This is a genomic window from Paenibacillus cookii (genome assembly GCF_018333375.1).
GTDB lineage: Bacteria > Bacillota > Bacilli > Paenibacillales > Paenibacillaceae > Paenibacillus_AQ > Paenibacillus_AQ cookii.
In genome coordinates, this window is record NZ_BORW01000036.1 from 1 (window position 1) to 51,159 (window position 51,159).

The window sequence follows — 51,159 nt, forward strand, 5'->3', positions numbered from 1 at the left end:
AAGTGAAAGAGACAAATTACACTGAGCCTGAACAATTTATTGTCAGGCTAGCGTCTTTAGGCGCAGTTTGGCAACAGGGGGTTATACCCCAAGTGCAAACCACCCGTTGGACGGGTGGTTATGATTGCCGCCGAAAGCCCGAGGCTCGGCTTGCCAAAGCCTGAAACAACGGCAACGCATTCGACGCGGATGTTGAATTTTGACGATTTGGTGACGGTTTGATGGACGAATCCGGAGGAAAAGTGAATGAAAAGAGGGAAAAATGGGTATACGAAAAGGGAATAACATGGTTGCAAACGGAAGGGGGAAAGGGGCCGCGCAGCGTGTCCGAAAACGATTGCAAATGCTTGCGTGGCGCGACTTTCAGCACTTTTCGAACAATTTGTGAACTAGGTCAGAATCATTGACAAAATATTACCTTAAACTTATATTAAATAGGTGATTGTTTTAGTTGACAGTAGCAATACATCCGTTATAGCGCAGGTATGAGACCGCCTAGTGCCTCTTTGGCGGCGCCTGTGAAAATGTAAAAAGTGGGGTAGATCAATGATGAAACGGTGGCAGGCTGTAAAGCGACTTCTTCCCTTGCTCGCAGTGTTTTCTCTGCTTTTAGCCGGGTGCGGCCGCGAGGACTTGTCGGCATTACGACCACAGGGGCCTGTGGCGGAAGGACAGTACGATTTGATGAAGCTTTCAATCACGATCATGATCGTCGTCCTGATCGTCGTATTTGCAATTGCGGTGTACGTTTTGATTAAGTTCCGCAGGAAAAAGGGACAAACGGAAGTGCCGAAACAAGTGGAAGGCAACTTCAAGCTGGAGGTCATTTGGACCGTTATTCCGCTCGTTCTGGTATTCATTCTTGCCGTACCGACCGTGCAAAAGATTTTTGCTTTTGGCGACGATCATTACAATGAGAAGGGTTCCGTGCAGGTAAAAGTAACCGGCCACCAGTACTGGTGGGAGTTCGAATACCCGCAATACGGCGTGAAAACCGCTCAGGAACTGATGATCCCGACGGGCAAAAACATTGCCTTCGAACTGAAGACGGCGGACGTTCTCCACTCCTTCTGGGTACCGTCCTTGTCCGGTAAAATGGACACCAACCCGGATGGAACGATTAACAGATTCAGCTTCAAGACCGACAAAGAAGGCGTTTACCGCGGTAAATGCGCCGAGCTTTGCGGGGCTTCGCACGCGCTGATGGAATTCAAGGTCAAGGCGGTAAGCCCGGATGCGTTTGACAAATGGGTTGCCGCAATGAAAGCGCCTGCGGTTCTGCCTAAAGATCAGGCACTGGCCGAAACGTTCAAAAAATCTTGCTTGTCTTGCCATGCTGTAGGTGACCAAGGCGGTCCTGTGGGCCCGAACCTTACCGGCATCGGTTCGCGTGAATCTGTTGCGGGTATCTTGCTGAACGAGGGTCAAGACGGAGGCAAACCGGTGAAGGAAAACCTCAAGGAATGGCTTGAAGATCCGCAAGCCGTCAAACCGGGCAACAAAATGCCAGCTCCAAAAGATTTGGGTCTGACAGACGAACAAATCGATGGCATTGCCGATTACTTGGCTAACTACAAATTGAATTACTAATCGTTATCAACAGCAAGATTTTTTATAAGGGGGTATCAACCTTGGCTCATGCTCATAGTGTCAAGCGCCACAAGGGCTTGATGGATTGGCTGACGACAGTCGACCATAAGAAAATAGCCATTCTTTATTTGCTGGCCGGCGGTTTGTTTTTCGCGATCGGCGGCATCGAAGCGATTCTGATCCGGCTGCAGCTGATTAAGCCGATGAATGATTTCGTTTCGGCGCAAACCTTTAACGAATTGATTACGATGCACGGAACGACGATGATCTTCCTGGGCGTCATGCCTGTCATCTTCGCGCTGATGAACGCGGTAATCCCGCTGCAGATCGGCGCGCGTGACGTCGCGTTTCCGTTTTTGAACTCTCTGGGCTTCTGGACATTCCTGTTCGGCGGCTTGCTCCTTAACCTGAGCTGGATTATGGGTGGAGCTCCAGACGCGGGCTGGACATCATATACCCCGCTTTCGACAAATACTTACAGCACCTCGCATGGCGTCGACTTTTACACCGTCGGCCTTCAGATTGCCGGTCTCGGTACGCTGATCGGGGGCATCAACTTCCTGGCGACCATCATCACGATGCGCGCCCCAGGCATGTCTTTCATGAGAATGCCGATGTTTACATGGACGTCTTTCATCACGTCCGCCATGATCCTGTTTGCATTCCCTGCCATTACGGTAGGTTTGGTATTGCTGTCGTTCGACCGGATTTTGGGAGCGAATTTCTTCGAAGTCGCCAATGGCGGTAACCCCGTTCTTTGGCAGCATATCTTCTGGATCTTTGGCCACCCTGAAGTGTATATCCTCATCCTGCCGGCATTCGGCGTCATTTCCGAGGTTATACCGACATTCTCGCGCAAACGTCTTTTCGGTTACAGCTCGATGGTATTCGCTACGATCCTGATCGCCTTCCTGGGCTTCATGGTTTGGGCGCACCACATGTTTACGACGGGTCTCGGACCGGTTGCGAACGCGCTGTTCTCGATTGCGACGATGCTCATCGCGGTGCCTACGGGCATCAAAATCTTTAACTGGCTGTTCACAATGTGGGGCGGGCAGATCCGTTTCACGAGTCCGAACTTGTTTGCGATCGGATTTATCCCGACATTCGTTATGGGTGGGGTAACAGGCGTGATGCTTGCTTCGGCTCCTGCCGACTTCCAGTTCCATGACACGTATTTCGTCGTCGCTCACTTCCACTACGTTATCGTGGGCGGTCTCGTATCGGGCCTCCTGGCAGGCTTGCATTACTGGTGGCCGAAAATGTTCGGCCGCATGCTGAATGAAACGCTCGGCAAAATTTCTTTCTGGTTCTTTATCATCGGTTTCCATCTGACGTTCTTCGTGCAGCACTTCCTGGGTCTGATGGGGATGCAGCGTCGCGTATTTACGTACCTGCCTAACCAGAATTTCGACACGCTGAACTTGGTAAGTACGATCGGCGCCATCCTGATGGGTATCGGCATTTTGGTCTTCCTGATCAACGCGTTTGCGACTTGGGCGAAACCGAAAGGCGTTGCCAACGATCCTTGGGAAGACGGACGTACGCTCGAATGGACCATCGCGTCTCCGCCTGCGGAATACAACTTCAAGCAAATTCCGCTCGTACGCGGCATCGATGCTTTCTGGAAAGAAAAAATGGCCGGCAACAAGGAAATGACTCCTGCGGAACCGCTGGGTCCGATCCACATGCCGTCGCCAACCATTTTGCCTTTCGTCATGTCCGTCGGCATTTTCATTGCCGGTCTCGGATTCATGTTCAGCAAAGAACAATTCTCGAATTCCTTTATGAGCATGATTTTCAACAACTGGATCGTTGTCATCATCGGTCTGGTCATCACGTTCGGTTCCATGCTGCTTCGTTCCTTGTATGACGATCACGGCTGGCATATCGAAGTAGAAGAGCTGGAGGAAGAGGGGGTAAAAGCATGAGTGCAACGCATACAGAAGGCGCTTTGCCGCACGAACCGGAAAAAGCGACGTTAGAAGGCCGCAATAAAGTACTCGGCTTCTGGCTCTTCCTTGGCGGAGAGGCCGTATTGTTCGGTACCCTGTTCGCGACGTTCCTGGCGCTTCGCAATCAAACGAATGAAGGTCCTACCGCGAGCGAACTTTTCCAACTGCCGATGACGGCGATCACGACGTTGATCCTGCTCGTCAGCAGCTTGACCAGCGTGTTCGCCGTTCAGGCGATGCACCGCCACAAGGTCGGCGCGCTGCGCGGCTGGCTTGCGATTACGGTCCTTTTGGGTCTGGCCTTCCTTTGCCTTGAAATTTACGAATTTGCCGAATACGTCCATGCCGAGAAATTCGGCATGACGACCAGTGCATTCAGTTCGGCGTTTTATACGCTGGTCGGCTTCCACGGCGCACACGTTGCGTTCGGGGTCGTCTGGATTTCCATCCTGATTGGACAGCTCTTTAAAAAAGGTTTGACGGTCGTAACGGCGCCTAAGATTTACGTGTCGGCCATTTACTGGCACTTTATCGACGTCGTTTGGGTATTCATCTTTACGGTCGTTTACCTGCTCGGGAAGGTGGGCTAAGATATGACGACAGAACATCAGGCGAATCGTGGCATCGTGAAACATAGCGAGCGCCACGAGGGGCCTCAAAAGCATATCATCGTTTTCATTTTCTCCATCATTCTGACAGCCATTGCCTTTGCGGCCGTTATGGCGGGCGGAGTGAACGCCGCGTTTACCGTGCTGCTGCTCCTGGTGATGGCCATACTTCAGGTCCTCGTCCAAATGGGTTATTGGATGCACTTGAAGGATCGCGGTCATTTGATTCCGATTATCTTCATGATCGGCGGATTTTTCGTAGCCGGTACGGCGATCGTCACAGCATTGTACTGGGTATGGTGGTAAAATAGATAAAGAGGCGGGCTTTGTTGCCCCCTCTTTTTTTCAATGGAAGGCCATTGTCACAAATTCGACAGAACTGATACCGCTTGAGAGGAGGTTTTCACATGCTGGGGTTAGAATATTTTAGCTTTAGCGAATTGTTTAGTCCGCTGTTTCTGGCGTGTATGCTGCTTGTAACGGCTGCATATTTCGTCGTGATCGGTCCGCTTAGCGAGAGGTTTGCGGGGAGCGAACCCGTCCCTGTAAACAAAAAAATCAGCTTCGTCTGCGGTATGCTGGTGTTATACCTTGCTCAAGGCGGCCCAATCAGTCTGCTCGGACATTTGATGTTTACGTTCCACATGACGACGATGGCATTATCCTATCTGGTGGCGCCGCCGCTGCTTATGATGGGGATACCGGCGTGGTTGTGGAGAGCGATTTTAAAGGTGAATCCGTTCAAAAAGCTGGGATTTTTATCCCGTCCGATCGTCGCCGCGCTCGTATTTAACGGATTGTTTTCGTTTTACCATTTTCCGGCGGTACATGACTACGTCATGCTGCATTTTGCCGTGCACCGTCTATATTATCTGGTGCTGTTCATTGCGGCTATATTGATGTGGTGGACGCTGATCAATCCGCTCCCGGAAAAAGATAAAGCCTCGGGGCTGGCCAAAATCGGTTATATTTTCTTGAACATGGTGCTCCTGACGCCGGCTTGCGGCCTGATCATTTTTTCGGCCAAGCCGATGTACGCCACGTTCAGCGATCCGAACGTATGGGCCGAAGCGATGGGATATTGCGTGTCGGGCGATCCGTCCAAGCTTCTGCAAGCGTTTGGCGGCCCAACCTTTTTTAACATCATGAGCACGAAGGTCGACCAGCAGGTAGGCGGCATCGTCATGAAGTTCATTCAGGAGTTCATTTTCGCCTCGATGTTGGGAAGAGTATTTTTCCGCTGGTATCGGGCCGAAAATAAGGAAGAAGACATTCCGCCTGCCGAGTTTAACGAAGGTTCATTGAATCGGGCGTAAACCGCCCGCTTTTGTGAAGTAAGGAGGATTTCGATGGATTTATATACGCTGCTGCCGACCATCAGCACGTCGTTTATCGTCATCAGCGCGATTTTGGTGGCTATAGGCTGGGCGCTCATTATTCGCGGCAAACGGGAAGCCCATAAAAAAGTGATGATCCTTGGTGCCGTTGCAGCGCTCCTGTTTTTCATCATTTACGTGTCCAGAACGGCATTCGTAGGCAACACGTCTTGGGGCGGCTCGGATGAGCTTCAAGTATACTATCAGATCTTCCTCATCTTCCACATTACCCTAGCGACCGTAGCTGCGGTGTTCGGGATTACGACGCTGGTGCTTGGCTTCAAGGAGAAATTCGCGAAGCACCGGAAATGGGGAAGAGTGACGGCAACCATCTGGTTCATTACCGCCATTACGGGGGTCGTGGTTTATGTCCTGCTGTACGTCTTGTATCCGGGCGGGCATACGAAACCGGTTTGGGACGTTATTTTGGGCGCTTGACCAAGCGAATATGTTCATTCGAGTGAACGGCTTTAAGAAAGACCTTTTCAAGTTGACCTGGAGGTGCTTCGGCATCTGATACATGCAGGCCAAATGAAAAGGTCTTTTTGTTTTTTCTCCCTCATATTAGTATTTGTGCGCTTTTTCGCGGCAACCGGATGATCATGATAAGGGGTGAAAGCATCAAGTCGGACAATTTACAGAAAAATTAAAAAATTGATAACTTTATGGTTCCTCATTACGTCTAAAGAGTATAAGAGTGAAACTCCAAATCACTAAAGAAGGTCCGGGGATCCACATGAAACGTATCGGCAAAACTTCATCGGGGAATATGAGGGGAAGGCTTTACATCTTGGCGGCTGCCGTTATGCTAATCCTGCTTTTTACCACCTCGTTATCAACCCCCGGCTCGATGTCGGCAGACAAGCAGCATGATCAAGAACAAACCGGTCAGCATCCGAAAGACCAGCCCGCTTCGGGCCAAGAAGGCGATTCAAGCCCAGGGCAAGGCGGTCCTGCAAGCACAAGCGAGCAGGCAAGCGTGCAGTGCGGCGTGCTGAAGCTGGATCAACCGGGAGAAGGCATCGGTCAGATTCCGCTGTATTGCATCTCGGGAGCGTTTTACGGCGAAATTACGCCGCCGAATGTTCCGCATAAGGATTTGCCGATATTGCGGGGAACCGCCATTCCGGTTCCTGAATTGGCGCATTGGGGAGCGTTTTTCCTGAACGAAGGCAGCAATCACGGTTATTTGCTTCTGGCTCCGCGCCACTGGAAGGTCGTGACGGCGGATACCGGCATGGACGGCTCGGTCAAAATCGAGCTCCAAGACCCGTCCAACCCCCAAATCCGCATGACGTACCTGGACACGGGATCCTGCGGCGGATGCGCGATTCAAAGGATCGGAAGTTATTTTCCGGGTATGAAGGCATGGGCGGAAGAACAAGGGATGGTCCCGGATCTGCCGGCATTCGAAAACCGTTCGATGCTGAACGAACATGTCGTTCAATATCGCATGCAAAAAGACGCCGAAGCCTATCAGACGTTCGGGGCGGCCTACCGGTTTACAGGGCAGGACCATACCGCTTTTTCGATGCTGGAAATCCAGGCGCCCGAAGCCCAGCTGAAGGTCGTGCAAAACATGCTTGATTTTTTTGCCAAGTATCCGGCTGCATTCGTTTATTGATAAGTGAATCAAGTCCTTGCGCCGCAAGGCCCGAGATCCGTTACTGCGGATCCGGGCCTTTTTTTCGTCCCATAAATTTTTCCAAACTTTTAGCGAAACGGCTATTGCATGAGTGTGCTTCACCCTGTATACTGTGTATAAAGATATATACAGTGAGCACAGTAAACGTGGCATATGCACACCTGAAAAAATGGAACAATTTTAACCTGACGGATAAGTCTTGACGGGAGCGGGGGAGAGCCGTTTTGGAAAACGCGAGAAAGGCTTGGTTCATCATGCAGAAGGACCTGAGATGCGAGAAAAGATATCTGGTTTGGACCGTTGTTTATGCGGTATATATGGCGGTGATGATCGGGATGGCCGTTCGGGGGCAGATGGAAGCGCCGGAATACGTAAGCCCGGTCACGGACGGGATGTTTTTGCTGCTCATTCCGATGCTGGGTTTTTATTTCAGCCGAAGATCCTTCAAATATTTGAGCGAGGATTCGTATACGCAAATGCTGGCGTATTTCCGGGCGCTGCCGATATCGGATCACGTCATTATCAGCTATCGCCTGCTGCAGATGTTTATCGCTTTTAGCATCAATGGCATCGTATTTTTCGGGATCATGTTCTGGACCGCCGAACCGATGCGAAGCGGCATGTCGTTGGCCGGTTATGCGGCTTTTGCGCTGACATGGATCGGTTATGGGCTGGCGATTTCGGGACCTTATATGTATTTTGAATTAGCCAACCACGGCAAAGCGTATTTCAGATCGACGTTGATCCTGTTTGGTGGAGCGATTGCGGCGGCGGTCGTCATTAAAATATGCGGCGGGAACATGCTGCTTTATTCGATCGAGGCGGGGGCCCGGTGGAAGCTGCTTTCCCCTCTAATGTGGGGCATGCTTGCGGCAGCGGCCGCGAGTTTGACGGTGTTCACGAGGTTAACCCGGCTTAAACTGAGAAGCAGAGACTTGGTGTAACCCGACCGGAATAAGGATTGGATTAAAGGCTGACCTCTGGCAGAATTGCCGAAAGCGGCGTACTGACCGGGAAAGCAAGAGGTGAGGTGCGAAAGGTGTGGATTCCAATACAACTGAATGAAAATAGCGCTGAACCGCTTTATCATCAGATCGAATCCCAGTTAAGGTCGCTGATCATCAGCGGGCAAATCAAGGAGGGGACCCTATTGCCGTCCATCAGGGAATTTGCTGGAGGTTTGAACTGCAGCGTCATTACCGTCCGCCGGGTGTATCAGGACCTGGAAAGCGAAGGGCTGCTGCGAACGAAGCAGGGCACCGGAACGTTTGTCGCCAAGGTCGGCGATACGGAACGGGAGACCTTCCGGCGCGAAGCGGTAGAGGAAGCGCTGCGTTCGGCGGTGGATGTCGGCATGTCCGTGAAATACGAAGAGGAAGAGCTGAAGCGGCTGTTTCTGGCCATTTTGCATAAAAAATATCATCCGGAGGAGAAGGAAGGTGAGTCGTAATGGAGCAAACGGCCATCGAAATGAAGGGCGTCGAGAAAAAAATGCGGCAAAAGCTGATCGGCCCCATCAACCTGAAACTGCCTAAAGGATACGTCATCGGATTGATCGGGGAAAACGGTTCGGGCAAAAGCACGCTCATTCATATGATTTTGAAAATCGTCTTTCCCGACCGGGGCGACATTGCCTGGTTCGGCGAAAGTTATCCCCACGAGATTCCGCAGCAGGTGCGGCGCCAAATCGGGTTCGTGTCGGAAAAGTCCAGCGTCGAAGAGGACAATTTGACCGCGGAGGAAGCGGCCGAGTTCCGGGCGGAATGGTATCCGGAGTGGGACCAGACGTATTTTGAGGAGCTGCTCGGAAAATTCAAGGTCCCCAGAAACATCAAGTTGAAAAAAATGTCCAAGGGGGAGCGGCGCAAATACGAAATTTCCGCCGCGCTGGCGCATCGGCCAAAGCTGCTGCTGCTCGACGAACCTTCCTCGGGGCTCGATCCGTTCGCTTGGAAGCTGATGATCGACGAGCTTCGCGAGTACATGGAATCCGGGGAGGCAACCATTTTGCTTTCGACCCATATCGTCGAGGAAGTGAAAAGGCTGGCCGATTACGTCGTGCTCCTGCATCACGGCAAGCTCCACGGCATGGCGGAAAAGGACGGCCTGATGGACAATTGGAAAGAGCTTTGGATCAGCGGCGGCATGGACCTGGCCGAGGATTTGCCCGGCATCATTCAGGTCCAGCAGGAATTCCATGGCGTGGTGCGCATGATTACGACGGAGTGTTTGCAAGCGGAACGGATTTTGCACGACTCGGGCATTTCGGTGTTAAAGACGAGGACGCTTGAGTTGGATGAAATATTAAGCCTGTGGCTAAAAGGCCATCTGCCTGCGGGAATGCAGTCAGGGAAAGGAGATTAAACGCATGGTATCGTTGCAATTGGATCACGTGTTTAAGCAGTATGGGGAAAAAACGGCGGTGAACAACATATCGCTCCAGGTAGAGCAGGGCGAAATCTACGGCCTTTTGGGCGCAAACGGCGCCGGCAAAACGACGACGATGCGGATGGTGCTGGGGCTCATTTATCCGGACGGGGGCGAAATCCGTTACCACGGCAAGCCCTACAGCAATGAACTGACGCGGGTGATGGGATATCTGCCCGAGGAACGGGGCTTGTATCCGAAGATCAAGGTCAGCGAGCAGATCGTTTATCTGGCGCGGCTGCGCGGGATGTCCAAACAGGACGCGGACAAAAGCCTGCGTTATTGGCTCGACCGGTTCGAAGTGCCGGAGTATTACGATAAGCGGATCGAGGAGCTGTCCAAGGGCAATCAGCAAAAAATGGGTTTTATCGCCGCCGTCGTGCACAGACCGCAAATTTTGATTTTGGATGAAGCCTTCAGCGGCCTGGATCCGGTCAACGTGGAACTGCTCAAGGCGACGGTCAAAGAGCTCCGGGACAACGGAACAAGCATTTTGTTCTCCACGCACCGGATGGAACATGTCGAGGAGCTGTGCCGCCGCATCACGATTCTTCATCGCTCTAATACGGTAGTGCAGGGGGATATCAAGGAAATCAAAAGCCGTTACCCGCGGGAAGAGGTCGTGCTGCATACCGTGGGAGAGGTGGAACGGCTGGAATCCATCCCGGGCGTCAAATCGGTGGAACGCAACGAGCGGGGTTACCAGATCAAGATCGGCACGCCGGATACGGCTCAGCTGATTTTGCAGCATGCGATGGCGCAAACGGCCGTTGAACGCTTCGAAATCAAGGAGCCGACGTTGAACCAAATCTTCATTCAAGAGGTGGGTGAATCCAATGAGTAATAATCTGGGGACGATTATCGGTTTTACGTTCAAAAATAAAGTCAAAACGAAATCATTTCTTATTACGACGCTGGTGCTGGCCATTCTGATCACGATCGGGATGAACGTGCCGTATTTCATCAAACAATTCAGCGGCGGGGACGACGGCCCGGATCGAATCGGTCTTTTGACCGGCAGCGGGCAGGCCGTGGCGTCCGAACTGGAAAAGTATGCGGCGGCTTCGGGTAACAAGGATTATACGTTTGTGAAATATGAAGGAAATGCCGAAGAGCCGTTGAAGCAGGACGTGAAGGACGGCAAGCTTGAAGGGTATTTGAAGTTCGAGGAGGATCCGGCCGATTCGTCTTTTCCGAAAGTCGTCTATGCCGGCGAAGGCGGAATGGGGCAAGGGCTGAGCACGTATCTGCAAGGAGCGCTGCAAAACGTCAAAACGGCGATGATCGCCAAGGATGCCTTGACCGCGGAGCAAATCGCGGCCCTGAATAAACCGGTAAGCCTGGATTCGCTTGACTTATCCGAAGAGGCGAAGGCCAATGCCGGAGGGGACACGGAAAAGGAAAGAAACCAGAAAATCATGAATTACGTCACGGTCTATTTTCTCATGATTTTGTTCTTCAGCTCCAATATGATGACGGGCAACATGATCGCCGCGGAAGTCACCGCCGAAAAAAGCTCGCGCATTATGGAAATTCTCATTACGAGCGTGAAACCTCTGAACCAAATGTTCGGCAAAATCATCGGGATTTTCCTGGTAGGGCTTGTTCAAATCGCCGTGTTTGGCGTGGTGGTGGTAGCGAACCTCATGCTGCCGAACAACGTGGGCATGCTTCAGGAGTTCCACCTGAGCCTGACGGATCTCAATATTTCCGTGCTGCTGTATGGTCTGGCGTTCTACATTGTCGGCTACTTCCTGTTTGCGGTGCTGTATGCCGCCGTCGGTTCCATCGTCAGCCGCACCGAAGAGCTGGGGCAGGCGGTCATGCCGATTACGATGCTTGGGCTTGCCGCGTTCTACATCGGCATTTTCAGCATCAGCTCGCCGGGAACGATGCTGATCAAAGTCACGAGCTTCATCCCGTTCACGGCTCCTACCGCGATGCTGGTGCGGATCGGAATGGGCACCGTGCCGACCTGGCAAATTCTGATTTCCCTGGCGCTGCTCGTCGTGTCGATCATCGTGTTCGGCTGGTTGTCGGCCAAGATCTACCGCACCGGCGTCCTGATGTACGGCAAACGTCCGTCGTTCAAAGAGCTTCGCAAAGCCATGAAGGCGTACAAGATTTGAATCTCATCCAAATACTCATTAAATTTTAAGGAGAATCCAACATGAAACATTGGAAACGAATGCTCTTATCCATCACGATCTCGGCGGGACTCATGGCCACGGCCGCGCCTGCCATGGCCGCTCCGCAGCAGCCGGCAGTCAAAGTGAATAACCACGCCGTTCAATATGCCGGAGGCGCGCCGATCATCGAGCAGGGTACCACGTATGTTCCGCTGAAATCGACGCTCCAGGCGATGGATGCCACGCTGACGGGCGCTGCGAATGATACGATTCACGCCGTCGTGAACGGCAAAACGATTACGCTGAAAGGCAAGCTCAAACGGATCAACGGCGTGACGTATGCACCTATTCGGGTGGTTGGCGACGCAACGGGCTACGAAGTTCGCTGGGATGCCAAAACGCGCACGGTGCTGCTCATTTCCAAGGGAACCGAAACCGCCAAGACCGGCGGCAAGGGCTTCATGTGGGAAGTGGAGAACAACGGGAACACGGTGTATTTGGTAGGCTCGATCCATATTGCGGATGACAGCTTTTACCCGCTGCGTCCGGAGTTTGAAGAAGCGTTTGCCGAAGCTGACTATCTTGGCGTCGAGATCGATCTGAGCAAAGCGGCCGGCGAAGCGCAGCAGAAGATGGTCATGGATATGGGCATGTATCAGGACGGAACGACGCTGAAGGATCATATTTCCGGCGAGACGTACGCCAAGCTTGGCAAAATCCTGCAGCAAAGCGGCATGAAGCCGGACGCCTTGGATGCCTTCAAACCTTGGGTCGTCGAAACGACGATCAGCAGCCTGAAATCGGTGAAGGCCGGATACGAAGCGGCTGCAGGGATCGACCTGTATTTCATCCAAAAAGCGATCGAACGCAAAATCCCGGTGGTCGAGCTGGAATCCTACGAATCCCAATTGAGCATGTTCAATGGCTTCTCCAAGGAATTGCAGGAGAAAAACCTGAACAACGCGCTGGACAATTTCGACGTGCTGGATGACGGCGTAGACAAGATGGCCCAGATGTGGAAAACGGGCAATGACGAGCAGCTGCTCGAACTGACCAACAGCATGGCTGCCGAGCCGGAATACAACAAAGCGATGCTGATCGACCGCAACGAGAAAATGGCCGAAAAAATCGACGGATACTTGAAAAACGGCAAAAAAGAAGAGTATTTCATCGTGGTTGGGGCGGCTCATTATTTGGGCGAGCACGGCATCATCAAGCTGCTGCAGGACAAAGGATACGCTGTCGTTCGGAAGTAAACCGCCCCGCAAAAGTTGAGGCCCAAACACCAGGTTTGAAGAAAATGTAGTAAGATGCTTGAACAATTTGCTGCCTAACGGCGGGTTTCGCTTAGATTCATCCTTTGCGCGCCGTGGGTTCCACAGCCTTTTGTCCCCCGAGCCTTTGCCGTTACTAGCCTTTGCCGTTACTGCGGCAAAGGCTCTTTTTAGAAGGGGAGTATGAATCCATCGTGATCCGTTTCGCCTCGCTTTATTTCCCATCCATTCCAATGATCATCCATTTACTCCTGCATAGTCGATGTATGAAGAATAAACGGTTGTGGCTTAGACCATAATGGAATTACAGGGACGCATGCCTAAACGACGCAAATGTTGCCTTGGACAGGGGGCCGACATGTGGAAAATGGTGCTTTTCTACCTTCCGGACTGGAAGGTTTTTATGCAGGGATTCATTGCATTTGTGGTTCCGTATGTCCTCTCAAGGTTTTTTAAATGGATTCATCACTCCAAGGAAGACGAAGGAAAATAACATGGCAGGTATCTACGATGAAACAACATGAGAATAAAGAAAACAACACATGGAATGCTGCCCAAGCCTCATTAGAGCCATTTACGGGGAATTTTGCCTTAGATCTTGAACGGGTGAGAAAAGAAATCGGCCATAATTCGGATGTGCACTTTAGGGAGTTTCAGATCGGAGGCACAGGCATTTGTGCGGCCATCATTTTTGTGGATGGACTGTCGGATAAAGAACTTATCGACAAACACATTATGAAATCGCTGATGATGAGTTTCTCGGAAAACCATCATCAGGAGCCATCTATTGTGCAAGGAGCCGTTTCTAAAGAGTATATTAAAAATCAAGTTCTTACCATTGGTGAAGTAACGGAAGCACGTCATGCAAAAGAGTTGGCGTCCAAGATATTGACGGGTTCGACCGCCCTGTTAATGGACGGCGTGCAGAATGCGCTCATTCTCGGTAGAACCAAAGGGAAGTCGCGCAATATGGAAGAACCGTCATCGGAGCCGTTGGTTCGAGGCCCGCGGTTAGGTTTCACGGAATCGTTAAGAGATAATACCGCCCTTTTACGACAGCAAGGCGGCAACAGCAACTTATCCATCCTCAAGTTTCAAGTAGGAGAGCGTTCAAAAAAAGAACTCGTCATCGCCTATATGAAAGATCTGGCTGATCCTGCTTTGGTGGAAGAGGTCCGGGAAAGAATCAAAAAAATCAATATCGATGATGTGCCGGAATCAGGCTATGTAGAGCAGCTGATCGAGGACAATTACCTCAGTCCTTTTCCGCAGGTACAGAATACGGAGCGCCCCGACCGCGTATACAGTGCCTTGATGGAAGGACGAGTTGCCATCTTGTTGGACGGGACGCCTTTCGCTTTGATAGTTCCGGTTTCATTAAGTATGATGCTGCACTCACCGGAAGACTATTATGATCGTTGGATACCGAGTTTTCTTATCCGCTTATTACGTTATTTTGCAGCTATTATCTCGCTTTTTGGACCCTCTTTGTATATTTCGTTCGTCTCGTTTCACCAAGGGTTGATCCCTACCAAACTGGCCTTGTCCATCATGGGCACGAGGGAAGGGGTACCGTTTCCCGCCATCATCGAAGCGCTGATCATGGAAGTTTCGATCGAAATCCTGCGGGAGGGCGGTCTGCGATTGCCTAGACCTATTGGTCCGGCCATGGGGATCGTTGGCGGATTAGTCATCGGGGAAGCAGCCGTGCAAGCGGGAATCATCAGTCCTATTATGGTGATCGTGGTGGCGCTGACGGCCATTTCTTCCTTTGCCGTCCCTCAATACAGCGCCGGAATTTCGTTTCGCATGCTTCGTTTTGTAGCCATGTTTTTCGCGGCGGTGTATGGATTGTACGGGGTGGTTCTGTTTTTCCTTTTCCTTTGCAGCCATTTAGTGAGGCTGAAGAGTTTTGGCGTTCCCTTTATCACGCCGGTCGTTCCTTATCGAGTAAGTGATTGGAAAGACTTGATGATTCGAATGCCGCTTGTGAAGATGAGACGCTTTCGGAAGGCGATACAAAAGAAAGATTCCATGCGTAAAGGATAGCTCTTTTATGAAAGGAAATAAAACCAGCATGAGTAGTCCAAAAGGTCAAATTACGAATTCGCAAGCGGCGGTTATCCTCGTCAATTACATTCTTGCAGCCGGGATCCTCACCCTCCCCCGAACATCCGTGGAGAAGGTGAAAACACCCGATGTGTGGATCACCGTTATTTTGGGCGGGATCATCGCCATGATCATAGGGCTGATCATCGTGAAATTAAACCAGCGATACCCCGAAAAAACCTTCTATCAATACAGCCAGGAAATTGTGGGGAAATGGATCGGCGGGTTCCTCAGTTTGCTTATTATAGGTTACTTTTTTACTCTTTCTGCATATGAAGTCAGAACGATGGCAGAAGTAACCGGGCTTTTTTTGCTGGAAGGCACCCCCACCTGGGCCATCATCCTTCCTTTTATATGGATAGGTCTTTATCTGATCACAGGCGGAATCAACGCGATCGCCCGTTTGTTTGAAATTATATTCCCTATTACGATCATCATTTTTTTACTGGTTGCCTTTTTGAGTTTAGGCATATTTGAAATAGATAATCTCCGTCCCGTATTGGGATTGGGAGTTGTCCCTACGCTCAAGGGAATCAAGACAACTACGCTCGCTTTTTTTAGGCTCTGAAATTATGCTGCTCCTTGTTGCGTTTATGAAACAGCCGGACAAAGCCGCCAAAGTCGTTTTGGTTGGCGTATTCATCCCTTTGCTTTTTTACGTCATCACCGTTGTCATGGTCATCGGAGCCCTGTCAATCGATGGAGTGGTCATGAGTACGTGGCCTACGCTGGAGCTGATGCGAAGTTTTGAGATCCCCGGTTTGATCTTTGAACGGTTTGAATCTTGGCTGCTTGTCATATGGATTATGCAAATATTCACGACCTTTACGATTACCTACTATGCGGCTGCTTTAGGGATGGCCCAACTCTTCAAAAAAAGGATTCGCCCGTTTGTTTATGGCTTGGTTCCGATTATTTATCTCATTGCCATGGTTCCAAAAGATATCAATGACCTGTTTAAATTCGGGGATATGGTCGGCAATGCCGCGTTATTATTATTTGCCGTACTGCCAGTCATTTTGCTTCTGGTATCGAGCGTGAGAGGTGGAAAAGCTTGAAGCACGTTACGGTACGAAACCTTTTGATTTCGCTGTTGGTTCTTACCCTCTTATCTCTTACAGGATGCTGGAGCAGTAAAGAAATTGAAGATTTGGGCCTGGTTGTAGGCACTTCTTTGGATCTGGACACACAGGAGGAGTCCCGGGAAGAATCTGCGGGACAAGCAGGCGGGCCTCCCCGCCGGGATCGAATTACGATAACCAATCAGTTTGTCACCGCAGAGACGACAGGCAAAGGCACCAAAAACGCTTCTTCACAACCCAAGGCTTATAACAACGTTTCCGAAACAGGAGATGCGATCCTCCCGACCTTACGCAATATGATATTAAGAATCGAAAAGCGCGCCTTTGACGAGCATTCAAAAGTGATTATTATTGGGGGGGATCTTGCACGTACCTTGGATCTGCAAAAGATCTTGGATTTTTTTATTAGGGAACAGGAAATGAGACCAAGCTGCCTCCTTCTCATCGCTCAGAACCGGGCGAGCCAAACGCTGGATTCGAAAAAGCCGATGGAAGTTCCGGCGTTTAAACTGGTTGAAATGACACATGGCCACGGCAGAACCACCAAGATTTTACCACCGGCTACGCTGACCAAGATCGAGGGGAAGCTGCATTCCGGGACCAGCTTTCTTTTGCAAAATGTCGTCTCGTCGGCGAATGGGGACATAAAATTTGAAGGAGCCGCCGTCATTGAAGGGAAAACCAGAAAACTGCGCGGTTTTTTGAATGAAAAAGAATTGGAAGGCTTAACGTGGATAACCGGAGAGGGGAAGGGCGGTTTGGTTAAAAGCGTGGACAAAAAGACAGGTGAGCCCATAATATACGAGGTGTTGTCCATGAAAAGCAAAATTAAGCCCCGCGTTGATGGAAACAACATCTCTTTTAAAATAGAAATCGAGTCTGAAGGAAGAATTGCCGAGCATTGGGTGGTTTCGGAGAAAACCATCGAAACGGACTTCTTGAAAAGAGCGGAAAAAGCGGCCGAAGAAGAGGTGGAGCGTTTAGTAGAGCATGTATTGGATAAAATTCAGCATGAATACAAAACGGACGTTGCCGGCTTCGGAAACAGATTGAGAATTGCGTATCCTCATGTATGGAAGGCAGTCAAAAAAGATTGGGACCAAACCTTTAGCGAGGTTCCGATCCGGTATGAGGTCAACCTAACGATCAAAGATTATGGGACGGCCGATGAATAAGTTGGGTGCTGAAACTGGTGAAGGCCGGGGACGAAGCGGCTGGAAGGATCAGCCTGTATTTCATCCACAAAGCGATCGAACGCAAAACCGGTCCTGCGTTATGCTGCAAAATCCAGATCGGAATTGCACAAACAAAACATATGAGGCTAAAAAAGTACCAAAGCCCCGGGCAGGAATGCCCGGGGCTTCTTTGGTACATGAATACGTTGTGCGGCTATGGCATGGCTACGCCCGGAAGGCGGCCGGCAACCTCCTCGATGGAGGGACCGGGATTTCCCTTGACGTAACGATCGAAAAATGCAACGGTGAGCGCGTTGATCGAAGCTTGCATCTGCCTCGGTTCGGCTCCTTTCGGGTGAAGCAGCGGCGAGAACAGATAAAAATCGGTAAAGCTCATATGGTTCGCGTGGGCAAAAGTGACCGAATACGCCTCGCTCGAGGCAGTGGCCCGTTGGCGTCGTTTCGCGGACTCGTCCCAAAATTGTTCGTAATCCTCCCGGCTGCGGCCGGATTGTTGGATCGCCTGATCCAGCGATTTGTCGAAGACGTCCCGGCTGATGCTCAGTTCCGCGTTCATTTGCAGATAGGGTTTGCCGAAGCCGCCTTCCGGCACGGGCTTGCCGTAAAGCGTGCCGTCCATGTTCAGGGCTGCTTTGACCCGTCCATCCGCCAGCAGCATTTGCGCTGCCGTGGCGCCGCCGAAGGAATGGCCGAACATGCCGACCTTGTTTAGATCGAGCCTGCCGGAAAACATCCCTTTTTGGCTCGGATCGTTCAAACGCTGCAATTGATCCAGCACGAATTTGGCGTCCCGGACCCATAATCTGCTTTTTTCCTCATAAGCATCGAAGCCGGATGCATGTTCAAGCTTGAGCATGGCCGTATGGTCCGGAAAAACGACGGCGGCCGCATCGTAGGCATGGTCGATGCCGACCACGACATATCCGCGGCTGGCGAGCTCCGCCACCTGGAACGTGTTTTGGTTCCGGAAGCCGGTTAATCCGTGGGAAAACAGCAGCACCGGGTAACGTTCCTGTTCCCTGGATGGTTCCGCATTTTGCATCGCATCGGTATGCACGTATTTAAGCTGGCCCAGCAGGAACGGGGGAAGGGTGATCGCCTGGCGCAAGCCGTCCAATATTTCGGGCAGGTGCTCGATGTAGGGGGCCGGCCCCGTTCCGGTACCGGCTTGGGCCGGATACCAGATTTGAATCATGAGCTTACGGCGATCGGCAGGGTCCGCGGTGGCCGTTTCTTCCCTGCTTGGATCTTCAAGCATCATCGTCGTGGTTCCCACCGGGTACGGCCCTTGGGGTTTGACGAAACTGAAGACGGGCAGAAGGGTCGGCAGCGCGACCGACACTCCCGCATATACGAGAAACAGGAACGCCACGATTCCGCGGCGGAGTCCTTTTGCTGCGGCACGCGGTTTTTCCGGCAGCGTATCTGTCCGGGCCTCCGCTTTTCGCGACGGATGCCGGCGGCGCAGGGCCAAGCCTCCGGTGACAAGACTGGCTGCATAGACCGGAAGCATCTGCCAGCGATATCCTTCGGCGATGATTTGAACCAAGCTAAGAACTGCCGTTACGGCGGTGGCCCAGGCATACCCATAAAACGAGCGTCCCCGTTTCCTTGTAACCAGAACGCTGCCGAGAATCAGCGTAAAGTTCGCGATGAATAAGGCAATTTCTCCAATTCGCATGTTTTTCCTCCTGTCTTGGATGTGTATCATCAGCATATCAATCGAGACTGTAGCCCATTTGTAGCCAACCTTACATTATCCTTACAATTGACATTCGTTGCGCATGGGACGATCATAGCAATGTATATTTTTATATGAATAGGGCGGACAAGCCGCCAACATACAAGTGGAGGAAGAAATCATATTGATGCATGAACGAAGAGAGATCGAGGAGCGTACGATTCTTGTCGCGGATGACGAGCCGGAGATCGCGGAGCTGCTGAAACTGTTTCTGGAGCGGGAGCGTTGCCGCGTGATCGTGGCGGGAAACGGGCAGGAGGCATGGAGGATCATTCAGCAGGAACAGGTGGACCTGGCCGTGGTCGATATTATGATGCCGGAGCTGGACGGTTACCAGCTGATCGGGCGGATCCGGGAAAAACATACGATCCCCGTCATCATTTTGTCGGCCAAGGGCGGTGACGTCGATAAGGTGACCGGGCTTGGGATCGGGGCGGACGATTACATCTCCAAACCGTTTAGCCCGATCGAGGTGGTGGCGAGAATCAAAGCCCAGCTTCGCCGTTATTATGAGCTGAAAGGGGCCGGCGGAGACGGTGCTTCGCCGAAGCTTGCCACCGTCTGCGGGCCGCTGAAGCTGGATCACGAAGCCTGCATGCTGTACAAACGGGGCCAAGAGATTGCGCTTGGGCCGCTCGAATATAAGCTGCTCAAGCTTTTGATGGAATCGCCGGGAAGGATATTCACGAAACGCCAAATATACGAAAACGTATGGAACGAGCCTTATCTGGAGGACAGCAACACCGTCATGGTTCAGATCAGCAGGCTGAGGGACAAGCTGGAGGACGACCCGAGGGAACCGCGGTTTCTCGTGACCATTAAAGGGCTGGGATACAAACTGGATCCAAGGGACGTGGCGCCATGAGGAACATGCGAAGCGTCCATGCGGGCTTAATGCTTAACTACGTCCTTTTTTCCGTCATTCTCGGCATCATTGGTTTCATGGTGTACAAAGGCATGTATGATGCGCGGGACCAGTACTTGAACCAAACGCTGCCCATGGTGGAAGCCAGCCATTTGATCCGGGACGATTGGGAAAAGATTCCCTATGAAACCGTTCAATCCTTGGGCGGTTACATTCAGGTGCTGGATTCCGATTTGCGCGTCGTTTTTTCGCGCGGCAGCGGCAAGGAAAAAGCCAAATCCGCTTATACGGAGGAGGAGGTGTACGCGATGTTTTATGACGGAAACCGCTCGGCCTACTATTCTTTGGCGCCTTTCGTTGCGCCTGACGGCCGGCCATACCGGCTGCTTGTCGCGATCCCGGGCGGGGCCGTTCAGAAGGAAAGCCGGTTGGCCAAGACGAACGCCGAAATCACCGGCGTATTTGCCGGTCTTCTGCTGCGGGGTTTGTTGTGGTTCGCCGCCGCGTTTTTGGCAAGCGTATGGCTGTACAGCCGGATCACGGCCAAACGGATTACGAAGCCGCTCGCCGCGGTAACCCGCGGACTCGACCGCATCGCCGAAGGCAGGGAAGACGAGAGGCTTTATTATCGGGCCGACCGGGAGCTGATGGACCTCCAGTTTCGCTTCAACCGCATGGCCGACAGGCTCAAGCAGGCCGAGGCGGCAAAACGGAAGCTTGAAGAAGGGCGCCGCCGGATGATGATGGATATTTCCCATGACCTCAAAACGCCGATTACGACGATCCAAGGTTATGCGGAAGTGCTGCGGCTCGGCATGGAGCAGGACAAAACGCAAAGGTTCGAATTCGCAAACCGCATCTATTTGAAAGCCAAGTTCATCGCTTCGCTTGTCGATGACTTGTTCGAACTGACCAAGCTTGAAAGCTTGGAGCCGGCGTACGAGCGCAGGACCGAAGATTTGGCGGAGCTGTGCCGTACCGCGGCGGCCGATCTATATGATTCGTTCGCGCAAAAAGGCATCGCCTTCGATGTCCGGATTCCGGAAACGCCGGTCAGGGTATGCTGCCACGAGGGGCTGATACGCCGGGCGGTCACGAATTTGTTGGCCAATGCGCTGAAGTACAATACGGAGGGCGCCCGCGTATGGCTATCGCTGGAGGTTACGGCCAAAAACGTTCGGGTGACGGTAGGAGATAACGGGCCGGGGATCGCGGATCAAGTGAAAGAAACCGTGTTCGAGCCGTTCGTTCGAGGCGACCGGGCCCGCCGGAGCGACGGCGGGAGCGGGCTGGGACTATCCATCGCCAAAGGCGCCGTCGAGCGGCATGACGGACGGATTTGGCTCGATCCGGAAGCGAAAGGCACCGTCATCCATATCCTCCTCCCGACTCAAAATTGCACGGAAGCCGCCAAGGTTGAAGGGCGAACGAAAATGACAATTTGAGCCATGCCTACGCACACGCCGGAATGTTCCGGCGTTTTTTTTCATTTCGTACAAACCTTTGGGGACTCCCGCGTATCTAAAAGATATGCCAATGAACGATAGGGTGAATACGGTCAAAGGAGCAGAGAAAAGTGAACGTAAAACAAGAAGTAAAAAAAGCGAGGAAGGGGGACCATGAAGCATTCATCCGGCTTGTGGTTGACATCAAAATGAAGATGTACGGGCTGGCTTTCTCGATTCTCCGCAGCGACGAGGATTGCGCCGACGCCATGCAGGAGACGATCCTGAAAGCGTACAAATCGCTTCATACGCTGAAAAAAGCGGAGTCTTTCCATACCTGGATCTGCAGAATACTGATCAATGAATGCCACCAGGTATTGAGAAACAAGAAACGGCTGGTCCCCGTGGACAATATGGAAGACATGGAACAATTAAAGCCCGCATCCGATTATGATTCGCTGGATATCCGGGATGCCGTCGAACAACTGGACGAGCCGCTGCAGACCGTCATCCAGCTGTTTTATTTTCGGGATATGCCTCTGTTGTCCGTCGCCGAATTGCTGGGCATAACGGAAAATGCGGTCAAAGGGCGCTTGTTCAGGGCACGCCGGAGGCTGCTTCAAATATTGGGCGATACGCCGGAGAGGAAGGCAAAAAAGCATGGATCTGAACGATATCGAGATGAAGCTTAAGGACAGTCGGGTGCCGATCCCGGACGAACTGCCGCACATTGTCGGCGAACGCATGGCTGCGGCGTTTGAGGAATTGCCGTCTTTAACCGTAAAGCGCAGGAACAAGTGGTTATACGTTTGCGGTTCGGCAGCCGCTGCTTTTGCGGTGTGCCTCGCTTTGCTGGGTTCGGCGTTCGTTTCGCCGGCTATGGCCAAATCGCTGAAAGGGATTCCCTTTATCCAGGATTTATTCCAATTGACTCACCAGATCGGTTTGCAAACCGCCGACGAAAAAGGCATGATGGACGAGCTGAATGCCAGCGTGACGCATCACGGGGTGACGCTTCGGATTCCGAAACTGGTCTATTCCGGGTCAAATATTTATTTCGTATTGGAACAGGATACCGACGACCATCTGTTCACCAATCGTGATTTCAGCGTCAATGGCATGGTCAACGGGGAAGTCGTCGATATGACCGTAAGACAAGGGACGATGAAGAATTGGGGGCGTACAGGCACCCCTTCGGCCTCAATAGTGACGATCAGCCATCAGGAATTCAGCTCTAAGGACCATACCCCTTACCGATTCCCGGACGAATTTACGTTAAACCTGAAAATCACTTTGGCGGGGATGGAGAAGGATCCGTTCATGTTCGACATTCCCGTCAAGAAAAACGAAACGGCGACCAAAATCGTAACCTCGAACGATCCGCCGAAGGAATGGAAACAATTCAAAATTTCGCTGGGGAAAATCGAACTCACGCCGGTGATGACCAAACTGACGATTAATGAAGATTATGCGAAGCAAGATCTGACTAAGCGGAGAGAGAGACTGCGATACGTCCTTGAGGATCAGGACGGCAATCAGTTGGATTCCTCCGGCAGCGGATATGGAGGCGGCATTCCCGGCACGACCATGGTGGCGATGCACATGGATATGGACCCTTTCGAACGGATGCCCAAACGACTCAAAATCAAGCCGTACCTCATTTCGCATGAAACGCGAAAAAAGATGTTCATTCCGGAGCTGGAGATGACGGTGACGGTCGACGAATAACGAAGCTTGGATTCGACAAAAGCCTTAAGATCGTATGGGGAAGCTTAACGAGGGGAGGAATCGTTCCTGCCGTATAACAATTCCGGTACCCGGTCCATCTAATCCTATAGAGGGCCCTCGAACGATACTGAAATGTTTAGGAGGAACTATACATGAAGTCGATATATAAAGTGATGAGCGCCGCCGTCTTGGCCAGCTGCTTATTGGGAGGAGCCGCATGGGGGACAGCTTACGCAGCCCAGGCTCAGGCAACCAAATCCGTTTCCGGCACCGTGACCCAGCAAGACATTTCCCTGCGCATCTCCAAGGCGACATACGACGGCAACGTCGTTCAGCTGGAAGTCGAACGTAACGGAAAGGGCCTCGTCGGAGGCATGACCGACTGGAAATGGGATGATCAAAAACAAGAAAGCGTTCAGGAAAAAGGAGCGATTACATCCCTGGAACTCTTTATTAACGGCATCTCCGCCAATGCGTACGGCGGGTCCAAGCTATGGGAGCGCCCCAACGTTACTTGGCAAGCGGGTTCCAGCCCGGACAAAGCGCTCATCACGATGGCCGATGCGACTTATCTCGGAGATAAAGCCAGCCTGAAGGTTTTGCCGGACAACTTCAAACTCACGGCGAAGATTACGCTGAAAGGCGTCAACAAGCCGTATACGCTGAACGTTCCCGTACAAAAAAATGCAGGCACGGTGAAGAAGCTGAATCCGAACATCACGAAAAAATCGGGTAAAACCTCCATCACATTCAAAAAGGCAAACGTGACTTCGCATTCCGCGAGACTGCAGCTGATCGTTACGGGGGTGGACGCGAACACGACGATGCTGTACGATTTTTTTGACGATCAAGGCCGGAAAATCGAGCAGTTATCGGGCGGAAGAGGCACCGACGAAAACGGGGCCAAAGGGGTCATGTACCACGACATTTTCCTGGATATGCAGGGGAAAAACATCAAGTCCATTACGATTAAGCCGGCCAAACCCGTCTTTGAGGAACCGGGCGCCACATCCGGCGCATTCAAGGTAGATGACCAAGGCGAAGTGGTGATGGAATACTTGAAAGATCTCGAAATGACTGCCAAGATAAAATAGAAGCAGCAGCATAAAAGGCTTATCCTACACTTTTTTTAGGGTTCAATGAATTTTGGAAACATCGCGGTCCCTTTCCGGCAGGCACCTGTTCGCCGGGAAGGGATTCTTCGTTCTGCCGCAATTTTTTCCATATAACATTTCGCGCCTCCGGACCATCTAATCCATAGAGGGCCTTTAAAAGGAGATGAAAGCAACGTGATAACCATGGCACTTGAAGTCAAGAAGGCGCAGAAGGGAGACCTGGATGCGTTCGTCCGCATCATGCGCGATCTGGAGCCCCGGCTGTACAGCTTGGCTAAGTCCATTCTGAGAAGAGACGAAGACTGCGCGGATGCGATGCAGGAGGCAACGCTGAAAGCCTATAAATCGCTGTCGACATTAAGAAAACCTGAATATTTCAAGACATGGATGATCCGGATTCTCATCAACGAATGCAATCAATTGCTGCGAAACAGGCAGCGGACCGTGGTGATGGACGAGCTTCCGGAAGCGAAAACCTCGGAGGCTTATTATGGCAGCTATCAGAAGGTGGATCTTCAGGAGGCGGTGAGCCGGTTGGACGAGTCGCTCCGAATCGTCATTCACCTGTTTTATTATCAGGATCTTCCGATTAAGCATATTTCAGAAATTCTCGGCATTTCGAACGGTGCCGTCCGGGCGCGCCTGCACCGGGCAAGGGGCATTTTGGCGGATCAAATGAAAAACGGAAAGGAGGGGGATTTATCGTATGAGCCTGTTTGATTTGGAACGTGAACTGACGCAATCCGGCAAGAAGCAAATCGCCGCGGAGGTTCCGGAGCTGATACGCCGCAAGCAGGATGAAATCTACGCCGCTTTGGCCGAAATGGAAGGGGGCGCCCGGCCGGGAAGAGACCGTCAACGAAAGAAAGCCGGCAAAATCGCTGCAGCGGCGTCGGCTGCCGCCTTGATCGCGGTTCTGGGAAGCGGCTTCGTTTCTCCGGCGATGGCTCAAACGATGAAACAGATCCCTGTCGTCGGTGGCATTTTTAAGCTTGCGGACGAATTGGGACTGCGGACGGCGGAAGAACAGGGGCTTGTATCGAATCCCGAGGCCTACGACGAACATGACGGAACGGTTCTTAAAATACGCGAGGTCGTATTCGACGGCACGCTTCTGTCGTTTTCCCTTCAACGGGAGGGCGGAGATTTTCACGGAGGAATATCCGATTATAAAGAAGTTCGTTCGGGCGGCGAATCAAAAATCGTCTACGAAAAGGGAGCGATCAAAGATGCCGAAATGTTCGTGGACGGCGTTGCGATGAAAAGTTTTCCGGGAGCGTACCGTCCGGATTTGACATGGGAACCGTCGGCCGATGACGACGCGGTGTTGTTCCATGTCTTTAACAACAGCAACGGCTCGGTCCCGAATTCCACGCATTTGCCGGACGAGTTTTCGCTCACATTGAAGATTACCTTAGAAGGCTTCAAGGATCCTTTCGTGATCACGCTCCCGGTCCATAAACAGGCGGATCGCGTGACCGTTACATCCGGTGAACAGAAAACGTGGAACGGGCTATCCATGACGGTCAAAGAATTGGAATTCTCGCCGGTTTCAACGATCCTGAGGCTGGAAGTCCATGCCGACCATGAATGGACCGATGCCGAGAAGGGCAACCTGCTTTTTGAGGTGGTCGGAAGCAACGGCGAAAAGGGAAATCAAATCGGCGGCAAAGGGATTTATCCGGACCGAAAGACGGTAGCGTTCGATATCGTGCTGGATCGCTTCAAGGAAGCGCCCGAATCCGTCACCATCAAGCCGTTTATGCCCGTCTTTGCCAATCCGGACGCGGCCTTTGGCGGGTATGCGCTGGACGAGAACGGGGAGATTCGGAAACATTTCATGCAGGAATTGAACATGACGGTTCCCGTCAGCCGGTCGCGCATCGACCAATTGTATCGCCTTCAATGACCTGCCGCCGTGTTTAGGGAAGGATAGGTTAAATCGGTCTATCGGATCGTGAGATCAAGATCGGGGTATGAAAACAAGGTCAGGCGCTCATGTTATGTATGGAGGTGAACGTTATGACTGGAAGAAACAACAAACCGAAGAATGACGGACCTGCCTCTTCCCCTGGACGGCTGGATCAATTCGGCGAGAAGCTGGCGGAAGATCAAGGAAAGAACCCGATGAACCCGGGGAAAAACGGCGGAAAGAGCTGCTGAGTTTATTGGTTGAAAAGAAGCCGAGAGCAGGGATTTGCTCCAGGCTTCTTTTTTATGGTTCCGTGTTCAAAAGCATATCTGCCGCGCAGTAACGCGACAAAAGGAGCCTCTTATCTTGTATGCCTAAATCATGTCGCGAAGGCTGCTTGTGGGGATGACTTGAGCAAACGTACCCTGCAGCGATGCCATAAAAACATCATGGACGGTTTGGGCCGGAATCACGGTACCGTTCCATTCCAAGTCCCTGGTGGCACACGCATCGTCCAGCAGCACCACTTCATATCCCAAGCGGCTTGCGCTTCGAACCGTCGAATCGATGCATATGTGGCTCATCATGCCGCAAATGACCAACCGCTTTGCTTGGATCGATTCAAGATGCGCTTGCAATTCGGTTTGAAAAAAGCTGTCCGGCGTATGTTTGACGATCACTTTTTCGTCGGATCGAGGTTTTACGCCTTCATGAATGTGGATTCCTTCGGTGCCGGGGAGGAAAAACGCGGCCTGCTCATCCAGAAGAATGCACTGAATATGAATGATGGGCAGGTTTTTTTCCCGGAACAGCGCCAATGCTTCTTGGGCATGGGTTAACGCCTGATCGGGATGGTATAACTCGTTTCGGCCTCCTTTGAAATAATCGTTCTGAATGTCTACCGATATAAATGCAGTATTCATGGTACATGGCTCCTTTGCTCGTAGAAAAGTTGGTTTCTACACGCATTATAGTACCGGTATGACGTACGGTGAATTACCCACTTTTTTGTGGGTATGGAATGCCTTTGCGGTCGAGAAGTTCGGTTTGCCCCATCTCCACCATGTAATCAATGCCTATTTCCTGCATGATCAGCACCGCGTCCAGCAGCCTTTTTCCGCGCTCGGTAAGGTAATATTCGACATGCAGCGGATAACCCTCCGTTTTGATTTTATCGACGATTCCGGAAGACCTGAGTTCTCTTAAATGCTGCAGCAGCATCTTTTGGGTGATCTGGTCGATATCCCTCTCCAGTTGGGCCAAGGACATACTCCCGTCTTTTAATTGATAAATGATCATGGTTTTCCATTTGCCCTTTATAATGTCATGTACAACCTCTAAAGGGCAGGTACATTGCTCTCGGATAATCATTGGACTCACCTCTATACCATCATATCAAAAACAGGAAAATTCTTCATTTGTTCGTTTTCTCCGCTTTTTTCGTCCGCCGCTTGTTTTTACCATAAAAAAACTGGCAAGCATCCCAAAATGATTTACACTAGAGTTACATTTTCTGACAAACGCCGCGTATGTGGAAATGCCCATGATGATCGTAGAAATGCACATACTGGCCCGATTTTAGAACTGTTATATTGAAAGGGCGGAGGTGTTGGCCGATGAAGCTGCGGAACCCGTTAACGAAAATGAACGTCAAGCAGCAGATGATCCTGCTGTTTCTGGTGCTCGTCATTCCGCTTTTTATCCTGAACAGTTACGGCAACGGCAAGGCGGGGCAAGTGTTGAAACGCCACGTGACCAATGCGTACATCGAGTTGAACAAGCAAAACTTCAAGCTCATCAGCCGGGATATCGAAACGATCAACAAGGTGACGTCTACCGTGCTGCAAAATGCGATGATTCAGCAGCTCAGCACGGCCGGGGACGAAACGATTCTGACCCGGGTGAAAAATTACGAAAAAATCGAGGTCATGCTCAATACCTATTCGCAGGAGACCGATGAGCGGGAGCCGCTCTATTATTCGCTGTACGTGTACGATCCGGATAACGCTTATTTTTTCGCCCCTTATTACCCGGAATCGAAAAAGTCGGGGCTGTATTTCTTTTCGAGCGAGAAGGAAAAGCCGGAATGGTTCGACGAAGCCGTCTCCCGCAAAGGGAACGGTTATTTGAGGCTGACGGACCATCTTTCGCCTCCCGTGAAGGGACAGAAGGATCAGCAGACGCTTCTTTACGTGCGGGCGATCAACAACATCTACAAAGGCGGGACGATCGGCGTGCTGGCGGTGTCCAACGTCGATGCCCGGATCGGCGAATCCTTGAAAACGGTGTCACTGCCGGAAGGCGAGATTTATTTCACGGATTGGAACAACCATATTTTGACGACGACGGAACAAGGGAGAACGGGCGTGCTCGACCTGCCGCCGGAGCTTGACCCCGGCAATTCCGCCATTGGCGTCAAGGACGTGATCACGAAGGATTTCATCTACGTGGCGGATTACAATTACGTGCTTCAGCAGAAGCTGATCTACAAAGTGCCCGTCAAAGCCCTGCTTCAGCAGCAGAACGAAATCAAGCGGGTCATTCTGGTCATTTCGATTGCTTATTTTATCGTCGGCCTGATCATCATTTTGTATTTCTGGCGGTCGCTGATGACGCCGCTGCAAAAGCTGGTGTTTTTCGTCCGCAGGTACGAACCCGGCCAGATCGTGCCGCAGACCCCGCTGCGCAAACGAAACGACGAGGTCAGCGTGCTGATCTCCACGATCTATGACATGGCGCGAAGGCTGAACGATCTTATCCATTATCAATACGCGATGGACCTGAAGCAGAAGGAATTCCAGCTTTCGCTTTTATACCAGCAGATCAACCCGCATTTGCTGTACAACACCCTGGAGAGCATTTATTGGAAAAGCATGATGGAAGGGAACACGACTTCCGCCGAAATGATCAAGGATTTGTCCAAGCTGATGAAAATCAGCCTCAGCCGCGGACGGGAGCTGATTACGCTGGAAGAGGAACTCGAGCATGCCACGGCTTACATCAAGCTGCAGCAGAACCGGTACGATTATGCTTTCCGCGTCGAAATGGACGTTCCGGAGCATTTGTATTCCGTCCACATTCCGAAAATCACGCTCCAGCCCCTGATCGAAAACGCGATTATTCATGGCATTAAAAATATGGGCGAAGACGGAGAAATCCGGATTGCCGCCGAAGAGCGCCGGGGCGTGCTGTACATCCGCATTTCGGACAACGGCTTCAAACCCGTGGATTACGAAACGATCCGCAAAGTGCTCGGCGACGATTCGCCGAATCCCGCGAAAGGGTACGGCATCCGCAACATTCACCAGCGCCTGCAGCTGCATTTCGGGCCCGAATACGGACTGGCTTACGAGGCGCGGGAAGGCGGAGGCACGACGGTCACCGTATCGCTGCAGATCACGAGGCAAGAGGACTAAAAGGAGGCACTAAAGCGATGTACAACATTTTGGTCGTGGATGACGAACCGCTGATTTGCAAAGGGCTGGCCGGGCTTTTGAACGCTTCGGGCCTTGGCATCGGCAAAATCATGACGGCGGCGAGCGGGGAAGAAGCGCTGGACTACATTCGCATGGAGGATATCGATCTGCTCATCACGGATATCCAAATGGGAGAAATGAGCGGGATCGAGCTGATGCACCAAGCCAAAATCGTCAAACCATGGGTGCAGACGATCATCATTTCCGCGCACGAGACGTTTCAGTATGCGCAGATGGCCATCCGCCTGGGGGCCCGCGATTATTTGATCAAGCCGCTGAACAGCGAGCAGTTTCTCGACTCGGTGCGCAGCGTGCTGCTCAAGATGGATAAGCCGCTGCCGCGCACGGAAGAGGTGCTGTCGGGCGGCCAAGGGTATTTTCGCATGGAGGAACCGCCGCCGGAGGTTAACGAGCCGCTGAACCGTCTGCTCGCGGAAACCGTCGAACATCCGGATGAGCCGTATCCGGAGCAGCCGTATTACGAAAACATCGGGATAACCGGACCGTATTTCGCCGTCATCAAGGTGAAGCTTGCCTTGAACGGGGCGGACGGGGAAAGGCCGTTTCCGGAAAGGGACATTCCGCTCATGCAGTACGCTTCGCTGAACATTATCCAGGAGCTGCTGGATCGGGAGCTGGATGCGCGGGTGTTTTATGCGCCCGACCGCAGCATCAATATTTTGGCGCAATGGAGCGAGGAGGCGTACGCGGAGCAGCATGCGAACCGGATCAGCCAGCTGGAGATGATCGGCCGGAGCATGCACCATCATATCGGCAAATATTTGAAAATGGACTGCACGGTCGGCATCAGCCAGATCCTGAAAGGGCTGCAGTTCGTCCACGTACTCAGCCGCCAGGCCGACAAGGCGATGCTTTGGGCCCGGGAGCACGGCGATTACCACGTTTTTTATTACGGCGATTTCAGCTGGCATAACTATGCCCGCGACCCGAACCCCGACGAGCTTTCCACGCAGAGCAACCGCATCGTGGATCAGGCCAAAGCCTACATCGAAGAGAATTACTGCCAAAAGGGGCTTACGATCCAAGAGGTCGCAAGGCGCAACCATGTCAGCCCGAACTATTTGAGCTATTTATTCAAAAAAATGACCGGCTTCAACCTGTGGGAATACGTGGTGAAGCTGCGGATGGAGGAAAGCCGGTCGCTGCTGCTGCACACCGATCTGCGCCGCTACGAAATCGCCGAGCGGGTCGGCTACGAATCGCCGGAGCACTTCAGCAAAATTTTCAAAAAGTACTACGGCGTCAGCCCGAGCGACCTGAAGAAATAGAAGAAGTAAGATCAACCATAATTCACATAGAACTAGACATGTTCCGAGGCGGCTCCCTTTCCTACAATGAACGTAAGCTGGAAATCAACAAGGAATGAGGGAGAACCATGGGGGAGCCAGGTTTGGTGAGGCAGCCGGCCAGCGAGAGCCAATCGTCCAAAAGAAGAGGCGTTTTTAAAAAGCACTTTTGGGGATACATGTTTTTGCTGCCGGCTGTCGTGATTTTTATTTTGTTTTTATGGGTGCCGATCGCCAAAGGGGCATTGTACAGCTTTTACGAGATCGATTTCGTCAATGGCAACACCTTTGTCGGCTTGGACAACTACGTCCGGGTGTTCCATGATCCTGACGTATGGACGGCGATCAAAAATACGCTGTACTACATGCTGTTGACGGTCATTATCGGATTTTGGGTGCCGATCGTCGCTTCCATCGCGATTTCGGAGCTGCGCCGTTTCCAAGGCTTCGCGCGCATCGCCGCCTATTTGCCGTTCGTCGTGCCCGGCGTCGTGCTGTACGGCATGTGGAGATGGATGTACGATCCGGTCGGGCCGATCAACGGGCTTTTGAGCTCGCTCGGCGTCGATCCGGTGTCGTTCATTTCGGACAGCCGCTGGTCGATGGTCGCGATCGTGTTCATGGAGACGTGGCAGCAGTTCGGGTCGGCGATGCTGATTTACCTGGCCGGTGTCCTGAGCATCCCGAGGGACTGGTACGAAGCGGCCGAGATCGACGGCGCCGGCGTATGGAGCCGGATTCGGCACATCACGCTTCCTTCGATGCGCAGCCTGATCATCCTGATGTTCATTTTGCAGGTGATCGGCACGTCCCAGGCTTACCAGTCGCAGCTTGCCTTGCTGGACGGCGGACCGAACAACGCGACGCTGACGTATGCGCTGCTCATCGTCAAATACGCCTTTACGCGGCTGGACTACGGCACGGCGACGGCGCTCGGCATGCTGATGTTCATCGTGCTCAGCCTGGTGGGCCTGCTTCAATACAAGCTCAACAAGGAGGAGTATGAAAGATGAGCAAGCAGCCTGAACGCGGCATCCTGTCGGATTCCGACCTGAAAAAGCCGTTGAACCGGGTCGTGTACGGCCTCATGGTGTTCGGCATCCTCGTCATGATCGTGACGATGCTGTATCCGATTTTGATGACGATGTTCAACGGCCTGAAAACGAATCAGGAAGTCAACACGTTTCCGCCGCATTTTTTCCCGGAGACGTGGAACTGGAGCAACTTCAAGGAAGGCTGGGAATACATCGATCTGCCGATGTTCCTGAAAAACACGCTGTTTGTGTTCGTCGGCAACCTGGTGATGACGATTTTCGTGCTCGGCCTTGCATCCTTCAGCATTTCGCGCCTGAAGGTGCCTTATCACCGGGCGATCTACTTTTTTATTTTGATGACGTTGTTTATTCCGGCTTCGAGTTACATGATTCCGAACTTCGTCAACCTGAAGGACCTCGGGCTGCTTAACACCTTCTGGGCGTTCTGGCTTCCGGCGGGGGCAAGCGCGTATTATTTCCTGCTGATGAAAAATTTTTTTGACGGCATCCATCCGGAGATCTTCGAGGCCGCGCGCATCGACGGAGCTTCGGAGATCAACAGCTACATCCGCATTGCGGTCCCGCTGTCCGTGCCGATTTTTGCGACGCTGGCGATCTTTATTTTTTCGGGCGCCTGGAACGATTGGTTCTGGCCGTCCCTGGTGCTGCACAGCGAAGAGAAATACACCTTGGCGACGGCGATCTACAAATACGTCATCAACGCGCGCAGCATGGACAACAGCATCAAATTCGCGATCCTGTTCATGGTCATGGTGCCGCCGATTTTCGTGTTCCTCGTGTTCCAGCGGTTCATTATGCGGAGCGTCAGCCTGTCCGCGGTGAAGGGATAAAATCCGGCAACATCGTAGGCCTGCACACGAAGGGCATATGATTGCACATCGTTAGAACGAATCATCTCTTTTATGATAAAAGGGCAAGTATAACTTTGAAACGAAAAGGGGAGTTTCCATGCGCAAGTTTTCCATGTTGCTGCTCAGCCTGATGCTGTCGGCCGCCATGCTGGCAGCCTGCAGCGGCAATAAAACGGCGGAAGAAAACAAAACCGGTACCGGTTCCCAGGGCACGGGCGAAACGGGGAGCAAAACCGAAGAGCCGGCCAAAACGGACGACATCTCGCAGAAAAAGATCACGATCAAGATCCACTATCCGCTGCCGGACCAGAAGGAAGCCAGAGCCCAGGAAGACGATAAAATCAAACGGTTTACGGAGAAATATCCGAACGTGACGATCGTCAAGGACGACTGGCAGTACAACGTGAACGAAATCGGCATCAAAATGGCTTCGAACGAGGCGCCGACGTTCTACAACACCTTCGCGACGGAAGCCCAAATGCTCGTCGAGCACGGCTGGGTGGCGGATATCAGCGATCTCTACAACAGCTGGGAATACAAGGACGAGATGAACCCGCTCCTGCAAAACCAGTTTATCGTGGACGGCAAAGTGTACGGCATCACGCAAAACGGTTACGTGACCTCCACCGTCATCAACAAAGGCCTTTTGGATGCCAAGCAGGTTCCATTGCCGGACATGGACTGGACGTGGGATGACATGTACAACACCGCCAAAGGCGCCACGGACGCCAAGAAGGGCATTTCGGGCATCGCGCCGATGGGCAAAGGCAACGAGGCCGGCTGGAACTGGACCAATTTCCTGTTTGAAGCCGGGGGCGAAATCCAAAACATCGAAGGCGAAAAATATACGGCGGCCTTCAACTCCGACGCCGGCGTCAAAGCGCTCGACTTCTACAAAAAGCTGAGATGGGAAGCGAACGCGATTCCGCAGGACTGGGCGCTAGGCTGGAGCGATGCGATTAACGCGTTCCAGCAGGGACGGACGGCCATGGTCATCGCCGGCGCATACGACATCATCGACTCTGCCCTGAATCAAGGCGGCATCAAGCCTGAAAACGTCATTGCCTATCCGATGCCGGCCTACGAAAAAGGCGGTAAACATATCGGCATCTTGGGAGGCAACTACTTGGTCATCAACCCGAACGCAACGAAAGAAGAACAGGAAATGGCCTTCCGTTATATCACGTTCGATTACTTCACGGACAAAGGCCTCGAAGCCCTCGACGCCAATATTCAGGAGCGCAAGGGCAAGAACAAATATTACGTGCCTGCTCCGCTGAACTACTTCAGCGACAACTCCGAATACGCGAAAAAGGTCAATGCCATCTACGCCAAATACGACAACGTCTACCATTACGACGAAAAAATGCTGAGCCTCATCGACGGCAAACCTGAGGCGCAGTACGGAACGCAGGACTATTACGGCGCCATGTCCAACGTCGTGCAGGAGTCCTTCTCGAAGAAAGGAACGGATTCGAAAGCGCAGCTGGACGCAGCGGCCAAACTCGTGCAGACGAAGTTTTTCGACCAGATCAAAGCGCAATAATCGATAACGCGATGAAAAAAGAGGTTCCACCGGGTCAAACACGGGCCGGTGGAACCTCTTTTTGGCATTCGGAATGCCGGGGCACTGTTAGAGAGCGCGCTTAAGAAGCACGGATGAACAACAGAAACGGAGGACGGCCGCGGTTAGGATTCCGCCTCCAGTCCTCCGTAACAATTGTTTTTTATTTAGGGGCTTCGGCGTGAAGGGACAATCTTCATCCCGCCGAAACCCGCGCGATCACCAGTTGTTGCCCGACGCCCGGATCACATGGAAATTCGGGCTTTTGTCTTCGCCGTAAATGGCTTTGATTCCGGGATTGTTCACTTTAACGTTGGTGAAGCTCGCCGTGCCGACGACCGGTCCTTGCCCGTCCTCCGCTTTGGCTACGAGCTTGATCCCGTAGCGGGTCGGTTGATTGATGTTGATGTTTTCCAGGCGAACGTTTTCCATCGGCAGATTTTCCGGAGATTTGGATTGGAACATGAGCCCAAAGTACACCGGTTGATTGATATCGACGTTTTTCACGAGAATGTTCTTGAAGCTCCGGTCGCCGCCATGGAACCAAATGGCTCCGAAGTTTTGATAATCATTGATTTTATCGTCGGCTCCGACGCTGGTCCAGAAATCCCCGCCCGTGCGATCCAGCGTGACGCCGTCGATGACGGTGTCCTGATCGCCGAAACCTAACGTGTTGTATCCGAAGCTTAGGCTGCTGATCGTGACGCCCGGGTAAGTCAGAGTGTCCGCCCCGTACAAATTCTGGAACAGGTTGCCTTGGCCGCCATACACGGCAAAAGCGGCGGCACGTCTGACGTTGGTGGCGGTAAGATTCGTGTACTTGTTGCCTACGTTGTAGGAGCCGCCCGCATCGATCGCGCTGAACAAGGCAAACGAATCGTCGCCGGTGCCGCGGGCATAGTTGTTGTCGATGACGTTGTAGGACGAACCGTTCGTCATGTTGATCCCGTCCGCAAACATGTTCTTGATCCGGTTGTTTTTGAACGTGTTGTGGGAGGAGTTCACGCCCCAATAGAGGCAGACGAAGTGCTCCGCCCAAACGTTCTCGATGGTGACGTTTTTCATGCCGTTTCCGTCGATGAATTTGCCCGGGCCGTCCTGCCGGTAGACATAGTTGCCCCAAGCGGATAAGTTTTTGATGGTTGAACCGTTGGCTTCCGATCCGATATTAAATCCGACATCGGTATTCGTTTGGTTTTGGGGAGCCATAAGCTTGGTATGCCATGGTCCGGCCCCGATGATTTCGGTCGCCCGGCCGTACAAATGGATTTTGGATGGAATCGTCCATTCGCCGGCAGGAATAAAGATTCCTTTTTTGGTGGGATCTTGCCTGAACTCGTTCAGCGCTTGCTCAATCGATTTGGTGTTCGACACCTGGACGTATTTGCTCGGATCCGGATTCGAAGCCGGCGGGGCGACGTTTTCCGTTTCGATCATATCCACGTAAATCCACGGCACGTCACCTGCGTCTTTTTGAATCTTGATTTTGGTTCCTTTCGGATAGACTTGGTCCAGCATGAGTTGGGCATCTTCATACAGCCAGTAAGCTTTGGAGCCCGAGTTGTCGTATCCCAGCCGTCCAAGCGTGGTTGGCGTAGCATATACGTACGAGTACTTGGAGGAGACGTTAAAGTTGCCTTTATCCACGCCGTCAACGTAAACGCTGATCGTTCCGCTGGTGTTTTCCGCTACGGCATTGCGAAGCACAAAGGCGTTAGCCGGCGAGGTAAGGGTAAACTCTACGTATTCCCCGTTGGCATCGAGATAAACGGCCGAACGCCCGGAAGCTTCGCCCGCAAAATCGCCCGGGGTAAAGTTGGGAGCGAGTCTCGTCCCGTTCGTCTTGTTGGAGGAAGACTCGGCTTCAAGGATGGTGAAAGGCATGTTGGCGCCTCGGCCGGTGTGGTTGTCTCCCGAACCGAACCTGGTGACGGCGTTGCTTGGCGCGGAGGAATTGCCGGCGGCGTCTTTGGCGATGACGTAGTAGGCAACGGTTGCGTTTGCGGGTTGATTGTCCGTATAGGCGAGCGTCGATCCGCTTACGCTGCCGCGAAGCTGACCGTTCGCGAAGATGTCGTAACCGGTGACGCCCACGTTATCCGTTGACGCGTTCCAGGTGAGTTGGATGGTGTCTGCGGCGGGCTCAGTGAAGGTTAAATTTGTCGGGGCGGCAGGAGGTTCATGATCTCCGTCATCCGATGCGAAACGGATCCAGTTGATATTAAAATCATAGCCGCTGGCATAAATGCGGAGCGTTTGCGGTCCTGCGCTTAGCGTCACGTATGCGGTGACGGTTTGCCAATTTTGCCATCCGCCGGTGTTGGGCACCTTCGTGGAGGCAAGCGTCGTCGAGCCGGATTGAAGCTGAAGCTCGCCGGTGGAGACATTGCTGGCCACCCGATACTCTACGGCGTACGTGCCGGCAGTCTGCACGTCGACATCGTAATCCAGCCAGTCGCCGACATGAATCCATCCGACGTTCAGGCCGCCGCCCGCATCCGTCGTCGGTTCGGTTTGGATGCCGTTCATGGCGCTGTAGTTTTCCGCTTCGATTTTGCCTGGAATGGCCCAGGTTTCGCTAGCGGAAGTGCCATAAATTTCGACTTCCGAAAACTGTGCGGCCGGCCAGCCGGTATTGGCGGTGACGTTGATCCGGACAAAACGCGCATTGGCGGCGGGGATGTCGATCGTTACCGCATTGGAGGCATTCGGATCGAAAAGATAAGCAGCGGGTGCTTTCATCTCCGAGAAGTTGGTTCCGTCCGTGCTTCCTTGAACGGACAACGTCTGCGACCGGCTCTCCCATCCGGACGGCAGCTTCAATACGACTTGGTTGATCGAGGATTCTTTGCCGAGGTCGACCTGAACCCATTGCGGAAAGGCATTGTTGGTGCTTTCCCAATAGGTGCCCTGATTGCCGTCCGTGACATTGGACGCAACATATACGTCGGCATAACCCGACACCGTCGCAGGTTTGCCGGCGGCCAAATTTTGCGGTCCGGCGGCTTCGGCAGGACGAGGGGGTTCAGCAGCGATCAGGAACGTTCCTAATAACATGGTCAGGATGCAAACGCAGGCAATGATTCGTTTTTTGCTTCTCACGTTTTTCATTCTCCCTTACAATAGTTTTTTTCGAGCGGCTCTTAGTCCCTGTTGTGCCATTCTCGCGCTCCCGAAATGGAAGAAAAATTCCTTTTATGCAAATGTAAGCGCTGCCTTAAACCGGGGGACACCTCCTTTTTTTTCATGATAATCAAGTACTGCATTATGATCATAAGGCAGTCTTTGCTTCGAATTGAAGTCGCATTTCTATCGACATTGTGTGCGGTATTATGAAATGCGGGCTGCTCCCAGATTAAGCGCAAGGCCCTCAATCCCGCCTGATCGCGGGGTTGAGGGCCTTGTTGTCCGCATCGGACGTGATTGAAGTTTCTCGTCCTGGACCATTTCACCGGTCCGTTCCCAGGGCTGCACCCGTCCGCCGTCCACCGTTTCGTAGTGGGTTATTCCGGCTTAGTGCTGCCTCGGTACGCGCCAATCGCTTGACTGCCGGAACATCGGTTCAAACGGCAGCAAAATTTTGACAGGCAGCGGATACGGGGAGTGAATGCATTGGAGCATCGTTTTTGCCGCAACGACCCCGAGCTCGAATGCCGGGATGTGGATGGTCGACAGCGGCGGCACCGTGTACCGCGACGGTTCGTTATCGTCAAAGCCGACAACGGCGAAGTCCTGCGGGATCCGGTAGCCCTTCTCCGATATGGCTCGCATCGCGGCCATGGCCATAATGTCGCTGGCTGCGAACACGGCCGTCGGCAGCTGCCCGGGCGGCTGTTCAAGGAATTTCAGCATCAGCCGGTAAGCATTGTCGGGCTCCCACTCGGCATTCAGGACATGCTGCCTTTGGACGGCGAGACCGGCCTGCTCCAGCGCGGTTTTGTAGCCGCGGTAACGCTTTTCCCGCTCAAAGTTGCCGGAAAGGCCGGTGCCGCCGATGAAAATGATATCGCGGTGGCCTTGGTCGATCAGATGCGCAACGGCCATGCGTGCAGCTTCGACCCGGTCGTAGGAGATCGTCGGGATGCTCGGGTCGGACACGTCGATGCCGACGATCTGTTTGACGTGCTTTTTCATATGGTTGTACATTTTTCCGTCGAGGCCTTCGATCAAAATGATTCCCTCGATCTGCGGATCGTCCGTCACTTCCCGCATAATTTCCGGCCGCTTCAGCTCCTCTTGCGTATGGGTAAAGGCGAGCTTATAGCCGTTTCTGGCCAATTCCTTGTCGATGCCTTCGCATATCACCGAAAAGTAGGGATGGTAATGGCGGTCCTGCATCGTCGATACGATGCAGCCGATTCCCTTGACCGTCGGAGACGGATCTTGTGAGGTCGGCTTGACGGGGTAGCCAAGGTCCCGTGCGGCATCCCAAATTTTTTGCTTGGTTTGGCTGTTGACCGAGCGGTTGGATTCGTTGGCCAGCACGCGGGAGACGGTGGAGATGGAGACGCCGACGCGTTCGGCTATATCTTTTAATGTGGGCATAACGTATAACCTGCCTTTTTTCGTTATGTCAGTCATGTTATTGCTTCTATTTTTGCGGCAAAATCCCACATTCTATGTTAAGTAAAAAGAGATACGAGGTCAACTGCATTTAGCGCAAATACAGAAAAAACACGCAAAAAATTTGCCGCAAAAAGTGAAAATTAAACCATTGACGTAATCCGATGAATGCGCTATATTTTCCATATGGATTGAGGCTCATTGCCATAGGTATTTGAATAAAGGTTGAAAGGAGGAGGAATGTGCGATCTTCTAGAATTGCGGCAATTTTATTATGTTTTTGCATGTATTTTGCAATATCGGGGTGCTCGGCAGGAGCGGGGTCGAACTCAAGCGTTGACGGCAAGGTAAAGCTGGTTTTCTGGGCGCATCAGGAAGACGCTTTCGTTGCGGCTTATGAGAAGCAGATCGAAGCCTACCAAAACGAGCACCCCAACGTCGAAATCAAATTTCAAACATTTCCTTACGAAATTTACAACCAGAAATTAAAAGCCTCTTTTTCGGCGAGGACCCCTCCCGACATTGCTGAAATGTTCGGTACATGGGTGCCGGAATATTCCCGTCACGGCGCGCTTGCCGAGCTTCCGGACGGGGAAACGCTGAGCAAGGAGTATTACCCGGCGCCTGTCGGCGGCTATATGCTGAACGGCAAACTGTACGGGCTGCCGATGGAGTACAACATCGAAAACGGCGGCATGCTCATTCACCCGCAGATGTTGAAGGAGAAGGGAATCGACCGCCCGCCGGCCACATGGGACGAACTCGTCGATGCCGCGAAGAAGCTGACCGTGCGGGACGGCAAAGGCATAAAAGTAAAGGGCTTCGATTTCGTATCCACCGATAACATCACCTTTTCGTTTCTTTCGCTCATTTTGCAGCAGAAGGGCCATTTCTGGGGCGAAAACGAGCACGTGAATTTCCAGACCCCCGAAGCGGTCAAAGCGATGGCGGCGCTTAAGGCGCTCGTCGCCGACGATAAAGTGGCGGATTTGACGACCTTTGGCAGCCAGCTGGATATCTCGGATTATTTTTTTCAAGGCAATTCCGCCATGACCTACCGCGGACCTTGGACGATCGCAGCGGGGCTGGATAACTACCAGGTGAAGGATTTCGATTATGTGCCCGTGCCCTCGTTCACCTCGGAGAAACCATTTTTTGCGGCGGAATCCGGTTGGGGAACCGTCGTCGCCCAGAAGAGCAGGGCGAAAGCGGAAGCGCTCGATTTCATTCAATTCATGGCGCAGAAGGATCGTCTGAAAGCATGGAATCTCGACACTTTTACCGTTCCGGCCAAGAAGGAAGTTGCGGCTGACCCGGAATTCGTCAAGGAAAACCCATATATGAAAACACCGCTCTCCGTCCTTCAGTACGGACAATGGATCGGTCCGATCGCGGACCGCGATTATTTCTTCAAGCAGGTGAATGATCATTTTCAACTGATCGCAGCGGGGAAAGAGAGCGTGGAAGACGGTCTCAAAACGATGGAGAGAGCGATAAACGATAGTCAGGACAACCATAAATGATCGGAGTGTCTGGATAATGAACGAAGCGACCGTAATAAGCGATAACAAGCGGGCAGGAATGCGAAAGAAGCCTGGCCGTTACCGCAACGAGCGGCGATTTGTATTCGCTTTCTTAACGCCTGTGCTGCTGTTGTTCGGCCTGTTTGCCTTCCTTCCCATTGCGTGGAGCCTGATTTTGTCCTTGTTTCAATACAACCCGATGAGCGATCATGCCCGCTACGTCGGCGCGGCGAATTATTTGCGCATGTTTACGGACGGGGTTGTCCTTAAATCGCTGTGGGTCACGTTCAAATTCGTCTTCTTTACGGTGATTTCCAATCTCGTCATTACGCTAGCGATCGCGACGGCGATTCAGCGGGTGCGGGTACGCTGGCTTAAGGATTTGTTCCGCACCGTGTTTTTCCTCCCGACCATTGCTCCGCTTGCCGGAACGGCCATCGTCTGGAGCACGATGTTCAATTACCAGAACGGCTTGTTCAACATGATCCTCGGCGAGCTTCACATCGCGCCCGTACAATGGCTGAGCGATCCGCATTACGCGTTGCTGTCGGTCATCATGATGACGTTGTGGGCCGATATCGGATACAACATCGTCCTGTTCATGGCGGGCCTTGATTCGATTCCGGAAATGTACTATGAAGCCGCCATTTTGGACGGGGCGAACCGATGGCATTTATTCCGCCATGTGACGCTGCCGTTGTTAAGCAGATCGACGCTGTTCGTTACGATTACAACCGTTATTTCTTATTTTCAAGCATTTCCGCAGTTCCAAATCATGACCAAGGGCGAGCCTTTCAACGAAACGAGGGTACTTGCGCTGCAAATTTACGACCAGGCCTTTTCCAATTCGAATATGGGCTATGCGTCGGCTTTGGCCACCTTGTTCCTCGTGATTATATTAATCGTCACTGTGCTGCAATTGAGATTGGGCCGTACGCAGTGGGAATATTGAAAGGAGTCTGAAAACGTATGCGTCGCAAAAATGTCTGGCTTGATACTGCCGTCACGGCCTTGCTCGCGGTAGCAGCCTGTGTCATGCTGGTCCCCTATCTGTGGATGGTGCTTTCGTCGTTCAAGAGCAACATGGACATCATTTCGGGCTCAGGCGGCTTTTGGCCCAAGCATCCCAGCCTGGACGGCTATCGTACGGTGTTTGCGGACGCTCCCTTCGGCCTCTGGCTCTTGAACAGCGCCGTCACTTCGGTCATCATCACGGCCGCCACCCTGTTCACCAGCGCGCTTGCCGGATACGTATTCGCCAAACATCAGTTTCGCGGCAAACGGATTTGGTTTCTGCTGATCCTGGCTACGATGATGATTCCGTTCCAGGTCATCATGATTCCGACGTATTTGATTACGGCCAAGCTGGGGCTCGTCAACAATCTGGCCGCGATCGTTTTGCCGAATCTTGTCAGCTCTTACGGCGTGTTTCTGGCAAAGCAGTTTATCGAGGAGATTCCGAACGACTTGCTCGAGGCTGCGAGAATCGATGGGGCAGGCGAACTGAAGCTGATGGTCCGCATCATCGCGCCGCTAATTTTTCCGATGTTGTCCGCACTGGGGATCTTTACGTTCATGAATGCATGGAACAACTACTTATGGCCGCTCATCGTGCTGAACGATACCGAAAAAATGACGGTTCCGCTTGCGCTGGTCTATTTTAACGGCACCCACGTCGTCAATTACAATGTCGTCATGTCGGCGGCCGTCTTAATCACGATTCCCGTCATCGTCGTGTTCCTGATTTTCCAAAAGCAGTTCGTTAAAGGTTTGACGATGACCGGCATGAAATAAACAAAATGGAGAGAGAACTTATGACAAAAATAACGATTATCGGCGCAGGCAGCGCTTTTACGCAAGAGATTGCCGTGGATATTTTGAACATCGAAGGCGTGGAGGGCGGTACGATCGCGCTTGTCGACATCGATGCGGACCGGCTGGAAATTGCCCGGAAGCTCGTTCTCAAAATCATCGAAATGACCGGGAAACGATGGGACGTCATCGCCTCCGTCGACCGCAGAGAGGTGATCTCCGGATCCCGTTTTGTCATCAATCAGATCGAAGTCGGCGGACTGCAGACCGTTCGGTATGAATACGAAATTCCGTTGAAATACGGCGTGAATCAATGCATCGGCGATACGCTGGGCCCCGGCGGTTTGTTCAAAACGCTGCGAACGCTGCCGAGCTGGATGGACATCGTGCGGGATATCGAGGAGTTGTGCCCGGATTGTATCATTTTGAACTATACCAACCCGATGTCTGCCGTTACGCTGCTCACTTCCCGGATCACCGAGATCCCGGTCGTCGGCTTGTGCCACTCGATCCAGAATACATCGCGACAGCTTGCCAAATACGCCGGTGTTCCTTACGAAGAGATGCAGTGGAGAGCCGGGGGCATCAACCATATGTCCTGGTTCGTGGAGCTGACGCATCAAGGCAAAGATTTATATCCGGTGCTTCGCGAAAAAATCAAGGACCCCGATCTGCTGAAAAAAGATCCCGTGCGTTTTGACGCGATGAAGTACTTGGGGGCATTCGTCTCGGAATCAAGCGGACATTTCTCCGAATATATTCCGTATTACCGCAAACGGCAGGATTTGATCGACCAGCATTGCAGTTCCGGTTATAATGGAGCGACCGGTTTTTATGCCAATAACTGGCCGATCTGGCGCAAGGAAAACGACGAGCAGATCTTGCAGAAGCTTGAAGGAAAGCTTCCGATCAGCCTGGAATCCAGCAATGAATATGCGGCGATCATCATCGAAGCGATGCTGAAGAACGAACCGAAAGTGATTTACGGCAACGTGCCGAACGAGGGGCTTATTCATAATTTGCCGCAAAACGGCGTCGTCGAGGTGGCATGCATGATCGACCGGAACGGCATAAACCCTTGCCGGTTCGGCGAGCTGCCGGAGCATTTGGCCGCGCTTTGCCGCTCCAATATGGCATTCTTCGAGCTGGCCGTCGGCGCCGTGCTTGAAAACGATAAAGAAATGGCGCGGCATGCGCTTATGGTGGATCCGTTATCGGCCGCCGTATGTTCCCTTGAAGAAATCAGCGACATGTTCGAAGAACTGTACGAAGCGGAGCGGGATTTCATCCCGGATTTGCGATGAGCGGAGCGGGAAATGGGGGGACCGCCCCTACTGTCGTCATCGTCGGTGAATTGAACGTGGATGTCATCGTTACGGGCAGCGACGTTATACCGGAATGGAACCGGGAGAAAATCGTCGACGGCTTTCGGGTCGTCCTCGGTTCTTCCTCGGCCATCACCGCCTGCGCTCTTGCCAGCCTCGGGGCGGACGTCAGGTTCGTCAGCGTCGTTGGCGACGACGATTTCGGGACGTTCTGCGTTTCGGAATTAAAGCGGATGGGAGTGGATACGGAACATGTCGTCCGTTTGCCCGGCGTGCAAACGGGCGTGACGATGTCCTTTTCGACGCCGTCGGACCGCGGCCTGCTTACTTACCCGGGAAGCATCCCGCTGGTCGGGCCGGATCACATCCCGGAGTCGCTCCTGAAGGAAGCAAACCACCTTCACTTCGGTTCCTATTATCTGCAGGACGCCATGAGGCCGCATTGGCCGCAACTGTTTCAGCGGGCGCAGCGCCGCGGCGTCAGCACTTCGTTCGACACGGGGTGGGACGTAAGGAATGCATGGGATCGGGAAGGAATATGCGCGTTGTTGGCCCATACCGATTTGTTTATTCCGAGCGAGGAAGAGATTCTGCATATTTTCGAGGCAGCGTCTCTCGGCCAAGCGTTCGCGAAAATCCCTCCGACTACAGGCCGCATTGCCGTTAAGCAAGGGTCCAAAGGAGCTTCGCTGCGCGAACCGGACGGTTCGGTGATCCTTGCGGAGCCATACCGCGTGTCGCCCGTCGATACGACGGGGGCGGGGGATTGCTTTAATGCCGGCATCATTTACGGATACTTGCATGGAAAAACGGCCAAACCGCTGCTCCGATATGCCAATGCGTGCGGCGCTTTGTCGACGCTCAGCGTGGGCGGCACCGGCTGCTTGCCGACGGCGGAGGGCGTCGCCCGTTTGCAGGAGGAAGGATAGTGTGCAGCTTTTATGATGCACTAATTTCGGTTTCATGGATATGAAATGAACTGCAGCCGATATAAAAAAGGAGCGGTTCTGCAAACTTGTTTTTAAAAAACTATATTGAAGGAGCTGACTGAAATCATGTTGAAATTCGGTAAACGTATAATCATGGGTCTGAGTATTGCCGCCTTGGCGTTCTCTCTTGGGAATGCGGCACCATCCAAAGCTGCGGCGGATGGAGCCGAGTATTACGTATCTCCAAGCGGCAGCGATGCGAATGCAGGAACGCTGAGTTCTCCATGGAAAACGCTGCAGCACGCAGCCGACGTTGCCGAGCCCGGCAGCACGGTCTACGTCCGCGGCGGCGTGTATAACCAAAAGCTGAAAATCACCCGTTCCGGGTCCGCGGAGCAAGGCGCGATCACGTTTTCGAATTATGCGTCTGAGGTACCGATTATCGACGGCACCGGACTTTCGGTGAGCGGCAAGGAAGGAATCGTTGACCTGACCGACGCCAATTACATCACGATCAACGGCTTTGAAATCCGGAATTATGCGACCGCCAAAAACGGCGTCATGCCGGTCGGCATCTATGTGCACGGCTCGGGCAGCTACATAACCTTATCGAACAATAAGGTCCATGACATCAAAAATACCGCTACCCCGAAAGGGGAGGACTTGGAAGGCAGGGATGCGCACGGGATCGCCGTATACGGCACGAAAGCGCCGGATTCCATCCACAACATTACGATCGACGGCAACGAGCTTTACGATCTCGTGCTCGGCTCCAGCGAATCGCTGGTGGTGAACGGCAACGTCGATACGTTCCATATTACGAACAATGTGATCCACGACAACGACAACATCGGGATCGATGTCATCGGATTTGAAGGCAAGTCCCCGAACGCCGCCTACGACCAGGCGCGAAACGGACTTATCAAAGGCAACAGAATCTACAATATCACGTCCGCCGACAATCCGTCCTACGAGAAAGGCAGCACCGAAGCGGGCGGCATTTACGTCGATGGCGGCAAAGACAGCATCATCGAGCAGAACTACAGCTACAACAACGACATCGGCGTCGAAATCGCATCCGAACATGCCGGCAGGTCGACCAGCAACATTACGGTGCGCAGCAATATGATTTACCAAAATCGCTTGACCGGCATTGCCATGGGCGGATATGACACGGAACGCGGCTCCACCAAGAATTGCAACATCGTCAACAATACGCTTTATAAAAACGATTCCTTGGGCGAAGGAAACGGCCAACTATACGTTCAGTACGATACGGAAAACAACGTTATCAAAAACAACATCATGGTGGCCAGCTCCTCCGATGTCCTCATCTATAACGAGTACACGAAAAATACGGGGAATATCGTCGATTATAACCTTTACTTCGCGCCAGGGGGCAGTTCCGACGCATCGTGGACATGGAAAAACAAAGAGTACACCGGCTTCTCGGCGTATAAATCCAAAACAGGCAACGACGCGCACTCCATTTTTGCCGATCCGAAGTTCCTGAACGTTTCGAATAACGATTTTCACCTTCAGCCTACGTCGCCGGCGATCGATGCCGGCTCGACGGATACGGCCATCATTGGGGAATATGATATCGACGGCCAAGCCAGAGTGCAAGGTTCAGCCGTGAATATCGGGGCGGATGAATAGGGATAGATCGCATATTTTCTAATTGCGATTGCGGCCCCATTCGGCTCAAGACGACTTGCGTCGAACCTTTATGCTCATTGAGCATAAAGGTTCTTTTTTTGCGTGGATGAAACGCGCTTTGTTAGATCCCGCCTTGAACTCTTTGTTATTTTGTATTATGTTTGCTTGGACATTCCGTAATAAATAGGCGTGGCGCAAACCCCAACAATCGAGAACGAAGGGAGAACGTTTAATTTGGTCATCAAAATTTCCAGGGAACAAAAAGCGGCTATTGCCGGTAAAGTGCAGGCCTACTTCGAGGGGGAGCGTTCCGAAAGCATCGGGCAGCTGGCAGCGGAACAGATCATCGATTTTATGATCGGCGAGCTTGGACCGTTCATATATAATCAGGGCATCGCGGATGCCCGGGCCATGATTGCCGAGAAAATGGCTCAAATCGACGACGAGCTGTATGCGCTCGAGAAGCCGGTCATGCATCGGAGAAGCTAGAAGCTGCACGTTGCCGGAACATTTTTGTGATCCTGAAACGCTGCAAGCAGGCGGCCGCCGATCGTTCGGATAAAATGGGACCGGTCGGTTCGGTTGACTTTATCCGCCGATGAAATTATGATGTAGTGGTTGTACTTTGTCCATCAAACTAAGGAGGGTTGTTGAATTATGGGTGTAATTAATCGTTCCCGTGCTTTGAACAAGTAATTAAATACGTTCAAAGGCTCTGTTTTTCGCTTACAGAGTAAACGGGATTCGTCTGCCCATTTTTAACGATCTTCATTTTTCATATGTTGTTCATGCGTTGAAGAAAGACGGGATATCCTTGTCTTTCTTTTTGTTTTTTTGTCGTGTTAAAGATGCTGCTTCTTCCTGAAACGAAGACGGCTTTTCTTTGTCATCTTGTTTTTTTAGGAGCGTTGAGATCTTTTTGACCCCAATGCGATCCCGTTTACCGTAAGCCGCGAGACGTCCGTGTCAGCGGCTTTTTGTGTTGCGATCAGAGCCGGCGGCGAATTCGTTCAGCGAAGGGATCGTGAAAACAATGACGAAAAGAAAAATGAACAAGTATGCGGAACATAGAACATGGCCATCAGAAGCTCCGAATTTCAGCGGGCAGCATTTCATTCACAACAAGCGTTTGTTAAAGGAACTGGTACGTCTGGCTCAACTTTCCGACGATGATTTCGTGTTGGAATTGGGCGCCGGGAAGGGGGCCATCACCACCGTGTTAAGCGAGCAAGCAGGGAAAGTGATCGCCGTGGAATACGATCCGAAGCTGGCAAACAAGCTGGAACAGCTTCGAATGCGGAACGTAAAGGTGGTCCGGCAGGATATATTGCGCGTCCCGCTGCCTAAATTGCCGTTTGTCGTCGTTTCCAACATACCTTTCGCCATCACGACAAGCATTATGAAGATGCTCTTCGACAATCCCAAAAATCAGGTCCAAAGGGCGGTTATCATCATGGAGAAGGGGGCGGCGAAACGGTTTGCTTCCAGTCATGTCAAAGATCCATATGTGGCCGCGTGGAAAATGTTCTTTGACATCCGTTACGTTAAAGGGGTTTCAAGAGAAAATTTCTCTCCTCCCCCGAAAGTGGACTGTGCCATCATAACGGTTAGCCGGAAGAAGGTGCCCATGGTTCCAATAAAAGATTTTTCCGTTTTTCGGGGGTTGGCCGATTACATGCTTAAAAAACCTCAATTACCGGTGGATTGGGCTTTGAGAGGGATTTTTACGCCGCCGCAAATCAAAAATATAAAGCGCAATCTCGGCATAAAACAGGAGGCTCCCGTCGCATCCTTATCCGAGCCGCAATGGGCGGGCATTTTCGAGGCCATGATCAAACATGCGCCAAGATTCAGATGGCCGAAGGTTCAAAAGGCAAAATAGGAACGGTACCATACCGATTCGGCGGCAAGCTGCTGCGTTTTGTATTCTGGATAAAGTAGTAATGAGTGAGGGCTTAGGGATCAATACATTCGGCCATTGTTTTTACGGTCCTTTTTTTGGGTAAAAACTACCTGACGCAGCATTGGTCAGCAGGCTGCAAGTTTTACGTGGAAGGTAGGTCGATCGATATGATGTCCCATGAGCAAATTCAGCAATGTATGGATTCGTGTCTGCAATGCATGGTCGCCTGCAGCATCTGTTATGATGCCTGCCTGAAAGAAAACGACATCGGCATGATGAGGGATTGCATCCGTTTGGACCGCGAGTGCGCGGATGTGTGCGAGTTGGCGGCCAAATCCATTTCCCAGGGCAGTCCCTTCGTAAGGGAAATATGCGCATTATGCGCCAACGTTTGCGAAGCATGCGGGAAAGAGTGCGGAAAACATATGCATGAGCATTGCAAACGATGCGCGGAAGCGTGTTTTGCTTGCGCTAAGGCATGCCGGAATATGGCGGCTTAACGGGCAGGAAGAAAGCGAGATCGGCTTGGCAGCGCAGCGCTCCATGGTTACGAAATAGTGTTTATATGACATGAAAGTGCGTACTTCGCAAAGCGGCGTTTTCGTTGCACAATGGGAGCATATCAAGAACAGCCAAAAAGGAGCCGAGTTGCCACGCATCACCCGTCTGTCCACCAAGAACGAAAAGTCGCGCTGGCCGTTGGCGCCAACGGCGTCAGCGGCCGCTCCGGGCTTGCGGCATATTAGTTTGATGCAGGGATACAAAGTGTACGGAGCGCATTTGGGTCCGTTCAAAACCCCGGCGCGGGAGACGGACGCCGGCCATATGCCGCCCGAGTTTAGCGCGGATCAGCAAAATTACCCAGGCCGAAAATCGCCGGTTACTTCGGTCTCGAGACGTTCCCCCGCTGCAGATGTCGCTGGAAGTCATCATGGCGGACAAAAAACCGCTGTGGAATGAAATGGTGAAGAAATACGGACTTGAGCCGCATTCTTATCAGAAGGTGTCCTCCTAGCGGTTTGGCGACTGCGTTTTTTCCTGGGACTATGACTTTTTCGCCGACGGCTCCAAAGCCCGCCGTTTCGGCTTTCATGAATTCGTGGATAAGGAAGAGATTTTTATGGGCATTTTTGACGAATTGCGCTGTCTTAAAGTCATACCCTAACGGCAGGGCGTAACAAAAAAGGCTGTTCCCAAGCTGGCTTCAACGGGAACGGCCTTTATGCGTTTTTACCGGGAGGCTTCGAGCTCGCGGCTTTGCCGTCGTATTTTTGTTCGATATGGGTGTCACCCCATCGGCACATCATGTACAGGATCTCTTTGAGCGTCCAACCGTAATCGGTTAGCTCGTATTCGACTTTGGGCAGCACCTCGTTATAGACGATGCGGGATATCACGCCTTCGTCCTCCAATTCCCGAAGATGCTGCGTCAGCGTTTTTTGGGTGATGGACGGAATCAATTTCATGAGCTCGTTATTGCGCTTTTTTCCGACTGTCAGATGAAAAAGGATCACTGGTTTCCACTTGCCGCCGATCACCTCAAGCGTTGCTTACACTGCCGTATTGAACACTTTTACGGGTTCTTCCATACTTAACGCCTCCCACTCGATCGGAGCATGATAAATCCAATATAGCATGAAAAAAACTTTTTATGGCAGGATCCCCTTACCGGGATCGCGTTTTTTATCGCGTCGAGGCTCTCTGCCCCCTTTGTCCCTTTTTGGATCAGGCGCGCGGGCCGTCCGTTGTTTTAGTTTCGGCTTGACCGCTGCCCGTTTTCCCGCCGTCTTTTTTATTTTTTTTGAAGCATCCTCAAAATTTCGAGCAGCAAGAGGTTTAAACTGATCCATACCCCTCCAAAAATTCAGTTCTCAATTTGGAATTATGCAAAATTCTCACTCATCAATCCAAGAGTTTTTTATGATTGTTAGTTCATTGTTTTGATGGCTTGCTTCCAATTACTGTGAACGTTAAACACCAATATATCAGAATATTAGGTAAATAGACCCATTTAAAGGTACTATATGGATATTACAAAAATATGGAATTATATCGATAAAATAGGTGTGTGTATTTTTTCCAAAGAAGATAAATTCAAGAAACATCGAATGAAATCTTCTTTAATGGTAAAGGAGGAGTATTATACTCAATGAAGTGGAAAAAAGTATTTATAGTTACTCTTGTAGTCATGCTATTTCTGAGCATTCATTCGAATCCGATGTATGCAGTCCGAGAAACGATTGCAGCTTCAAAAATTATCGCATTATCTTCTAATTTGGCTGAAACATTATTCGAGTCCCCATCTTTATCGCCAAATGCACAGTCGGAAGAGGACCCCTCAACAAAAACAGATGAACATGATGAGGAGCCTTTACTCGAAGATCCCATAGTTGATCAGCCAGAAGAAGATGCTACTTCACCGTCACAGCCACAGACAGATGCCACCAATATTGATGAAAACGAAATATCGCCATTGGCAGTAGATGACATCACTCTTGTCATGTATCCTGGAGAGTCGTATTCATTTATCAATAATGGAAGTAAGTCGGTTTCCATCAGTACTGACGCGTCATCTACAAAAGATAACCGATATGACTATGTCACCTTTAATGTTGATGGATCCATCGTCAGCACGTATATGGATCACAGTAGTTCTTTCTCAGTCTTTTCAGGGTATACAGCAGTCATGACCGCTACCGGTTCGAGCCCGATCAACTTGAAATTAAAACCAGAAATCTCCTATTCGGTTTCACCCGAGCCAGCTTTAAACCGTGTTCTTTTGTCATTTGGGGAAAGTTATCGTTTTGTGAATGAAAGCTCCAAAATCCAAGATTTGTTAAACGATTCATCTCCCACCAAAGGTAAATTATCCTAAATTTCGAAAGCCCATAAGATCAAGGCAAAACGTCGGAACAATAGGGTAAGGAAATGTAAAAATGTAGGAATTACCCATGTTCGCAAGAGAAAATTTGACTTTTGGGGTGGTCTTTCCCCC

General features: G+C 51.9%; 45 protein-coding genes and 2 pseudogenes. 40 read left to right on the forward strand and 7 right to left on the reverse strand.

Annotated elements, in window-relative coordinates; all coding sequences use genetic code 11:
* Nucleotides 1-546 precede the first annotated feature (546 nt).
* From coxB to KI367_RS22695, 16 genes and pseudogenes are all read left to right on the forward strand, one after another.
* The gene (gene coxB / locus KI367_RS22620; protein WP_036708780.1) at nucleotides 547-1,590 is read left to right on the forward strand and encodes a cytochrome c oxidase subunit II; all 1,044 of its coding nucleotides are present in this window, start codon (nucleotides 547-549) and stop codon (nucleotides 1,588-1,590) included.
* A gap of 80 nt (nucleotides 1,591-1,670) precedes the next feature.
* Entirely contained in the window at nucleotides 1,671-3,521 is a 1,851-nt protein-coding gene (gene ctaD, locus KI367_RS22625; RefSeq protein ID WP_052146912.1) for a cytochrome c oxidase subunit I, read from the forward strand.
* Nucleotides 3,518-4,135: a cytochrome (ubi)quinol oxidase subunit III gene (locus tag KI367_RS22630; protein WP_036708785.1), complete on the forward strand. Its 618-nt coding sequence runs from the start codon at nucleotides 3,518-3,520 to the stop codon at nucleotides 4,133-4,135. The genes ctaD and KI367_RS22630 overlap by 4 nt, the downstream gene beginning before the upstream one ends.
* Before the next feature lie 3 nt (nucleotides 4,136-4,138).
* Nucleotides 4,139-4,459, forward strand: coding sequence for a cytochrome C oxidase subunit IV family protein (locus KI367_RS22635; RefSeq protein WP_212952253.1), 321 nt, complete (start codon nucleotides 4,139-4,141; stop codon nucleotides 4,457-4,459).
* A gap of 101 nt (nucleotides 4,460-4,560) precedes the next feature.
* Nucleotides 4,561-5,469, forward strand: a complete 909-nt coding sequence (ctaG, locus tag KI367_RS22640) for a cytochrome c oxidase assembly factor CtaG (protein WP_036708789.1) — start codon at nucleotides 4,561-4,563, stop codon at nucleotides 5,467-5,469.
* Nucleotides 5,470-5,502: 33 nt separating this feature from the next.
* Entirely contained in the window at nucleotides 5,503-5,967 is a 465-nt protein-coding gene (locus tag KI367_RS22645; RefSeq protein ID WP_036708792.1) for a DUF420 domain-containing protein, read from the forward strand.
* Nucleotides 5,968-6,334: 367 nt separating this feature from the next.
* Nucleotides 6,335-7,153 carry a DUF4850 domain-containing protein gene (locus KI367_RS22650; protein WP_212952254.1) on the forward strand — a complete coding sequence of 273 codons (819 nt, stop codon included), beginning with the start codon at nucleotides 6,335-6,337 and terminating at the stop codon, nucleotides 7,151-7,153.
* Between the two features lie 245 nt (nucleotides 7,154-7,398).
* Entirely contained in the window at nucleotides 7,399-8,118 is a 720-nt protein-coding gene (locus KI367_RS22655; RefSeq protein WP_052146905.1) for a hypothetical protein, read from the forward strand.
* 95 nt (nucleotides 8,119-8,213) lie between these two features.
* Entirely contained in the window at nucleotides 8,214-8,624 is a 411-nt protein-coding gene (locus KI367_RS22660) for a GntR family transcriptional regulator (protein WP_036708802.1), read from the forward strand.
* Nucleotides 8,624-9,538, forward strand: a complete 915-nt coding sequence (locus KI367_RS22665) for an ATP-binding cassette domain-containing protein (RefSeq protein ID WP_212952255.1) — start codon at nucleotides 8,624-8,626, stop codon at nucleotides 9,536-9,538. Before KI367_RS22660 ends, KI367_RS22665 begins: the two co-directional genes overlap by 1 nt.
* Nucleotides 9,539-9,542: 4 nt before the next feature.
* The gene (locus KI367_RS22670) at nucleotides 9,543-10,445 is read left to right on the forward strand and encodes an ABC transporter ATP-binding protein (RefSeq protein WP_212952256.1); all 903 of its coding nucleotides are present in this window, start codon (nucleotides 9,543-9,545) and stop codon (nucleotides 10,443-10,445) included.
* Nucleotides 10,438-11,730, forward strand: a complete 1,293-nt coding sequence (locus KI367_RS22675) for an ABC transporter permease (protein WP_212952257.1) — start codon at nucleotides 10,438-10,440, stop codon at nucleotides 11,728-11,730. The genes KI367_RS22670 and KI367_RS22675 overlap by 8 nt, the downstream gene beginning before the upstream one ends.
* Nucleotides 11,731-11,771: 41 nt before the next feature.
* Complete coding sequence (locus KI367_RS22680; RefSeq protein WP_212952258.1) at nucleotides 11,772-12,986, forward strand: TraB/GumN family protein; 1,215 nt, start codon at nucleotides 11,772-11,774, stop codon at nucleotides 12,984-12,986.
* A gap of 528 nt (nucleotides 12,987-13,514) precedes the next feature.
* Nucleotides 13,515-15,053, forward strand: coding sequence for a spore germination protein (locus KI367_RS22685; protein WP_212952259.1), 1,539 nt, complete (start codon nucleotides 13,515-13,517; stop codon nucleotides 15,051-15,053).
* A gap of 28 nt (nucleotides 15,054-15,081) precedes the next feature.
* Nucleotides 15,082-16,171: pseudogene (locus KI367_RS22690) on the forward strand (spore germination protein).
* Nucleotides 16,168-17,370: a Ger(x)C family spore germination protein gene (locus KI367_RS22695; RefSeq protein WP_036708815.1), complete on the forward strand. Its 1,203-nt coding sequence runs from the start codon at nucleotides 16,168-16,170 to the stop codon at nucleotides 17,368-17,370. The pseudogene KI367_RS22690 and the gene KI367_RS22695 overlap by 4 nt, the downstream one beginning before the upstream one ends.
* A gap of 214 nt (nucleotides 17,371-17,584) precedes the next feature.
* Here KI367_RS22695 and KI367_RS22700 read toward each other — a convergent pair whose 3' ends face one another.
* The gene (locus KI367_RS22700) at nucleotides 17,585-19,072 is read right to left on the reverse strand and encodes an alpha/beta hydrolase family protein (protein ID WP_036708833.1); all 1,488 of its coding nucleotides are present in this window, start codon (nucleotides 19,070-19,072) and stop codon (nucleotides 17,585-17,587) included.
* Nucleotides 19,073-19,259: 187 nt separating this feature from the next.
* Here KI367_RS22700 and KI367_RS22705 point away from each other — a divergent pair, with 187 nt between their 5' ends.
* The 8 genes from KI367_RS22705 to KI367_RS22740 all read left to right on the forward strand — a co-directional run bounded on the left by KI367_RS22705 (nucleotide 19,260) and on the right by KI367_RS22740 (nucleotide 26,448).
* Complete coding sequence (locus tag KI367_RS22705) at nucleotides 19,260-19,997, forward strand: response regulator transcription factor (RefSeq protein ID WP_036708931.1); 738 nt, start codon at nucleotides 19,260-19,262, stop codon at nucleotides 19,995-19,997.
* Nucleotides 19,994-21,442 carry a sensor histidine kinase gene (locus KI367_RS22710; RefSeq protein WP_212952260.1) on the forward strand — a complete coding sequence of 483 codons (1,449 nt, stop codon included), beginning with the start codon at nucleotides 19,994-19,996 and terminating at the stop codon, nucleotides 21,440-21,442. Before KI367_RS22705 ends, KI367_RS22710 begins: the two co-directional genes overlap by 4 nt.
* 131 nt (nucleotides 21,443-21,573) lie before the next feature.
* The gene (locus KI367_RS22715; protein ID WP_212952261.1) at nucleotides 21,574-22,134 is read left to right on the forward strand and encodes a sigma-70 family RNA polymerase sigma factor; all 561 of its coding nucleotides are present in this window, start codon (nucleotides 21,574-21,576) and stop codon (nucleotides 22,132-22,134) included.
* Complete coding sequence (locus KI367_RS22720) at nucleotides 22,103-23,170, forward strand: DUF4179 domain-containing protein (protein WP_212952262.1); 1,068 nt, start codon at nucleotides 22,103-22,105, stop codon at nucleotides 23,168-23,170. Before KI367_RS22715 ends, KI367_RS22720 begins: the two co-directional genes overlap by 32 nt.
* Nucleotides 23,171-23,322: 152 nt before the next feature.
* Nucleotides 23,323-24,264 carry a DUF5643 domain-containing protein gene (locus KI367_RS22725; protein ID WP_212952263.1) on the forward strand — a complete coding sequence of 314 codons (942 nt, stop codon included), beginning with the start codon at nucleotides 23,323-23,325 and terminating at the stop codon, nucleotides 24,262-24,264.
* Nucleotides 24,265-24,468: 204 nt separating this feature from the next.
* On the forward strand, nucleotides 24,469-25,005 hold the full coding sequence (locus tag KI367_RS22730) for a sigma-70 family RNA polymerase sigma factor (protein WP_212952280.1): 537 nt from the start codon (nucleotides 24,469-24,471) through the stop codon (nucleotides 25,003-25,005).
* Nucleotides 24,992-26,194 (forward strand): DUF4179 domain-containing protein, encoded by a 1,203-nt coding sequence (locus KI367_RS22735; RefSeq protein ID WP_212952264.1) that lies wholly within the window; start codon nucleotides 24,992-24,994, stop codon nucleotides 26,192-26,194. Before KI367_RS22730 ends, KI367_RS22735 begins: the two co-directional genes overlap by 14 nt.
* 113 nt (nucleotides 26,195-26,307) lie before the next feature.
* A complete protein-coding gene (locus KI367_RS22740) occupies nucleotides 26,308-26,448 on the forward strand; it encodes a hypothetical protein (protein ID WP_197069941.1) in 141 nt (46 codons plus the stop codon).
* Between the two features lie 123 nt (nucleotides 26,449-26,571).
* Here KI367_RS22740 and KI367_RS22745 read toward each other — a convergent pair whose 3' ends face one another.
* The gene (locus KI367_RS22745) at nucleotides 26,572-27,120 is read right to left on the reverse strand and encodes a cysteine hydrolase family protein (protein WP_036708852.1); all 549 of its coding nucleotides are present in this window, start codon (nucleotides 27,118-27,120) and stop codon (nucleotides 26,572-26,574) included.
* A gap of 73 nt (nucleotides 27,121-27,193) precedes the next feature.
* Nucleotides 27,194-27,568, reverse strand: a complete 375-nt coding sequence (locus KI367_RS22750) for a winged helix-turn-helix transcriptional regulator (protein WP_212952265.1) — start codon at nucleotides 27,566-27,568, stop codon at nucleotides 27,194-27,196.
* A gap of 245 nt (nucleotides 27,569-27,813) precedes the next feature.
* Between KI367_RS22750 and KI367_RS22755 the strand changes: the two genes are divergently transcribed.
* The 5 genes from KI367_RS22755 to KI367_RS22775 all read left to right on the forward strand — a co-directional run bounded on the left by KI367_RS22755 (nucleotide 27,814) and on the right by KI367_RS22775 (nucleotide 34,432).
* Entirely contained in the window at nucleotides 27,814-29,613 is a 1,800-nt protein-coding gene (locus KI367_RS22755) for a sensor histidine kinase (RefSeq protein ID WP_036708855.1), read from the forward strand.
* 17 nt (nucleotides 29,614-29,630) lie between these two features.
* Nucleotides 29,631-30,962 (forward strand): response regulator transcription factor, encoded by a 1,332-nt coding sequence (locus KI367_RS22760; RefSeq protein WP_212952266.1) that lies wholly within the window; start codon nucleotides 29,631-29,633, stop codon nucleotides 30,960-30,962.
* A 107-nt stretch (nucleotides 30,963-31,069) separates the two neighbouring features.
* The gene (locus tag KI367_RS22765; protein ID WP_246537206.1) at nucleotides 31,070-31,993 is read left to right on the forward strand and encodes a carbohydrate ABC transporter permease; all 924 of its coding nucleotides are present in this window, start codon (nucleotides 31,070-31,072) and stop codon (nucleotides 31,991-31,993) included.
* Nucleotides 31,990-32,865 carry a carbohydrate ABC transporter permease gene (locus KI367_RS22770; protein WP_212952267.1) on the forward strand — a complete coding sequence of 292 codons (876 nt, stop codon included), beginning with the start codon at nucleotides 31,990-31,992 and terminating at the stop codon, nucleotides 32,863-32,865. The genes KI367_RS22765 and KI367_RS22770 overlap by 4 nt, the downstream gene beginning before the upstream one ends.
* Before the next feature lie 118 nt (nucleotides 32,866-32,983).
* Nucleotides 32,984-34,432, forward strand: a complete 1,449-nt coding sequence (locus KI367_RS22775) for an ABC transporter substrate-binding protein (protein ID WP_212952268.1) — start codon at nucleotides 32,984-32,986, stop codon at nucleotides 34,430-34,432.
* Between the two features lie 237 nt (nucleotides 34,433-34,669).
* On the opposite strand, the gene KI367_RS22780 is transcribed toward KI367_RS22775, so the two are convergent.
* Complete coding sequence (locus tag KI367_RS22780) at nucleotides 34,670-37,561, reverse strand: carbohydrate-binding protein (RefSeq protein ID WP_212952269.1); 2,892 nt, start codon at nucleotides 37,559-37,561, stop codon at nucleotides 34,670-34,672.
* A 402-nt stretch (nucleotides 37,562-37,963) separates the two neighbouring features.
* Complete coding sequence (locus KI367_RS22785) at nucleotides 37,964-38,995, reverse strand: LacI family DNA-binding transcriptional regulator (protein WP_212952270.1); 1,032 nt, start codon at nucleotides 38,993-38,995, stop codon at nucleotides 37,964-37,966.
* 260 nt (nucleotides 38,996-39,255) lie between these two features.
* Here KI367_RS22785 and KI367_RS22790 point away from each other — a divergent pair, with 260 nt between their 5' ends.
* From KI367_RS22790 to KI367_RS27670, 10 genes and pseudogenes are all read left to right on the forward strand, one after another.
* Nucleotides 39,256-40,536, forward strand: a complete 1,281-nt coding sequence (locus KI367_RS22790) for an ABC transporter substrate-binding protein (protein ID WP_246537208.1) — start codon at nucleotides 39,256-39,258, stop codon at nucleotides 40,534-40,536.
* A gap of 58 nt (nucleotides 40,537-40,594) precedes the next feature.
* Nucleotides 40,595-41,488, forward strand: coding sequence for a carbohydrate ABC transporter permease (locus KI367_RS22795; RefSeq protein ID WP_246537210.1), 894 nt, complete (start codon nucleotides 40,595-40,597; stop codon nucleotides 41,486-41,488).
* 17 nt (nucleotides 41,489-41,505) lie between these two features.
* Nucleotides 41,506-42,330, forward strand: a complete 825-nt coding sequence (locus tag KI367_RS22800) for a carbohydrate ABC transporter permease (RefSeq protein WP_212952272.1) — start codon at nucleotides 41,506-41,508, stop codon at nucleotides 42,328-42,330.
* A gap of 20 nt (nucleotides 42,331-42,350) precedes the next feature.
* Nucleotides 42,351-43,652: an alpha-galactosidase gene (melA, locus tag KI367_RS22805; RefSeq protein WP_212952273.1), complete on the forward strand. Its 1,302-nt coding sequence runs from the start codon at nucleotides 42,351-42,353 to the stop codon at nucleotides 43,650-43,652.
* Nucleotides 43,649-44,602: a carbohydrate kinase family protein gene (locus KI367_RS22810; RefSeq protein WP_212952274.1), complete on the forward strand. Its 954-nt coding sequence runs from the start codon at nucleotides 43,649-43,651 to the stop codon at nucleotides 44,600-44,602. The genes melA and KI367_RS22810 overlap by 4 nt, the downstream gene beginning before the upstream one ends.
* Before the next feature lie 126 nt (nucleotides 44,603-44,728).
* Complete coding sequence (locus KI367_RS22815) at nucleotides 44,729-46,261, forward strand: right-handed parallel beta-helix repeat-containing protein (RefSeq protein ID WP_212952275.1); 1,533 nt, start codon at nucleotides 44,729-44,731, stop codon at nucleotides 46,259-46,261.
* Between the two features lie 234 nt (nucleotides 46,262-46,495).
* Nucleotides 46,496-46,750, forward strand: a complete 255-nt coding sequence (locus KI367_RS22820) for a DUF2164 domain-containing protein (RefSeq protein WP_246537212.1) — start codon at nucleotides 46,496-46,498, stop codon at nucleotides 46,748-46,750.
* Between the two features lie 535 nt (nucleotides 46,751-47,285).
* Complete coding sequence (erm, locus tag KI367_RS22825) at nucleotides 47,286-48,143, forward strand: 23S ribosomal RNA methyltransferase Erm (protein ID WP_281422528.1); 858 nt, start codon at nucleotides 47,286-47,288, stop codon at nucleotides 48,141-48,143.
* A gap of 191 nt (nucleotides 48,144-48,334) precedes the next feature.
* Complete coding sequence (locus tag KI367_RS22830) at nucleotides 48,335-48,664, forward strand: four-helix bundle copper-binding protein (protein ID WP_212952284.1); 330 nt, start codon at nucleotides 48,335-48,337, stop codon at nucleotides 48,662-48,664.
* A 223-nt stretch (nucleotides 48,665-48,887) separates the two neighbouring features.
* Nucleotides 48,888-49,329 (forward strand): annotated as a pseudogene (locus tag KI367_RS27670) (NAD-dependent dehydratase); the annotation flags it as partial.
* Between the two features lie 55 nt (nucleotides 49,330-49,384).
* On the opposite strand, the gene KI367_RS22835 reads toward KI367_RS27670, so the two are convergent.
* Both KI367_RS22835 and KI367_RS22840 read right to left on the reverse strand, forming a co-directional pair.
* Entirely contained in the window at nucleotides 49,385-49,702 is a 318-nt protein-coding gene (locus tag KI367_RS22835; protein WP_212952277.1) for a winged helix-turn-helix transcriptional regulator, read from the reverse strand.
* 111 nt (nucleotides 49,703-49,813) lie between these two features.
* Nucleotides 49,814-50,014, reverse strand: a complete 201-nt coding sequence (locus tag KI367_RS22840) for a hypothetical protein (protein ID WP_212952278.1) — start codon at nucleotides 50,012-50,014, stop codon at nucleotides 49,814-49,816.
* Between the two features lie 299 nt (nucleotides 50,015-50,313).
* Here KI367_RS22840 and KI367_RS22845 point away from each other — a divergent pair, with 299 nt between their 5' ends.
* Nucleotides 50,314-51,039, forward strand: a complete 726-nt coding sequence (locus KI367_RS22845; RefSeq protein WP_212952279.1) for a hypothetical protein — start codon at nucleotides 50,314-50,316, stop codon at nucleotides 51,037-51,039.
* The last annotated feature ends 120 nt before the right edge of the window (nucleotides 51,040-51,159 follow it).

Coding starts and splice junctions, on each gene's coding strand:
- coxB (WP_036708780.1), top strand. CDS start 547: ATGATGAAACGGTGGCAGGCTGTAAAGCGACTTCTTCCCTTGCTCGCA.
- ctaD (WP_052146912.1), top strand. CDS start 1,671: ATGGATTGGCTGACGACAGTCGACCATAAGAAAATAGCCATTCTTTAT.
- KI367_RS22630 (WP_036708785.1), top strand. CDS start 3,518: ATGAGTGCAACGCATACAGAAGGCGCTTTGCCGCACGAACCGGAAAAA.
- KI367_RS22635 (WP_212952253.1), top strand. CDS start 4,139: ATGACGACAGAACATCAGGCGAATCGTGGCATCGTGAAACATAGCGAG.
- ctaG (WP_036708789.1), top strand. CDS start 4,561: ATGCTGGGGTTAGAATATTTTAGCTTTAGCGAATTGTTTAGTCCGCTG.
- KI367_RS22645 (WP_036708792.1), top strand. CDS start 5,503: ATGGATTTATATACGCTGCTGCCGACCATCAGCACGTCGTTTATCGTC.
- KI367_RS22650 (WP_212952254.1), top strand. CDS start 6,335: ATGCTAATCCTGCTTTTTACCACCTCGTTATCAACCCCCGGCTCGATG.
- KI367_RS22665 (WP_212952255.1), top strand. CDS start 8,624: ATGGAGCAAACGGCCATCGAAATGAAGGGCGTCGAGAAAAAAATGCGG.
- KI367_RS22670 (WP_212952256.1), top strand. CDS start 9,543: ATGGTATCGTTGCAATTGGATCACGTGTTTAAGCAGTATGGGGAAAAA.
- KI367_RS22675 (WP_212952257.1), top strand. CDS start 10,438: ATGAGTAATAATCTGGGGACGATTATCGGTTTTACGTTCAAAAATAAA.
- KI367_RS22680 (WP_212952258.1), top strand. CDS start 11,772: ATGAAACATTGGAAACGAATGCTCTTATCCATCACGATCTCGGCGGGA.
- KI367_RS22685 (WP_212952259.1), top strand. CDS start 13,515: ATGAAACAACATGAGAATAAAGAAAACAACACATGGAATGCTGCCCAA.
- KI367_RS22700 (WP_036708833.1), bottom strand. CDS start 19,072: ATGCGAATTGGAGAAATTGCCTTATTCATCGCGAACTTTACGCTGATT.
- KI367_RS22705 (WP_036708931.1), top strand. CDS start 19,260: ATGCATGAACGAAGAGAGATCGAGGAGCGTACGATTCTTGTCGCGGAT.
- KI367_RS22710 (WP_212952260.1), top strand. CDS start 19,994: ATGAGGAACATGCGAAGCGTCCATGCGGGCTTAATGCTTAACTACGTC.
- KI367_RS22720 (WP_212952262.1), top strand. CDS start 22,103: ATGGATCTGAACGATATCGAGATGAAGCTTAAGGACAGTCGGGTGCCG.
- KI367_RS22725 (WP_212952263.1), top strand. CDS start 23,323: ATGAAGTCGATATATAAAGTGATGAGCGCCGCCGTCTTGGCCAGCTGC.
- KI367_RS22730 (WP_212952280.1), top strand. CDS start 24,469: ATGGCACTTGAAGTCAAGAAGGCGCAGAAGGGAGACCTGGATGCGTTC.
- KI367_RS22735 (WP_212952264.1), top strand. CDS start 24,992: ATGAGCCTGTTTGATTTGGAACGTGAACTGACGCAATCCGGCAAGAAG.
- KI367_RS22740 (WP_197069941.1), top strand. CDS start 26,308: ATGACTGGAAGAAACAACAAACCGAAGAATGACGGACCTGCCTCTTCC.
- KI367_RS22745 (WP_036708852.1), bottom strand. CDS start 27,120: ATGAATACTGCATTTATATCGGTAGACATTCAGAACGATTATTTCAAA.
- KI367_RS22750 (WP_212952265.1), bottom strand. CDS start 27,568: ATGATTATCCGAGAGCAATGTACCTGCCCTTTAGAGGTTGTACATGAC.
- KI367_RS22755 (WP_036708855.1), top strand. CDS start 27,814: ATGAAGCTGCGGAACCCGTTAACGAAAATGAACGTCAAGCAGCAGATG.
- KI367_RS22760 (WP_212952266.1), top strand. CDS start 29,631: ATGTACAACATTTTGGTCGTGGATGACGAACCGCTGATTTGCAAAGGG.
- KI367_RS22765 (WP_246537206.1), top strand. CDS start 31,070: ATGGGGGAGCCAGGTTTGGTGAGGCAGCCGGCCAGCGAGAGCCAATCG.
- KI367_RS22770 (WP_212952267.1), top strand. CDS start 31,990: ATGAGCAAGCAGCCTGAACGCGGCATCCTGTCGGATTCCGACCTGAAA.
- KI367_RS22775 (WP_212952268.1), top strand. CDS start 32,984: ATGCGCAAGTTTTCCATGTTGCTGCTCAGCCTGATGCTGTCGGCCGCC.
- KI367_RS22780 (WP_212952269.1), bottom strand. CDS start 37,561: ATGAAAAACGTGAGAAGCAAAAAACGAATCATTGCCTGCGTTTGCATC.
- KI367_RS22785 (WP_212952270.1), bottom strand. CDS start 38,995: ATGCCCACATTAAAAGATATAGCCGAACGCGTCGGCGTCTCCATCTCC.
- KI367_RS22795 (WP_246537210.1), top strand. CDS start 40,595: ATGCGAAAGAAGCCTGGCCGTTACCGCAACGAGCGGCGATTTGTATTC.
- KI367_RS22800 (WP_212952272.1), top strand. CDS start 41,506: ATGCGTCGCAAAAATGTCTGGCTTGATACTGCCGTCACGGCCTTGCTC.
- melA (WP_212952273.1), top strand. CDS start 42,351: ATGACAAAAATAACGATTATCGGCGCAGGCAGCGCTTTTACGCAAGAG.
- KI367_RS22810 (WP_212952274.1), top strand. CDS start 43,649: ATGAGCGGAGCGGGAAATGGGGGGACCGCCCCTACTGTCGTCATCGTC.
- KI367_RS22815 (WP_212952275.1), top strand. CDS start 44,729: ATGTTGAAATTCGGTAAACGTATAATCATGGGTCTGAGTATTGCCGCC.
- KI367_RS22830 (WP_212952284.1), top strand. CDS start 48,335: ATGTCCCATGAGCAAATTCAGCAATGTATGGATTCGTGTCTGCAATGC.
- KI367_RS22840 (WP_212952278.1), bottom strand. CDS start 50,014: ATGGATCAGTTTAAACCTCTTGCTGCTCGAAATTTTGAGGATGCTTCA.
- KI367_RS22845 (WP_212952279.1), top strand. CDS start 50,314: ATGAAGTGGAAAAAAGTATTTATAGTTACTCTTGTAGTCATGCTATTT.